Raw genomic sequence first — 55103 nt, 5'->3', positions numbered from 1 at the left:
GCGACCAACCCGCGCGGTCGCCCTCGTCGCCGGCGAAGGCGGCGTCGGCGAACTTGAGTCGGACCTCCTCGGGGAGGCCGCCGCCGTACACCACGTAGGTAGTGCCCGACGCGTAGCCGTTCGTGTTGGTCAGCGGCGCGCCGACGGCGATGTCGGCGCGGCCGTCGTCGTTCATGTCGCCGATCTCGACGGCGAACCCGGCGTAGTCGCCGGGCGATTCGGCCTCGAAGGTGACGTCCGCGTCGGCGAGCGAGAGGTCGCTGCGATTCGTCGGGCCGTAGAACAGGAACGCGCCGCCCGAGTCGGTCCCCCCGGAGTCGTTGGTCGGCGCGCCGACGAGGAGGTCGTCGTAGCCGTCGCCGTTCACGTCGCCGACCGCGGTGTCCCACCCCGCCCGGTCGTTGCTCGCCGCGCCGGCGATGGTGTCGGCGGCCGCGAGCGGCACGTCGCCCACCGGACCGCGCGGGATCCGAGCGCACGGTCCGACACGCCCCGAGGTAGTCGACGTCGTCGAGGCGTTCGCCGAACCGGCGTCGCTCGGCCCGCTCGCGGCCGCCGGGCTCGCACCGCGCGCGTTCGGTTCCGGAGCGGTCGCGTCGGGGCCGGATCCGTCGGAGTCGGCGGCGGCCGACGACCCGGGTGACGCGCTCGGGAGCGAGTCGGCAGTCGCGTCCGGCGGCCCCGGCGTCTCGGGCGCTATCACGTCGCCCTCGACCTCTGGGGGCGACTGGGCGCCGACGACGCCCACGCCGTAGAGCATGCTGCTGGCGACGATACACCAGGCGACGATACCGGTCTTGAGCTGGGTGGCCGTGTCGGTTCGGTCGGTTCCCGCCGACGAAGTCCCTCCGGACATTTAGGCAATCGACGTGGGTGACGAGAGCTCGCGCCTTTGTTATCCGGGCGTTTCCCGACGCCACCGCACGTTATCGCCGCGTTTCTGCGATGGACGGGAGACCGACCGGCCGGTCGAGGCCGCGCGTCGGAGTCGGGGCGGCGTAACGCCCGGATAACAAAGGCCGACTGCCTCCTCTGGTCGGTGGCAGATGAGGCGAACCCAGCGATCGACCGTCTCGCGGCGAGCGCTCCTGAGCGCCCTCGGAACGGGCGTCCTCGGAGCGTTCGCGGGCGGGGGCGCGGCGACTCAGCGGCGACGGGCGTCCGACTACGCGGTCGTCCAGGGCGACCGGTGTGAGCCGGTGGCGCCGGTGCGGGGCCGGCTCCCCGTCGAGGAGTTCTACGACTACCAGCTCCCAAAGAAGTACGTCTCCGAGGAGAACGGCGCCTCGATCGGCTTCGCCACGCGCTACGCCTCGGCCGGGACCGTGGAGCTCCAGCGAGAAAAGACGAGTCTCCTCTTGCTCTACCGGGGCCCGAAGGGGCTGAGCCTCGTCGTCGTCCACGGCCGGATCGAGTCGTCGATCGGCGGGTCGGTCACGTTCGGGCTCGACGGACTCCCGTCGGGCGGCGAGTGGGCCGTCAGAGACGACTTCTATCGGAACCCGAACACCGGCGTGGTCGCGTCCACGAACTTCGACCGCTGGCGGGTCGACGGGTCCGAACACGTCGTCGACTGGACCTGGGGGAAAGCCGGCACCGACGGCGGCGCGTTCCGCGGTCTCGGCGAGAACTTCGACGTCGTCGTCCGCCCGGGATTCAACGAGGACGCCGCGCTCGAGGGCGAACACTACGAGGGCGAGATCACCGACTGGGAGTTTCTCTCCGGGTCGGCAGGCGTCTCCGAGCGCGTCTCGCTCGATCTCGATCGGCCGATACGGATACGCACCGGGACCTGCGAGTGAGACCGGGCTCAGTAGATCGCCATCTCGGTCTCGGTCTCGGCCCGCACGAAGAGGTCGGCCGCCCGCTCGACGCCCGGCGTCGACTCAGAGCAGTTCTCCATCAGCACCGTCTCGCTCGGGAACAGCTGTTCGCCCACGACGAGCCCGTGTTCGCGGGCGGTCGAGCCCGTCACCGTGAGGTAGACGCCGAGGCCGGTCTCCGCGATGGCGGCCTCCTCTTCTTCGTCTTCGGTCGGGTAGGCAAACTCCAGCGTCTCGGTGTTTCGGGTCCCCAACACCGCCTCGACGAGCCGTTCGTATCGCGGCGAGATACACAGTTTCCCCTCGTAGTCGGTGAGAAACTCTCGGGTGGGCTGGTCGCCTTGCGGGAGCGCTTCGGGGGTCGCCATCAGCGTGTGGTAGACGGTGTCGCCCATCCCCTCGACGACCCTGACGTCGGTGTCGTGGGGGTCGACGCGGGCGTTCACGTCGGCGATCCGGGTCAGGGGATCGGGCCGGAGCTCGACGACCTCTTCGAGCACGAGGTCGGCGCTGTCGAACCCCAGCGCGAACTCGTGCTTGCGGAGCGCCCGGAACGGCTCCTCGCGACCGACGAGTCGGAGGTCGACGCCGTCGGCGGGGATCGTGACGCTGTCGAAGACGATCCGGCGGGGCTTGCCCGCCCGGTCGTCGCGCAACAGCGTGTAGTCGGGCCGAGTCGGCTCGTCGGGGTTGCTGTAGTCGGCGAGTCGCTCGTAGGCCCCCGTCTCGGCGGCCTGATCGCCCTTCGTGACGGCCTTCTCGTAGCGGAGCGTCGAGATGATCGTGTCGGCGACCGACTCCGCGCCCGTCTCGTCGGCCACGCGGTCGAGCACCGCTTCGAGCGGGCGCCCCTTTCGCGGGACCGCGACCGGAATCGTCTCAGTCATTGTCCCCGAGATGGCACGGCAAAAGTAAACGCGTTGCGCTTCCGGTCGTCGGCGGTCGAATGCCGGCGGCCGGCTCAGTTGCCGAACACGTCGCTGATCCGGTCGCGCCACTCCTGGATGCCGTCGATCTCCTCGCGGATGTCGGCGACGTCGCGCTCGACGCCCTCGCGGATGTCGGCGACCTCGTCTTCGACGCTCTCGACGCGCGCGGTGAGGTTCTCCTCCAGCGCGTCGAGGTCGTCCGACAGCGACTCGACGTCGGCCGCCACCGACTCGATCTCCTCGGCCGCGTCGGTCGCGGCCTCGATCTCGGTCCGGAGGTCGGCCATCTCGTCGGTCAGCTCCTCGACCTCGGCGCCGACCGCGGTCACGTCCTCGGTGTTCGCGCCGACGAGCTCTTCGAGGTCGTCGATCCGGTCGTCGAGGGCGTCGAACTCCGCCTCGAAGTCCCCGGCGTCCTCGAGTTCGGCCTCCAGCGCCGACACCTGCTCGCGCAGGTCGCCGACCGAATCGAGGTCGGCCTCCAGATCGGTCAGGTCCGCGCGCAACGCCTCGACCGCGTCGAGGTCGGCCGCGTCGTCGAGGTCGTCTTCGACCGCCGCCAGCCCCTCTGCCACCTCGTCGACCTCCGACTCGACGCCCGAGAGGTCCGCGCGCAACGCCTCGACCGCGTCGAGGTCGGCCACGTCGTCGAGGTCCTCTTCGACCGCCGCCAGCCCCTCGGCCACCTCGTCGACCTCCGATTCGACGCCCGAGAGCGAAGAGTCCAGCTCCGCGACCCGGTCGTCGGTGTCGTCGGCATCGGTCCGGATCGCCTGAACCTCGTCCTCGAACGCCTCGACGTCGGCCCGGAGGCTCGCGATGTCGGTCTCGAAGTCCGCGAACACGTCCTCGGCCACGCCGTTCTCGTCGATGAACTCCTCTAGGGCCTCGGTGTACGCCGAGAGGTCCTCGACTCGCGACTGGAGGTGCCGGATGCGGACGTTGGTGCTCTCTGGCGTCTCGACGTCGAGTTCGCGCTGGATGACGTCGAGGTCGTCGTCGGACACCTCGCCCGCGCGGATCTCCTCGGCGAGCGTGGCCGCGACGCTCCCCGGGGTCGGCGGCGAGGCGGTTCCGGCGTCCGCCGACGAATCGGGCTCGTGGTCGGCGGCCGGCGTCGCCTCGTCGGGCTCGTCGCCCATCGGGTCGTCGACTCCTTCGTCGGACACGCTACCCGTCGAATCGTCGGCTCCCTCGTCGGGCGCGCTCGGGTCGTCGGCGTCCGCCGGTCGCTCGTCCGGGGCGCCGAGCGGGTCCGCCTCGTCGAGGTCGTCGGTCGACGGCTCGCCGTCCTCGTCCGGCGGGCCCGCCGACGCCTCGTCGTCGGCCAGCGGGTCCGACTCTTCGCCCGCGCCGGCTTCCCCGTCGGGGTCGGCAAGCGGCTCGTCGCCGTCGGTCGGCGCGTCCGCCTCGTCGTCGAGCGAGAGGTCTTCCTCGCCGGCGACCACGTCCCGGACGATCTGGCTGTCCTCCTCGGAGACGATGTCGGTGATGGTGTTGCCCTCAGGACCGCCCACCTCGCCGCCGAGCGGATCGGGGCCGTCCTCGAGGGGGTCGTCGTCGCCGACGTCTCCGCCGAGGGGGTCCGGGCCGCCGTCCGCCTCGTCGGTCCCGCCGACCGAGGCGGGGGCGACCTGCTCGATGGTGGGCGATCCGAGGAAGATCGAGGGGTCGTCGTCCTCGCCGAGTCGGACGCCGTACACCGTGACCAGCTCCTCGCCGGGGTCGAGTTCGCGCTCGAACTGGACCCGGTGGTCCTTGTAGGCCGTCCAGTTGTCGTTCTCGTAGTCGGGGTGGAAGCCGACGTTGTCCATCGGGAACGACTCGGGAACGTCGTCGGCCAGCGTGATCGTCGTCGAGTCGTCTCGCTCGCTCCGGATCACGAACTTGATCGCGGGGACCGCGAACTCGTCGCCCTCGAATGACTTCTCGACGACGACACCGCCCTCCTCGGCGGTTACGACCTCGGTCATGCTGTCGCTCATGTGATGACCATCCCAGAACGGCCATATAAATCACACGCCGTCGCGGGCGAAACGACCGGCGCGACAGAGCCGGTCGCGCCCGAGTCGGCTCGAACCCAGCTATTTGACGCGGCCCGCCGTATGGGCGACTATGCTACTCGCAGGGACCGACGACGGCGTGTACCGGACGGCCGGGCCGCGATTCGAGTCCGCCCGACGGGTGCTGGACGCGGGGCGAACGATGCGGATTCGGCGGTTCGACGGTTGGGACGGCGTCTTCGCGGCCACGAAGTCCGGGCTGTACCGATCGACCGACGGCGGCGACTCGTGGATCGACCTCGGCGTCCCCCGCGAGGAGGTGTACTCGGTGCTCGGCGATCCGGCGGGCGAGCGCCTCTACGCGGGTACCCATCCCGCCCACCTCTACGTTTCGGCGGACGACGGCGGCTCGTGGACCGAACTGGCGGGATTGCAAGACCTCCCCTCGCGCGAGGAGTGGTACACCCCGCGCCACCGCGACGAGGCCCACGTCCGGAGCCTCGGCGCCCACCCGGACGCGCCCGACCGCCTCGTCGCGGGCGTGGAGGTCGGCGGCGTCCACGTCAGCGACGACCGCGGCGAGACGTGGACCGAGCGCCGGGACGGCCTGCAAGACGACGTCCACCACGTCCTCGTTCGCGGCCCCGACGAGTACGTCGCCTCCTGTGGCGGCGGGCTCTACCGGACCCGCGACGCGGGCGAGTCGTGGACCCGGCTCGACCGGGACCTCGACCACACCTACTTCCGCGAGGCGTTCGAGGCCGACGGCGTGCTCTACGCGGCGGCCGCCCGATCGTCGCCCGGGACGTGGCAGGGTTCGTCGGGGGCCGACGCGGCGCTGTTCGAGTCGAGGACGGAGCCGCCCGAGTTCGAGGCGCTGGCGTACCCGGGCCGCCCCGAGGAGGTCGTGCTCGCGTGGGCCGCTCGCGACCGCGAGGTGCTCGCGGCCACGAACCGCGGCCGCATCATCGTCCGCGAACTCGACGGCTGGGTGCAGGGCGGGACCCTGCCGGCGGGCGTGCGCTCGCTCTGTCCGGTCTGAGCCGGTCGGTCGCCACCGGACTCAGACGTCGACCCGGTCGCCGATCTCGGCGAGTTCGAGGCGTCGCGGGTGCTCGAAGCTCCGCGCGTGGTGGTAGAGCGCCGTCGGGTCGGCGGTCAGTCCCTTCCACATGTCCCAGTGGGTCGGGAGCAGGCGGTCGACGCCGAGGTCGCTGGCGGCCTCGATCGCCTGATTCTCGTCGTTGTACCACCGCGTGCGCTTCGGTTCGCGGGTCTCCTTGTCCGGGATGTTGCCCACGGTCCCGAACGCCAGCACGCCGAGGTCGATGTCGTAGGCGTCGCCGACGCGCTCGAACTCCTCGCTCGGCTTGGTGTCGCCGCCGTGGAAGAACGTGTCCCCGTCGTGCTCGAACACGTAGCTCACCGGGTGGGACGCGTCGGGGTCGTTGGCCGGCTCGACGTGGACCGTGAACGCGCCGACCTCGACGGTGTCGCCCGCCTTGACCTCGCCGAACTGGTCGTCGTCGATCGCCCACTCGTCGGTCCACGCTTCGTCCTCGCGGGCGACCGCGAGGCTGTCGTCGGGCGCATAGAAGGTCGCGCCGGTGGCCTCCAGAATCGGGGCCTGACTCGGGCCGTGAACGTGGTCGGTGTGCTCGTGGGTCGCGAACACCGCGTCGGCCTCGGTCACGTCCGCGGGGTCGAACGGGACCGGGATCATCCGGACCGTCCGGGGCGGATCGCCGATCCCGAGGTACGGGTCGACGAACAGCGTGGTGTCGGCCGCCTTGAGAACGAACCCGTTGCAACCGAGATACCAGACCGCGATCCCGTCGGGGTCGGCGTCCTCGACGTCGCGGACGAGCCAGTCGCCCCAGTCGCTGTGTATCCTCATGCGGCCAACTGGGCCGAGAAAAGAGGTAAGTGTTGTTCTTCGGGTCAGAAGCTCCGGAGTCGCACCTCGTCGTCGGTGATCTCGTCGATGCTGTCGGCCTCGACGGCGTACGCGTCGTCGTCGTGGCTCTCCCACCCGAATCGGGTCTTGATGCGCTCGGCGAGTCCGGGGTTCGGGTCGACGTAGACGGAGCCGGTCTCCTCGTCGACCTCCGTCACAACGCCGATCTGCTCGTCTTGGGCGTCGATGACGTGCTTGCCGACATCGTCGTCGTCGGGGACGACCGACGCGGTCGCGGTGTCGTCGTCCGCGATCGGCTCCTCGGACGGGGTCTCTCCCATCGCGGTCGTCTCGTCGGACGGCGTTTCGCCCATCGCGGTCGCCTCGTCGGACGGCGTTTCGCTCATGGCAGTCGTCTCGTCGGACGTCTCCACACCGGTCGTCGCGGTGGTCTCGTCCGCGCCGACGGCCTCCGCGTCGGCTCCGACGATTTCGGTGGTCTCCTCGGTGCCGAGTAGCTCGCTTTCGATGCTGGTCGTGGCGATGGTCTCGGTGCTGATCGTCTCCTCTTCTACGAGCTCGAAGGTGAGTCGCTTGCGTTCGAGGACCTCGTCTTCGACGGTCCGGCGCTCGTAGAGCTCGGTCAGGATGGTCGCGTCCTCGGTGAACTCGCTTTCGATGTGGTCGCCCTCGACCACGTCCTCGGTGACCAGCTCGCCGCCCAGCATGTCGCTCTCGAGGATGGTGCGGTGGACGCCTTCGAGGTCGACCGACCCCTCCAAGGTGTCGGACTCGACGGTCTCGGTCCCCTCGACCTCTCGGTCGACCACTCGGCTCTCGACGGTCTTGCGCTCGACGATCTCGCGGGTGACCTCCCGGGTCTCGTCGACGTCGAGGGTGACGATCTCGTGTTCGAGCTCGTCTCGCTCGTCCTCCCAGCCCAGCGTCTCGTCGTCCTCGACGACCGCGATGCGGTCGTCCTCCTCGCCGAGGTGGATGCCCGCGATCTCGCGGCGCACGAGCCGGTCGCCGACGACCTCGTCGCTGACGACCTCGCTGTCGATCACCTCGCTCTCGATGGTCTCTGTCTCCTGGACGGTTCGTTCGATCACCTTCGTCTCGGTGATCTCGCTCGTGACGACCTCCCCGTCCAACAGCGAGCGCTCGATCTCCTCGTCGTCGAGGGTCGCTCGCTCCATCGCTTCGGTCCGGCTCAGGAGCTCGAACTGGTCGCCGCCCCGTCGGTCGGGATGGCGGACGAGCACCATCTCGTCGTCTTCGAGCCGGTCGAAGAAGTCGTCCCACGTCGTCTCCTCGAACGACTCGTCGGTGTCGTCGTCCGGGTGACGGACGTGGAGGTGGCGCGCGCCCGACTCGTCGTCGACGTACGCCGGTTCGGCACCGGTCTCGTCGAGCCAGGTGCGAATCGTCTCTCGGTCGGTCGTGATTTCAGTTTCGGCTGTCGTATCGCGTGTCATATTCCCCACCGTAGTGAGAGACACTACCCACGGACTTAGGTGTAGTTGCCACTCCGGCGGAGCGACCGACGAAAAAACGGAGGGTTCAGTCCTCGCAGCAGCCGCCGCCCTGCTGGCCGAAGTCGACCGCCAGCGGCTCGGAGATGGCGTCGTTGACGGCTTCGAGCTTGGCTTCCAGTTCCTCTTGGGCTTCGAGGTACTCTTCCATCACGGGGAGGCTGTGAAGCTCCTGTTGGGCCTGCTGGACCTGCTGGACGTCCTCCTGGGTCGCCTCGCCGGTCTGGCGCGCGAGCATGAACTCCTGGCGGAGCTGCTCGAACTCCGAGACCTTCTGTTGGGCTTCGTCGTCGTCCTCGACGGCCGCCTTCGTCTCCTCGAACGTCCGGTACTCGGGGGTCTCGGCGATGGCCTCGCCGAGCTCCGCGCCGAGCTGTTCGACGTGCGAGAGTTCGGTCGCCTCGGCCTCGGTGTCCGCGTCGGATTCGACGCTCATGTATCGGAAGTTGGGCCCGCGGCGTTTTAGACCTGCCGGATACCGCCTGGCTTGCTGGGAGCGGCCCGGCGCGTCGGGCAGTCTCGCGGCCGAGCGACCCGCAGAACACCGCGCTTAAACGTCCGCGACGACAAACGCATTCCAATGAGCCAAGAGAGCGAGTACAGCGAGGGAGACCTCAGAAAGACCGGCATGTCCCTGAAGCACGACCGCGAGTGGGACTACGAGCTCGACCGCATCGTGGAGGCGGTCGAGGACCGGGACGCCACCAAGGTCGGCCTGCAGTTCCCCGAGGGACTCAAACGCCGCGGCCCGAAGGTCGCCGACGACATCCGCGACCTCGTCCCCGACGACGTGACCGTGATGCTGTCGGGCCAGCCCTGCTACGGCGCCTGCGACCTCGACACCTTCCTGATGAAGCGGACCGACGTGTTCGTCCACTTCGGCCACTCGCCGATGAAGAACACGGACAAGGTCATCTACGTCCCGCTGTTCTCGAACGTCGACGTGTTCCCGATCATCGAAGAGTCCCTCGACGAGCTCGCCGATCCCGCCGAGGACCCCGACATCGGACTCGTCACCACCGCCCAGCACATGAACCAGTTCGAGGACATGAAGTCGTGGCTCGACGACCGGGGCTTCGAGGTCCACACCCGCCGGGGCGACGACCGGCTGACCCACGAGGGCCAAGTGCTGGGCTGTAACTACGCCTCGGCGGACATCGACGCCGACCAAGTGCTGTACGTCGGCGGCGGGAAGTTCCATCCGCTCGGACTCGCGATGGAACACCCCGACAAGAACGTCGTCATCGCCGATCCGGTCAACAACGTGGTGACGGTCGCGGACACCGATCAGTTCCTCAAACAGCGCTACGCCGCCGTCCACAAGGCCATGGACGCCGAGAAGTGGGGCGTCATCTTCTGCACCAAGATCGGACAGGGCCGGTGGGAGCAGGCCCAGGAGATCCTCGACGCCAACGACGACGCCTACCTCATCACGATGGACGAGGTCACCCCCGATCGGCTCCGGAACTTCGACATGGACGCGTTCGTCAACACGGGCTGTCCCCGGATCACGACCGACGACGGCCCGCAGTTCCACAAGCCGATGCTCACGCCCGGCGAGTACGAGATCGCGGTGGGGAACAAGCCCCTCGACGAGCTCTCGTTCGACACGTTCCACGGGACGTGGTAGCGGGCTCGCGGCGCTGAGTCCAGCCAGCGTCTCACACACTTTCGCTCACAGATACCTGTCCTCCGGCCCGCCGTCGGCCGCAGAATATTACTACTGAGCATTTACAAACCTTTTTGTATGAGTAAAGGATATGGATTAGTAGCATGAGCGCCACCCGTTCCGCCGACGTCCGCACCGCCGTCGAAGGCTGTCGAATCGAGGACGCGACCCCCGTCAGCCTCGACGCAGACGCGATCGGTTCGACCGCCCCGGACCACCTGCGCGAGCTCAAACGGGAGTTCGTCGCCGACGACCTCGTGCCCGCTCGCGTGGTCGTCGACGCCTGCTTCGGCGAGGACTGCTCGTTCGCGACCCAACAAGAGGCCGACCGGGTCCGCGAGTACGTCCGGGCGGCGGCCTTCCTCGGCGCGAACACCGTCACCGTCGAGTTCGACAGCGTCGCCGACGAGTCGAAGGTCCGGCCCGCGCTCGCCGCGCTCGCCGAGCGCGCCCACCGCGAAGGCGTCGCGTTCGAGGTCGCCGGCCCCGTCGCGCTGGCCGACTGAGCCCCGGCCGCCCGGACGAGACAGAATCCGAACGTTCTCCTTTCTCGACCGCCTCTCTCGCCGCATGAGCAGGGCCGCTCTCGAGCGTCGGTTGTCGGCGGTCGCGGGCTTCGACGACCCCCGCCTCGACCTCGAACAGTACCCCACGCCGGCCGACCTCGCGGCCCACCTCGTCCACCTCGCGGACGTCCAGGGGGACCTCGCGGGCCGGACGGTGGTCGATCTGGGGACCGGGACCGGGATGCTGGCGCTCGGGGCGGCGACCCGAGCGCCCGCCCGCGTCGTCGGACTCGACCGCGACCGCGGCGCGCTCGCGGTCGCCCGCGAAAACGAGCGCCGGATCGACCCCGCGGTCGGCGTCGCGTGGGTGTGCGGGGACGCGACCCGCCCGCCGCTCGACCTCGGGGGCGCCACCGTCGTGATGAACCCGCCGTTCGGCGCCCAGCGGGGCAACGCCCACGCCGACCGCGCGTTTCTGTCGACCGCGGCCGATCTCGGGGCGGTCTCGTACTCGATCCACAACGCCGGGAGCCGGGAGTTCGTCGAGTCGTTCGCCGCCGACGAAGGCGGGGAGGTGACCCACGCGTTCCGGGCGGCGCTCACCCTCCCCCGGCAGTTCGACCACCAGACGAGCGACCGCGAGGTTCTCGACGCCGAGGCGTTCCGAATCGTCTGGACGCCCTGACCCCCGTCGAGTCGCCGGTCGTTCGACTCGGACGCGACCTCGAACAGTACCCCTCAGTTGCGGTTCTCCCGCGTGGCGATCCGGAGCCGGGTCCCGTCGACGGCGGCGAACAGTCGGCGCTGTTCGCGCTCGAACCGGACCGGCCCGATCGTCACCGACTCGTTTACCGCCGGCATCGGCGCGGTCCGGAACGTCGCGTTGTCGTTCGACACCCGGAGGTAGAACGTCCCGTTGGCCGGCACGACGTCGACGGTCCGGTTCGCGAGCGTTGGCCCCGCCGTCGCGGGGTCCGAGGCGTAGGTGTGGGTCCAGCCGTCGTCGTCGGGCCCGTGGAGCCACACCTGATAGGCGGTCGGACCGTCGGCGACCGACCAGCCCCGGCGCTGGACGCCGACGACCTCCGACCACCCGAGCCCGCCGACCCGGACCCCCAGCCGGCCGGCCGACGCGAGCCGAGCCTTCGGGACCTGCTGGGTCCAGATCTCGCGATCGTCGTTCACCACGATGACGCCGCTGGTGGTGACGTTGGTGGTCTCGCCGAACAGTTCGACGTCGACCACCGAGACCTTCTCGTTCCGGACGCCCTCGGCGTAGGTGACGGTGTACCCGCCGGTCTCGATCCCGGGGCCCTCGCCCGGCACGCTCGCCCCGTCGACGCTCGTGAGGTTGACCGGGATGGCGACCCCCGCCATCACCGCCAGCGGGATCAGGAGTGCGACGACACCTACCTGTTGGCGAGTGACGTCCTCGACCAGCGGGACCGAGAGCGATCGGGCGTCGGCGGTCGCGGCGGCGGCGACCAGCGCCGCGACCGCGACCACGAACAGCACGCCGAGCCCCCGATAGAGGACGTAGGAGCTCTCGCCGCGGTACCACCACACCGCCCAGAGGTTCATCGAGACCCCGAGCACGACCGCGCCGGTCCAGAGCCCGAGCGCGTCCGGACGCTCGCGGCGCCGGTAGAGGACCAGCACGCCCGCCAACACTCCGAGAAACAGCCCGAGCGCGTGGCCCTGAACCGCGATCCCGTACCACCACGGCTGGCTGAAACTGGTGCCCCCCGAGCCGAACGCGACGGGGTCTCGCAGGGCGCGGTACACCGTCCGGACCACGCCCTGTGCCGACACCGCGACGACGGTCGCGAGGGGGTAACGGACCAGCGCGAACCCGACGAACGCGAACGCGACCCCCGAGAAGCCGATGATCGGTCCCCACGCCAGCAGACTGGTCGCGAGCCCGACGACGAACACTCCCGCAGGGAAGACGAGGAAGGCCCGGACGTACGGGTTCGACCGCCACGACGAGAAGGGGTTGTGGCCGCGCTCGCGCCGGAAGTGACCGAAGAAGTACTCCGCGAGGGGCGCGACCGCGAGCGTCGTCGTGAGGTTGCCGACGAGGTGGCCCGGTCCGGCGTGGGAGAACGCCGCGAACAACCACCCAGTGGGGTAGAGGTACGACCACGAGGAGAACGGGAGCGTGAGGGGAGCGCGCCACCGGGCGGCGCCCTGCTGGACGAACAGGTACACCGCGAGGACGCCACAGACCGACGCGAGCGTCCCCCACGGAACGCCGAGGACGAACCGCGACCGGAGCCGCCGACCCCACCGGCCCCGCGGGCGGTCGAGGCGCCACACCAGCGCCAGCGACGCCGCCAGCGCGAGCGGGACCGCCACCTGCACCGGGGAGGGCAGCCACGAGGGGAGTTCGAGCATTGCCGGTGTTTTCGACCACCGCGACATAAAACGGTCGTCGGCCCCGAAACCGAGCTTTCGCAATATTGAAACCGCCGAGGACGGAAGGGAGGGGTATGGAACTCCGGGTCATCGAGAAGGAAGCCGACGAACTCTCTATCGAAATCGCGGGCGAGGACCACACCTTCATGAACGTGCTGAAGGGGACCCTACTCGAACAGGACGGCGTCGCGGCCGCGACCTACGACGTGAACCCCGAGCAGTCTGGCGGCCAGACCGAACCCATCCTGACCGTCAAGACCGAGGGCGAAGACCCCCTCGACGCGCTGGAGGCGGCCGCGGGCAACATCAAGGACAAGACGACGGCGTTCCGAGACGCCTACGAGACCGCGGCCTGATCCTGCGACACCGCCGCGGGGCGCGCGACGATCCCGCCGCCCTACCGCGGTAATCCCGTCCTAACGCCCGTAATCGCCCGCGGAACCGCGAAACGGTGCGGCCGGTTTATTGACGCGTTCGGCGACGGTCCGACCGCATGAGAACACCAGCAGTCGTCGCCACAGTCGTCTTGCTCGCCGGAATCGGCCCCGGCGTCGCGGCCGGCGGGCCGGTCTCGCCCCACGCCGAGGCCGGGACCGCGGTCGAATCGGCGACCGCCCAGGCCGACGCACAGAACGACACCGCCGTGCGAGTCGAGACCCTCACGATCGCGGAGTTGCGCCTGACAGGCGTCGACGTCGGCGACGCGCGACTCGACGACCTGACGCTCGCCGGGGGTGCCGACGAGTCGGCCGAGTCGCTCGGGACCGCCACGGCGAGGAACCTCACCGTCGCGAACGCCACCCTCTCGGACGTGCGCTTCGAGAACGTCACCGTCCGCAACGAGACGGTCGCGACAGCGCTGTTCGGCGCCGACCGCCCCGAGAACGACACCGTCGAGCGCGACACCGTCACGCTCTCGAACCTGAGCGTGGCCTCGCTCCTCGTCGGAGACACCCGGGTGGCGAACGTCTCGGTCGGAACCGCGGAGGCGGCGATCTCGCCGCCCAACGAGACCGAGGAGGCGACCGAGTCGATCGAGCGCCCCACGGTCGGCGCCGAGAATCTGACCGTCGGGACCGCCACGCTCGACTCGATCGCGGCCGACGGCGTGACCTTCGAGAACGGCACCGTCGGCGTCGGCTCGCTCCCCGCCGACCCGGCGGCCGGCGCCGGCGTCGACGCGTAGCGACTCGGCGCGAACGGGCCGGCTCAGAGCCGGACCGGGACGCCGCGCTCGTCGAGGTACTCTTTGGTCTCCCGGATCGAGTAGTCCCCGAAGTGGAAGATAGACGCCGCGAGCCCGGCGTCGGCGCCCGCGTCGGTGAACACCTCGTACATGTCCTCGGGGCCCCCACAGCCCGACGAGGCGATGACCGGCGTGTCGACGGCGTCGCAGACCGCCTTCGTGAGCGGGATGTCGTAGCCCTCTTCGGTGCCGTCCTTGTCGATCGAGTTGACGAACAGCTCGCCGGCGCCCCGTCGCTCGGCCTCCTCGGCCCACTCGACGACGTCGAGGCCGGTCCCCTCGCGGCCGCCCTTGACGGTGCACTCGAACCAACAGGACTCGCCGTCGACCTCGGCGTAGTGTTCGCCGGCCTCGTCGAAGCGTCGCCTCGCGTCGACGCTGATGACGATACACTGGCTCCCGAAGGCGTCGGCGCCCTCGGTGATGAGCTCGGGGTTCGCGATCGCCCCGGAGTTGATCGACACCTTGTCGGCGCCGGCCCGCAGGGTCTCTTTGATGTCCTCGCGGGTGCGGATGCCGCCCCCGACGGTCAGCGGGATGAAGATCTCGTCGGCGATGTCCTCGACGACTCCGAGCATCGTCTCGCGGCCCTCGGCGCTCGCGGTGATGTCGAGGAAGACGAACTCGTCGGCGCCCGACTCGTTGTACCGCTGTGCCATCTCGACGGGGTCGCCGGTGTACTCGAGGTTCTCGAAGTTCACGCCCGTGTACACCGCCGGGTTCCCGTCCTCGTCGACGTCGACGTCGATGCACGGGATGATGCGCTTTGTGAGGGTCACGCCGAACCCTTCGGAGCCAGCCACCAAAAGGCGTCTGGAACCGGGCCCGCTCACGCGAACGCCGTCAGCACGACGGCGCCGCCGACGACGATACACGCCCCGGCCAGCAGTTTCCAGGTGACCCGCTCCAGCCGCGAGAGGAACGCCACCGACAGCACCATCACGATCAGCGGGCTGGTCTGGATGATCGGCACCACGACCGACACGGGCGCGACCGACAGCGCGAGGTAGTAGAGACAGAGGAACCCGGTGTTCGCGAGCCCCGCGACCGCGTACCACTTCGCGTTCGAGTCGGCGAGCGCTCCGAGGCTCGGCAGGTCGTTTCGCGCCCGGAGGTACGCGAGAAACCCCGCGGTGGCCGCAACCGTCTTGATCGCGAGCCCGACCAGAATCGGCGTGCCCTCGGCGAACCCGACTTTCGCCAGCGTCGGCTCGATACCGAAGAGGAACGCGGCCGCCAGGGGCAACGCCAGCGCGAGCGCCGAGGAGTCGCCGTCGGCGCCGTCGCCCCGGGAGGTCTCCCACGAGATCGCCGCCACGCCCGCGACGATGAGCAGGATACCGGCGACGTGGCCGGCGGTCACGCGTTCGCCGAGCACGACGACCGCGATCGCGGTGGCGTGGAGCGGCTGGGACGCCTTCAGCGGCTCCGAGCGGCTCGCGCCGATCCGCTCGATGCTCGTGTAGTAGAAGATCCGACCGAGGAGCGTCCCGACGGCCCCGGCCGCGACGAACGCGGCGATCGCCCGGAGCGTCAGCGAGTAGGTCGGATAGTGGACCACCGCGGCGGCGGGCACGACGAGCAGGATGTTCGTCGCGAGCACGACGACGAGCGCGTCGGTCGCCCGTCCGTCGTCGGTGCCAACCCGAACCGACACCGACTGGACGGCGACCGCGATCGCCGCGCCGACCGCGAGGAGGACGCCGAGGATCGCACCGGTCGGGTTCATTACTCTCACTCGACGGAGCCGGCACGTAACTCTTGCACTGCCGGAACCATCCACCGGCTCTGGGCGCCGAGGCGCCCGCCCGCGCCCGGCGCGCGGACCCGGTTCGGATGCGTTTAAGTGGACGGGGCGGCAACCCCGACGTATGAGCGACCACGCGGACGCCGACGACTTGCACAGCGGCGAAGCGCACGGCCACGACGTCGAGGGGCTCGACCGAGTCACCTCGCCGATGCAGGAGTTCTCGATGCGGCAGGTCGCCATCGGCTTCGCCGTCCTCGCGATCGGGCTGGTCGTGGCCTACGCGGTGCCCCTGCTCGCGGCCTGAGGCCGTCGCGCTGAGTTTCGCCCCGTAAGATAGAGAGTCGACGGTGAGCTACTTCTCGGCGAGCACCAGCGCCTCGCGGTCCTCGGGGTCGGCTCCGGCCGGGAGTTCGAGCGCCTCGATCCGGGCGACCCGCTTGACCGTCCGGACTCCGGAGACGCCGGGCGCGAGGAATCGCGGCGCGCCCCCGCAGGCGGCGCCCGCGCGGCGGTACGCGAGCAGGCCGTCGAGCGCGTCCGCGATAGGGACGCAGGCCCGGTAGCCGTCCTCGCCCTCGACCGCGAGATGCGTCGTCGCGTCGGGCGGGTCGGCGGCCGCGAGTAGCTCGTCCAGCGCGATCCCCGACCACGGGCCCGCGATCTCGTCGCCGGAGGCACATCGGAACGACCACTCGCGGGTCGCGACTCGGGTGTCGTCGCCGACCCGCCGGGGGTCGGACGGGACCGAGACCGCGGCGTCGCCGATCACCGTGACCGACTCCGTCCCGGACGCGTCGTCGCTGGCGCGCATGGATCGGGGGCTACGAGGGGCGTTCGACTTCGAGCACCCACTCGTCGGGGCCGCGGCGGTGGACCTCGCAGGTGTCGAAGGCCTCGTCGGCCGACCCGTCCGCGACCTCCCCGGCCAGGAGCTCCGCGAGCGGCGAGGGGTCGTGGTCGTTCACCACGTAGAAGGCCTCTCCGGGGTCGAGCGCGCGGAACTCCGCGCCCACCTGCTCGTGGCGCACCTGCGGGGGCAGTCCCCGGACGTCGAGCGCGGAGTCCGGGACCGAGACGCCGCCCGCCTCGGTCGATTCGAGGTGGTCGGCGACCCCCTCGGCGAGCGCCGCGATCGGGTCGGGCGCCGCGGCGTCGTCGGGGCGCTGGAGCGACCGGTCGAACGGGAGTTCGGCCAGCACGGGCACGCCGAGCTCCGACTCGGGGTCGTCCCCGCCGTAGAGGTCGTGGCGGTGACCGCACGCCTCGCACTCGAACCCGCGCATGTTGATCGCGGCCCCGACGACCGGGACGCCGTTCTCCTCGACCAGCGCGGCGCTCCGGGCCGTGTCCGACAGGCTGGTCGGGAACGGCGTGCTCACGAGGACGACGCCGGCGACCGCCACCTCCTGAAGCATCGTGAGCGCCACGTCGCCCGTGCCGGGCGGCATGTCGACCACCAGCACGTCGCGGTCGCTCCAGGCGGTGTCTTCGAGGAGCTCGGTGAGCGCGTCGTGGGCCATCGCGCCCCGCCACGCAAGGGGCTCGTCGCCGGCGAGCAGTCCGACGCTCATCGCCTCGATGCCGTCGACCTCCGTCGGCGCGGCGAGCCCGTCGTCGGTCGCCTGCGCGGGCCCCTCGATCCCGAGCATCTCGGGGACGTTCGGGCCGTGGATGTCGGCGTCGAACAGCCCCACGTCGTAGTCGTCGGCCAGCGCGCGGGCGAGGTGGGTCGCCACGGTCGTCTTTCCGACCCCGCCCTTCGCGCTCATCACCGCGAGCACCTGCTCGACGCCGTCGAGCGCGCCGGTCGCGTCCCCCTCGCTCTCTGGCTCGGGGGTGTCGCCCTCGACGCGGACGCGCTCGACGCCCGCGACCTCGAAGGCCGCGCTCCGGACCTCCTCGACGACCTCCTCGGCGTCTCCGGGGTCCGCGCCCGCGAACTCGACGCGGACGGTCGCGGTCGCGTCGGCGACCGACACGTCGGTCACGAGCCCCGTCTCGACCACGCTCGTCCCCAGATCTGGATCGTCGACGGTCGCGATCGCCTCCCTGACGCGCTCGGTGAGTTCTTCAGTCATGTTACCACGCCTCGAAGCCGTCCATCGTCTGGTCGTCCCCCTCGTCGTCGGTCATCAGCGTCCCGCCGTACGGGCGGAACTCGAACTCGTAGGTGTTGGCGACGGTGTCGAGTTCGTCCTCGCGCTCGGCGATGAGTGCGGTATCGAAGCCGAACGCCTCGACAGCGGCCACCAGCTGGTCGTCGGCGAGGTAGCCGTCGGCGTACGCCGCCGCGATGCCGTCCCGGAAGCGGTCGGCGTTGTGCCGACACCGGAGCGCCTCCTCGTAGCGGTCGCGGATCTCCGAGGTCGGCTCGCCGCGGTCGGTCGGCACCTCGGCCAACAGCTCGACCGCCCGCTCGTCGTAGTCGGCCGCGGCGGCGAGCACCTCCACGGCCTGCTCGGTTCGCGAGAGGTCCGCCCACGCGTCGCGGGCCTCCTCGGCCACGAGCGCGCCCACGACCTCCTTCCACGTCGTGTCGCGCTCGACGTCCTCGAACGCCTCGGCGACGAACGCCCCGACGTGCTCGTCAGGGACGCTTACGCCCAGCGATTCTCCGTCGGTGCCGCTCGAATCTGTCGATCTGGTCTGTCCGGTCATGGAATCACCTGTCGAACTCGAACTCCCGACTCGGGCCGGGTCCCTTGGGCTCGGGCGACGGCCCGCCCTTCGGCGTCTCTCGGGGCGACTGGGGGCCGCCGCCCGGCGGCGACGGCTCCTCGACGTCGACGTCGAGGTGGTCGGGATCGACGCCACGGGCCGCCGCGAGCGCGGTCTCGGCCGCCCGGCGCACGTCGTCGCTCCGGTCGGTGAGGCCGTGGGTCTCGATGGCTTGCTCGGCGCGGTCGGTGCCGAGCTCTCCGAGCGCGTCGGCGGCCTTCGCCCGGACGAACGCCTCGGGCTCGCGGGCGAGAATCGCGGCCAGCAGTCGGACCGCCTCCGGGACGTCGTCGGCGGTGCGCCCGAGGAACTGCGCGGCGTACTCCCGGACCGCCGGGTGGGGATCGTTCTTGAGCCGGTCGGCGAACGTCTCGTCGGTCCCGGCGCCGGTCTTGCCGAGCGCGATGACCGCGTTCCGGCGGACGAAGCCGCTGTCGTCGTCGAGCGCCGCCCGCAGGGATGCCCCGTCGTCGGGCGCGACCCGCGAGAGCGCGACGACCGCCTCCGCCCGGACCCACTTGTCGCCGTCGCGGTCGAGCGCGGCTCGGATCGCCCGCTCAGCCCGCTGGGCGGGCCCGCCGGCCCCGAGGGCCTCGACCGCGAACTGCCGGACGTCGGTCGAGTCGTCGGTCCGGACCCGTTCGGCGAGCGCCCCGATCGTCGCCTCGTCTATTCCCGCCTCGTCGGCGCGGTCGACCAGCGCGAGCGCGGCGTCGCGGCGCTCGGGTTCGCGGGGCGACGCGAGCAGGCTCCGGAGGTCGGCCTCGTCGTCGGCCGGGGCGTGAGCCCGGGCGCTCCGATTCGCGTACTCGGTCATTCTCTGGCCCTCCAGTAGACGAACGACCATGTGAGCAGCATCGTCGCCACGAGACCGACCACCCAGTTGCTCACCGACTCGGTGAGCCACGACCCCTCCTCGCCCGAGGTGTCGCTCTCGGCGCTCGCGGAGTCGCCGCCGTCGTCGGCGCCGCTCGACCCGGTCGACGCGTCGCTCAGCTCCCAGTTCTCGGTGTCGAGCTGGGTGAACCGGAGGGTGAGCGACTTCTCGCCGTTGACCTCGTCGGCGCTCCCGTTCCACACCGCGAACGCGAGATAGACGTTGTCGGCGCTCGCGAAGTCGGGGTCGTACTCGCCGTCGGTCGAGTGCTCGCGGACGAACGCGACCGACCAGCCGTCCTCGGTGCGCTCGCCGTTCGCCCGGACGTTCTGGGCGGGCGCGTGGGTCAGCGAGCCGTAGCCGGTCGCGTAGTAGTTCTGGGCGTACCGGTCGTACTCGGCGTTCGAGAGGGGGTTGCCCGCCGCCCGGCCGGGCTTGGTCTCGTTGTCCGGGTGCGGGTAGGCGTACATCGACCCCGAGTCGCCGGTCTCGGCGGCCTGCCAGCTCGCGCGCCAGTACCAGATGTCGACCGGCTTGCCGGCCGCCCCCATCGTGATCGGCGGCTTGTCGCCGCTCCGGAGCATGATCGCGGCGGCGTCGCTGAAGTTGCGCGGCCGGTCGATGTTCGCGTCCCTCGTCGGGTCGGCCCACGACAGCCGGAACGCGGTGTGGGTGTCGTTGCGGACCGTCTGGACGGTCAGCTCCTCGACGCTCCCGCCCCCGAACGGCACCGCCATCTGCTGTTCGGACAGCGAGACGGTGCGCTCGGGTGCGTCGGTCCACGCGTCGGCGGCCGGATCCCCGGGCACCGACTCGACGGCCCGCACCGGCTGGGAGCCGCTCGTGACCGCGGCTCCGACCGCGGCCTGACCGACGACGAGCGCCGCGAGCACGACCGCCGTCACGACGGTCGCGCGCACCGCCGCGGTCCGGTCAGGCATGCGAGCGCACCTCCGTCTCGGGCTCGACCGTCGGCTCGGGGTGGATTCCGGCGTCCCACGTCACGAGCGCCTCGGCGAGGTCCGCGGCCGCCCGGTAGACCAGTTCGGCGGCCTCGCCGGCGTCGACTCGGTCGGACGCGTCCTCGGCGTCGGGATCGGCGGTCGCGTTCCGGACCGCGTGGGCGAACGCCGGCACGAAGTCCGTGAGATGCTCGTCGAGGACGGTCGCTTCCGCGCCTTCGAGGTTGTCGGCCGTCTCGCGGTCGCCCTCCTCGGCGGCGACCGCCCGGCGGGCCGCAAGCACCTGCGCGAGTTCGAGTTCCACGACGACGTGGTCGTGGCGCTCGTCGAACTCCTCGGCGGGCTCGACGCCGAACGCCTCCAGCAGGCCGACCACGGTGGCGATCCGGCGCTGTTGGCGGCCGACCTCGTCGCCGACCGTGTACTCGACCTCGTAGGGGACGACGGGGTAGGTGCCGTCGTCGGTCGGCAGTCCGAACAGCCCGTTGTACGCAGATTCGAGCGCCTCGCGGTCGGTCCGATCGAGCGCGTCGACCACCGCCTCGGCCTCGGCCTCGAAGCCGAGCGTCTCGGCGGCCGACCTGATCCCCTCGGCGGCGTCGGGGTGGGTCAGTTCGCGCACGGTGCTCTCGTCCGGGTAGCAAAACGCCCCCGCCGCGGCGCTGTAGAGGGCGGCCCGGGCGGCGTGTCGTTCCGCGGGTGGTGTGTCGTCCATGACTGGCGCCTCACGGTTGGTTCGTCCACTGTTCGCCCTCGCGCACCTCGAGGTCCTCCTCGATGGGCATGTCGACCACCTTGTTGCCCTTCCGGTCCCAGCCCTTCACCCGGTTTTCCTTGACGTTGTACGTCTCGATGAGCCGGGTGGTCGCGCCGAACAGTTGGAGGATGCCGAGGACGTGGTGGCTGGGGTTCCGGACGCGCTGTTGGACGATCTCGACGCTCTCCTCGTAGGTGTCGCCGGGCCAGTCGTTGCGCTTGGTCTCGGTGTTCGGGGTGAACATCTGGGTCAGGAACTCCGGCGGGACGTGGTAGGGCGGCATGTAGAACACCTGCGGTCGGGTCCCGAACTGCGGGTACAGCGGGAGCGCGATCTTCTCGTCGGAGTGGACCAGATAGTTCACCGGGCTCCGGCCGCTCGCGGCCGACTTCACGCCGTTGGGCCGACCGGCGTCGGGACCGCGGTTGATGTTGCCGTGGAGCCGGGTCTTCCCGATACACGAGGAGACACACCGGGGGACGTTTCCCTCCTCGATTCGCGGGAAACAGCCGACGGGCTTCTCGGAGACGCCGGTCTCGGGGTTGTACATCGGCTTGTGGTACGGACAGGCCTTCACGCACTTGCGATACCCCCGACACCGCTCCTGGTCGAGCAGGACGATGCCGTCCTCCTCGCGCTTGTAGATCGCCTTCCGCGGGCACGCCGCGAGGCAGGCCGGGTTCTTGCAGTGGTTGCACAGGCGGGGCAGGTAGAACTGCCACATGTCGTGGTAAGTCCCCTCCTCGGGGTCGCTCTCGACGACCTCGCCCTCTGGGTACTCGCCGTGGACCTGATCGTCGCCGAGGGCGGGGTACTCCCACGCCTCCTTCTGGGCGACGTAGCCCTCGACCTGCTCGCCGTCGTCGGCCGCCTCGAAGACGGTCTCGTCGGCGCCCAGATCGTCGAGCAGTCGCATGTCCCAGCCCATCGGATAGCCGCCGTAGGGCTCGGTCTCGACGTTCATCCACCACATGTACTCCTCGCCCTCGCCGCTGGTCCACGTCGACTTGCAGGCAAACGAGCAGGTGTTGCAGTTGATACACCGGTTGATGTTGATGACCATCCCCCAGTGCCAGTCGCGGTCCTCCTCGCGGTGCTCGTAGGGGTAGCTGTGCTCGCGGCCGAGTTGTGGGTTGTACACGTCAGCCATCAGTCGTCACCTCGCGTGGTCGTTCCGCCGCTGTCGGTCGTCGCGCTCCCGCCGCCCTTCGACTGGAGCGACCCGCCGATGTAGTCCTCGACGAGGTCGTCCTTCCGAGCGTCGCCGGGCCACCAGTCGGCCTCCTCGTACTTCTCGACGGTCACGAGGTCGTCGCGGTTCACGCCCGTCGGGGCCCAGACGGTCTCCTCGTAGCCGTGTTCGAGTTCCGCGCCGTGCCACGCGATCTCCTCGCCGACCTCCTCGGAGACGTTCGGGTCGCCGAACACCGCCTTGTGGACGAGGTCGTCGGTCTCTTGGCCGGGGTCGAGCCAGATGTTGGTCGTCGTGTTGAACCCCTTGACCTCGTCGTCGCCCTTCTCCTCGTCGTCCGGGAAGTGCTGGGGCCACCAGCCGTGCCAGAGGGTCAACTGTCCCATGTCGCCCGCCTTCCCGGGGCGCTGGCGCTCGCTGAGCATCGCCCGGACCACCGTCCCGCCGCGCTTGCCCGAGATGCGCACGTAGTCGCCGTTCTCCACGCCGATGTCCTCGGCGTCGCTCGGATGAATCTCGACGAACGCCTCGCCGAGCGGCGGCGCGTCGCTGGTCTGGCCGTCGCCTTCGGGGAACGAGAAGTCGTCGACGAGTCGCTCGGTGCCCTCGGGGTCGGCGCTGGTGGACCCGAAGTCCCGCGCCGACCAGATCAGGTTCCAGTCGGTCATCCCCCACGAGGAGTGAGTCCGGTACTTGCTGTGGGGCGTGTTGTAGTAGAACTGGTAGCCCTCGTCGTGGTAGAGGGGATTCTCCTGTTCGCCGGCCTCGGGCCACTTCTCGTTGACGCCGTATGGCGTCCCCTCGACGCTCTCGATGTGGTCGAGGTCGCCGCGTCCGAGGTCCACGAACCGGTCTTCCTCCTTGTGGAACTCCATCCGGCCGGTCTTGGTGTAGAAGGGCCGATCGTCGTGCACCTGCGAGTAGAACGGAACCCGCGGGTAGGTCTTGAGATTCAGACGCTCGGGCCCGTCTTCGAGGTCCTCGACGTCGATGTCCTGAGTGGTGATCCCCGCATCGAGGGTCTGTTGGATGTAATCGCAGACGTCCTCGTCGTCGTCGAGGAACTTCTCGAAGTACGAGCGGTACGAGTCGACGGTGCGCTCCTCGGGCGGAATCTTCTCGTCGAGCTTCTCGGCGACAAGCGCGAGCACCTCCCCGTCCTGTTTGGTGTCGTAGATGGGGTCCATCACGCCGTGGTCCATCGTGATGAAGGGGTTCTCGGGCCCGATGGTGATGTCGGGGTACTCACACTCCAGCCACGACGGCGCCGGGAACACGACGTCGGCGTGGCGGGCCGAGTAGGTCATGTGCATGTCCGAGACGACGAACAGCTCGTTCTCGGTCTCGGGGTGCTTGACGAAGTTGTTGACGACGTGCTCCTGATGTTTGGTCTGGTTCAGGAGGTTGCAGTTCATCGTCCACAACACGGTGGGCTTGGACATCGTGTACGTCTCGGCCCCCTCCGGCATCACCGGCTCCTCGGCGTCGCCCTGCGGAACGAGATCTAGTTCCCGGTCGAAATCGCCCCGGATCTCGTGGGGGTCCAACTGCTCGCCGCCGAAGAACGCGAAGGCGTACCCCGGGTACATCCCGTGGGCCGCGTGACCGTCGGGGTTGACGTACTCGGGGTAGCCGTCGAGGAGTTCGATCTTGTACTGGCCGGAGTAGTTGTAGTAGCCCGACCCCGGCTTGCCGACGTTCCCGAGCATCGACTGGACGAAGAAGATCGAGCGCTGGAGCTCGGAGTTACCGTGGAACCAGTGGTTGATGCCCTCGCCGGTGAACCACTGGCCGTTCTCGGCATCGGCGAACTCCCGCGCCGTCTTCCGGATCGCGTCGGCCGGGACCGTCGTGATCTCCTCGACCTGCTCGGGCGAGTAGCTCTCCAGCACGTTGCGCTTCTGGCGCGAGAAGTCGGTCTCGACCGCGACCGTCGACCCGTCGGCGAGTCGGAGCTCGGTCTCGGCGTCGAGTCGGGGCGTCGCCGGCATCTCGTCGCCGACCTGCTCGCGGGTGACCGCGACGGGGTCGCCGTTCTGGTCGAGGACCACGAAGTCGCCCCAGTCGTCGTTCTCGTGGCGTTCGTGGCTGTCCTCCGGGGGAGCCTCGTGGTCGTCGAACACCTCGTGGGCCCGGAGGTACTTGTCGTCGTCCGCCCGCACCAGCAGGGGCAGGCTGGTGAACTTCCGCACGAAGTCGGGGTCGTACAGCTCCTCGCTGATGATGACGTGGGCGAACCCGAGCGGGATCGCGGGGTCCGACCCCGGCCGGATGGGGAGCCACCGGTCGCACTTCTGGACGGTCGGCGAGTAGTCGGGGTAGATGCCGACCATCTCGCCGCCGCGCTCGCGCATCTCCTGGAACCAGTGGTTGTCCGCGAGCTTGTTGTGGATGAGGTTCTTGCCCTGGATGATGGTGTAGTCGGCCTTGCGCCAGTCGGCGGCGTCGGCGTCGGAGGTCTGGTAGCCCGTCGTGATGACGTGGCCCGGCGGCAGGTCGGCGTACCAGTCGTACTCGGTCCACTCACAGCCCCCGAAGATGGAGGCGAGGCGCCGGCCAGCGCCGTGGCGGGTGATGAGCCCGTCGGCCTTGATCGCGTTGAAGATGTGGAACCGTTTGCGGTCGTCGAGGCTCGCCATCTTCTCGGCGACCAGATCGATCGCCTCGTCCCACGAGACCCGCTCGAACTCGTCCTCGCCGCGGCCCTCCGGGTTGGGGTCGTCGGGGTCCCACCCTTTCCGGACCATCGGGTACTTGATGCGACTGGGTTCGAAGGTCCGGCGGTGGAGCGTCAGCCCCTTCATGCACCCGCGGGGGTTCCAGTTCTGGCTGACATCCGCGTCCTCGTAGCCCGACGGGCCGACGCTCGACTCCTCGTTGTGGTAGACCTGCTCGGCCCTGATCGGGATCCCGTTTTTCATGTAGAAGTTGAGCGCACACGACTGGGTGCAGTTGGGGTGACACACCGTCCAGTCGACGTCGTCGTACGCGTAGATGTCGTGGTACACCTGTTCCCAGTCGCGGTTGGGGTAGCCCCGCAGGGGGTTGTCGACCTCGGTCACGGGGTCGATGCTCTGGGTCGCGCCCCACCCGCTGGTGAGTAGCGAGCCGACCGCGCCCGCTCCCGCGCCCCTGATGAAGTCGCGTCGCGAGAGGCTCACGCGTGCTCACCTCGGTTCGTCCGGCATCGTGTCGGCTGGCGTGCCATACCCGACACTCGGCGTGTCCAACTCTTTAACCGGAAACCACGTTCTCAGCTACTCGGGACGCTCCGGAACGTGTTCGTCACACCGTGACATGTTCGGTGGCGGCGTTATGCGTCGACCGAAAAATCGGGGGCGACCGACCGGACTCGCCGTTGGCGTCCCAGCGGCGATCGGCGGGCTCAGAACGGGTACTCGCGGGGCTCGCGCTGGATCGAGACCCACTTCGTCTCGGTGATCTCGTCGAGGAAGGCGTCGCTGTTGTACGAGCCCATCCCGGAGGCTTTGGTCCCGCTGAACGGGACGTGGGCCTCGTCGTTGATCGGCTGGTCGTTGATGTGGACGTGGCCGGTTTCGAGCCGGTCGGCGACGTCCTTCGCGACCCCGAGGTCGCCCGCGTGGACCGCGCTCGACAGGCCGTACTCGGTGTCGTTCGCGATCTCGACCGCCTCGTCGAGGTCCGAGAACGGGATCACGGGCGCGATCGGACCGAAGTGCTCGTTGCACGCCGCGGCCATGTCGTTTGTCACGCCCGACAGCACCGTGGGCGCGACGACGAGCGAGTCGTCGACGCCGTCGACCGGGACGGTCTCGCCGCCGGTTTCGAGGGTCGCGCCCGCCTCGACGGTCTCCTCGACGTAGCCGAGCATCTCGTCGCGCTGGGACTCGTCGATGATGGGGCCGACGACCGTCTGGTCGTCGTGGACGGAGCCGGCGGGCAACGAGGCCGCGCGCTCGGCGAGTCGGTCGACGTACTCGTCGTAGACGTCCTCGTGGACGATGTGGCGGTTGATGGAGATACAGACCTGCCCCTGATGGACGAACGAGCCGAACGACGCGGCGTCGAGCGCCCGATCGAGGCCGGCGTCGGCGGTCACCACGAAGGGGTTGTTCCCGCCCAGTTCCATCGTCGGGACCGCGAGGTTCTCGGCGGCGGTGGCCGCGACCTGCCGGCCGACCGATGTCGAGCCGGTGAACGCCACCACGTCGCTCTCGGGGTGGCCCGCCACCCGGTCGCCGATGTCCGAACCCCGCCCGGTGACCACGTTGAGGACGCCGTCGGGGAGCCCGACCTCCTCGAACAGCTTGCCGAACAGGAGCCCGCCCGTGATCGGCGTGTTCGTCGCGGGCTTGAGCACGACCGCGTTCCCGGCCGCGATGGCGGGCGCGACCGCCCGCATCGAGAGGTTCAGCGGGAAGTTCCACGGCGAGATGACCGTGACTACGCCCTTCGGACCGCGCTCGACGACGTTCTCCTTGCCCGGGATGTTCGAGTCGGCGTGTTCGCCTTTCATCCGGCGAGTGAGCGTGGCCGCCTCGGCGGCGTGGTCGGCGGCGATCTGGACGGAGGTCTCGCCCATGATCCGGGAGCCGCCGGCTTCGCGGGCGAGCAACTCGACGATCTCGTCGCTGTGGGCCTGAAGCGCGCCGAGGAACTCCTGTACGGCCTCCTCGCGGCGGGCGGGCGGCTGGTCGGCCCACTCCGTCTGGGCCGCCGCGGCGGCCTCGTAGGCGGCGTCGACGTCGGCCTCGACGCCGGCCGGGACCTCGGTGACCGCCTCGCGCGTCGAGGGGTCCTCGACCGCGACGGCGTCGTCGCCGGCGGAGTCGGTCCACTCGCCGTCGACGTAAAGCGCGTTCCAGTCGGCGTCTATCGAGAAGTCGTCTGGCATGTGTACTACCATTGGACGCAGATACACAAAGCAAGTGGCCAACTGGCCGGTCCGGCCCCGAGCGCCAGACTCAAGTCCGGGGCGAACGCGCGGCGAGCGACGGTCCGACGGCGTCGGCGTAGCGTGTCTCTACCGAGGCTTCGACCGAACGGGGCGGCGACTCCGGGCGGTCACTCGGCGTTCGCCCGGCGGCGCTCGTGTTTCTCCGCGCCGACGGTCAGTCCGGCCTTCGCCTGATCGGCGCCGTCGAACGTCAGGTCCTCGACCGGCACTTCGTGGACGTCGTCGTACTCCTCGACGATGTACGTGTAGTAGTACTGGATCGCTCGCCGGGCGTTCTGGGCCGGACTCCCGCTCAAAACGTCGGTGTTCAGACTGAGGTGAAGCACCTCGGGGAACGAGAGCCCCAGCACCTCTTGGGCGGCCGAGATCGCCTCGTAGTCGTCGTCTCGTATCCGGACTGGCTCCGACATACGTCGAACGTGCGGGGCGACCGACATAAGCGTAACGGCTAGTAACTTCTTGTAACAGCCGGTTACAATCCGGGGGCCGCCTCGCTCGGTGGCTCTCAGTCGTCCCCCGATGTTTCGAACCGGCGTGAACGATCCCCGCTCGGACGCGACTCCGCTCACCACCGGTGTTGTGCGACGACGCCCCGGCCGTACTGCCGTACTGCTCTCAACAGCGGGCGCGGGGCAACGCGCCGGAGAAGAGATTCGTCTGGGGGTGTGCTGCCGGCCAGCGACGTCTCCCAGGCGGTGTGGGTCCGGAGGCGTTCGCGCTCCCGCCTCGCGTCGGCCCGAACACTCTCGACGTCCATCGACCTGACCGATCGGTCTTCCACGAGGACCTCGCCGTCGACGACGACCGTCTCGACGTCGCCCGCAGTGACCGTGTTCATCAGTACCGACGGGAGATTGCTGTAGGGGCGGTGGCGGGGCGTGTCGACGTCCACGACGACCAGATCGGCGCGCTTCCCGGGTTCGATACTCCCGACCCGATCGTCGAGTCCGAGCGCGCGCGCGGCGTCGATGGTGAGCATCTTGAGCAGGTCGTACGAGGACCACTGCTGGGCTCCGTATTCGAAGTTCGCCAGCAGGCGGGCGTGTTTGGCTTCCTGGAAGAGGTCCCAGGAGTCGAACCAGAACGGATCGTCGAGGCCCACGACGACGTTCGCGCCGAACTCCCGGAGCGCCGGGAGCGGGAACCAGGTTCGCTCGCCCGCCCGGAAGTAACTGTAGACCGTCGGACAGTGAAGGACGTGCGCGCCGCTGGCGGCGATCCGGCGCGCGGCGTCCCGGTCTGCGTGTAACAGGTGGGTCACCAGCGTCCGCTCGTCGAGGAGACCGTACCGGTCGAGCAGGTCGAGCGGATCGTCACCGCCACTTCCGGCCGCCATCGTGTCCGCCTCCGTGGAGTCGTACAGATGCGTGTGGAGCCGCAAGTCGGAGTAGTCGGCGCGGAGTTCGGCCACGCCCTCCCAGAGCTCGCGCGAACAGCCGACTTCCCCGCCGGGCGCGATGCTCGCGGTGACGCGTCCGTCGTGCGTGTCGTGGTAGGCCTCGATGAACCGACGGGCGGCCCGGAGCTGTTCGGCCGCGGACGCGGGGGCGAGAAAGTCCGCGAGCTCCGGCCCGATCACGCCGCGTAACCCGCTCGCACCGATCGCCGACGCTCCGATTTCCGGCGTGAAGTCCATCGCGTTCACCGTCGTGACTCCGTGCGTGAGTTGACGCAGGCAGGCGAGTCGCCACGCGGCCTCGAAAAAGGAGTCGCCCAAGAGCGGTTCGGCGGTGTGGTACAACGCGAAGGCCTCCTTGAGCAACTCGTCGCCCGAGAGCTCACTGAACAGCCCTTGGACGAGCGTGAAGTCGGTGTGGCGGTGGGCGTCGATGAGACCGGGAATCACGACCTTGCCGCTGGCGTCGATCACGCGTTCGGCGTCCGAATCCCGATCGCCGGGCTCGGTGGGTTCGACCGACGAGACGACCCCGTCGGTCACTCGAACGGAGCCGTTCTTCAGGATCTGGTGCTCTTGATTCACCGTCACGACGATCGCATCGTGAATCAGGAGGTCCGTCATCGTCCAGATCACGTTGTCCAACTTACAAAAGCGATTGGGGACCTCGACGGGATCGAGATTCCCCCCATCGCGCTCTCGCCCGACCGCACCGAAATCGCGGCCCGTCCGCATCGAGATCGCGGTCTCGGCGACCGGGCGCCGGCCGAACGTATCGCGGGTGAGGATTTATCACTGCCGCCGAACGCCGGAGTGGCGCCCGCGCCGATCAGGCCAGTTCGCGCCCGAGCACGTCCCGGAGCGTCGCGATCTCGGCCGCATCGTACGACAGCGTCTCGTCGCCGACCGACAGTTCCAGCGTCCCCGAGCCGTCGGCCTCGCCGAGTTCAGCCACGGGCGCCACGCCGTCGAACGCCTCGCGGACCGCGTCCGGCGCGGTGGTCTCGACGACGGCCCGGCCCGGCGTCTCGGCGAACAGCGCCTCGACGGTCTCGACCTCGGCGCTCGCGCCGGCCGAGTCGGTCACCATCTCGGCGAGCGCGACCGCGAGCCCGCCGTGGCTCACGTCGTGGACCGCGAGCGTCTCGGGGGCGTCGGCCACCGCCGCGAGCGCGGAGACGACCTCGCCGGGATTCGCGGGCAGTTCGGGGAACCGGTCGCTTCCGCCGACCTGCGCGAGGTACTCCGAGCCCCCGAGCCCCGAGCCTCCGTCCGCGCCGACGACGAGGAGCGTGCCCTCACCGGAGAGGGCGGCGGGCGGCGCATCGTACCCGGCTTTGGTGCCGGTCATCGCGAGCGTCGGGGTCGGCGGGATCGGTCCCGACGGCGAGTCGTTGTACAGCGAGACGTTGCCGCCCACGACGGGCACAGAGAGCTCGCGGCACATGTCGGCGAGGCCGTCGACGATGCCCTCGAAGCCGCCGTACACCTCGGGCTTCTCGGGGTTGCCGCCGTTGAGGCAGTCGACTGCCGCGAGCGGCGTCGCACCCTTCGCCGCGAGGTTGGTGGCGTTTTCGAGCGCGATCGCCCGGGCACCGTCGTAGGGCGCGGCCGCCGTCCAGTTGGGGTCGGCGCCCGAAGCGAACGCCAGCCCCTTCTCGGCGTCCCGGAGCGCCAACACCGCCGCGTCGTCGCCGGGCGGCGTCGCGGTCCGGACCTGTACCTCGTGGTCGTACTGGCGGTAGACCCACCGCTTGCTCGCGGTGTTCGGGCTCTCGACCACCGCCTCGAACGCCGATTCGAGGTCGGGGTCGGGCAGATCGCGCTCTGGCCCTGCGGGCTCTGTGGCGGGCAGGTCGTTCATCGGCGCGCCGTCGGCGAGGAACTCCGGTGGCGCGTCGACGACGACCTCGTCCTCGAAGGTACAGACGTAGTTGCCCTCGGTGACGTCGCCGATGACCGAACAGCCCAGATCGTACTTCTCGGCGACGCGCTCGACCGCCTCGACGTTCTCCGGGCGGACCTCGTAGCACATCCGCTCTTGGGACTCGGCGAGTAGGATTTCGAGCGCGTTCATGTTGGGCTCGCGCTGGTGGACCCGTTCGAGCGCGATCTCACAGCCGAGTCCGCCCTTCGCGACCATCTCGGAGGACGCTCCGCCGAGCCCGGCCGCCCCGAGGTCGCGGGCCGCCTCGACGAGCGACTCGTCGAGTAGCGCCTCGTTGGCCTCCACCAGCAGTTTCTCGGTGTAGGGGTCGCCGACCTGCACCGCGGGCCGGTCTTCGGTCTCGGCGTCCTCCGAGAGGTCCTCGCTGGCGAAGCTCGCGCCGCCGAGACCGTCCCGGCCGGTCGCGTTCCCGACGAGCACGAGCTTGTTGCCCGGCGACTTCGCGTCGGCGGTGACCAGCCGCTCGTCGTCGAGCAGTCCCACGCAGGCGACGTTGACCAGCGGATTGCCCTCGTAGTCGGGGTGGAACGCCGTGGAGCCCGCAACCGTCGGAACGCCGATCGAGTTGCCGTAGTCGCTGATACCCTCCACGACGCCCTCCAGCAGGTACCGGGAGTGCTCGCGGTCGAAGTCGCCGAAGTAAAGCGAGTCCGCGAGCGCGATCGGGTACGCACCCATCGAGAGGGTGTCGCGGACGATGCCGCCGACCCCGGTCGCCGCGCCGTCGTAGGGGTCGACGAACGACGGGTGGTTGTGGCTCTCGACGCCCATCGTGATGTACGTGCCGTCGGCGACTTCCACGACCGCGGCGTCGTCGCCGGGACCGACGACGACCCGCTCGCCCTCGGAGTCGAACGCCGAGAGCAGGGGTCGCGAGGACCGGTACGCGCAGTGTTCGCTCCAGAGGTTCTCGAACAGGGCCGCCTCCGCCGGGGTCGGCTCCCGGCCGAGTTCGGCGACGACCAGTTCGCGGTCTGGCTCGGAGAGACTCATTCACTCATCTGTACAGACAGCGCGGATTAATGCCTTTCTATGTGCAAGTGCGTGGGTATATCAGTCCGGGAGCCGCGATCGCGGCCATCGCCTCGTATTCACGCAATTAGTATCGGAGATGTTACCGTTGTGGCGCGGGCGTCCGATCCGAAGCGAACAAGTAAATCGTATTTTGCTATATAGAAAACAGTTCGAGCAGTTCAGATAGTCGGAGGAGAGACTTCGTCAGTTCGCACGCTTACTCCCGCCTAGAATTCGGGTATCTTCTGGCTCAGCGGGCTTCGGCCCTTGCCGAAGACGCCAGCTAAGAAGCAACTCCGAACAGTCGCCGAGCAATCCAGAGCGTGAATCGTTTGGTGTGCAGTGTGAACGTGACACTCCCTGCTGAAAAACACAATAGTTATAATTTAATTTGTTAATGTCGTCTATCATGAGTGAGGGCTCAGTACCGAAACTCGTCGTCGACGAGAAAGTAGAGGTTGCCGTATCCCTGGCGGGAATTTTAGCAGTCTGTGTAGCCACGTACCACGTCGGGGAGACGGGAAACTGGAAACCGCTGTCGGCGACGTCTTTTGGACTGGCACTCGTCGTTCTGTTTGTCACTTCTGAGAGAGACCCACCGCGCAATTGAGCGAACCGGCGAACCAATTGCGGACTCTCAACCGAGGACGCCGTCTATCTGGCCCGTTCGTCCCGGCCGAACGCGAGACGAATCGGACCGGCGGCGTCGACCCGTCCATGCGGAATCGGAGCGCGCTCAGTCGTCTTCGGCGGCCGACCCCGAAACGGAGGGGCCGAGCTGTCCGGTCGCGGCGCCGGTCCAGTCGAACCGCCGCTGGAAGTAGAGCGCGACGTGGACCAGCGCGAGCAACACCGGGACCTCGATCAGCGGGCCGACGACGGTCGTGAACGCGACGCCCGAACCGACCCCGAACACCGCGACCGCGACCGCGATCGCGAGTTCGAAGTTGTTCGAGGCGGCGGTGAAGCCGATCGCGGTCGTCGTCGAGTAGTCCGCGCCGATCCCCTTGCCCATCCCGAAGCTCACCAGAAACATCACGACGAAGTAGATCGTCAGCGGCACCGCGATCAGCAAGACGTCGCCCGGCGCCGCGACGATGTTCTCGCCCTGCGTGGCGAACATCACGATCACCGTGAACAACAACGCGATCAGCGTCAGGGGATCGATCTTCGGGACGAACTCCTCGTCGTACCACGTTTCGCTTCTGAGGCGGGTGCCGAGGTAGCGGCTGAGAAAGCCCGCGGCGAACGGGATCCCGAGAAAGACCACGATGGCCTCGAACACCTGCATCGGCGTGATGTCGAAGGCCGTGATCCCGTCGACGAGCGACTCCATGCCCAGTAGCGGCGGGAGCACGAGCCCGAAGAACCAGACGTACACGCCGTACGTGACGATCTGGAAGAGGCTGTTGAACGCGACCAGCCCGGTCACGTACTCGGTCGAGCCCTCCGCGAGCTCGTTCCACACCAAGACCATCGCGATACACCGGGCCATTCCGATGAACACGAGCCCGAGGAAGTACTCCGGGCGGGCCGGCAGACCGGGCACGACGCCGCCGAAGAAGACGACCGCGAGCCCGAACATCAGCGTCGGGCCGATGAGCCAGTTCTGGATCAGGCTCAGCCCGAGCACGCGCCAGTTGCTGAACACCGCCCGGAGCCGGGAGTAGTCGGCCTTCGCCAGTGGCGGATACATCATCAGGACGAGCCCGATCTCCACGAGGTTGAAGCGCTGGATCGGCTGGGTCACCGACGGCGCGAGGAAGCCGACGCCGACGCCGATCGCCATCGCGCCGAAGATCCAGACGGTGAGATACTTGTCGAGAAAGTCCATCGACCGCGGGTCCCCACAGCTCTCACAGTCGCAGTTCGGCCCGTGGTCGTGGGCGTCGACGTCACTCATCGGGGCTCACGCTCCCGTCCAGAACCGTGACGAGCGCCACCGCGCGGTTGGTCGCGCGGTACTTCTTCCACCGGCCGTCTTTTCGGCCCTCGACGAGCCCGGCGTCGACCAGCGCCGAGAGGGCGTGGCTCAGCCCGCTCTCGGTCACGTCGACGACCGCGTGCAGTTCACAGACGCAGAGCTCCTCTCGGGCCCCGACGAGGACCCGGACGAGCGTGTAGCGCGTCTCGTTCGAGAGCGCCGACAGCACGTCGAGTTCGGCTCCCACCTGCGCTGTTCCGAGTGCCGCTTCGAGAGTGCCGAGTTCGTCGAGCCGACGCTCGACGTCCTCGCTACGACACTCTCCGAGTTCGTCTTCGAGGTACCGCCGAAGGCGCTCGGTCGATTGTGCCATCGCGCTTAGGTTGAATGTTTCTTCAATTAATAGTTCCGATGACAGAGTTCGGGCCGCTACAAACATCAGAAGTTGCAACAGGAGTGCTTTGAGAGATGTCGCGCAAAGTCGCACTTGAATATTTCCTAAACTAAACTGGCACCGCGACGCCGGTGTCGGGGGTCCTATATGTCCCGGCGCTGGAACAGGAGTTGGCTCACGACGAGTAGCCCCAGGAACGCGGCGAGCAGAATGGCGGCGTCGATCAGTTCGTACGACCCGTCGACGAGAATCGGCGTGGGGGCGTAGTAGTGAGTCGGGCTGAGGTTCTGTATCCACGCGAAGTCTTCGGCCGCGCCGACGGCCGACTCGACGAGCCAGAGCACGAACACCAGTCCGATGGCGGCCCGTTCTGCGATCGCCGCCCGATCGACCACCACGGACAGAACAAGCCCGATCGCCGCACACACGAGCAGATACGGGATCGAGAGGAGGTGGGCCGCCGCGAGATGCATCGGATCGATCGTCTCGCCGATCGCCACCACGAGACCGTAGGTCACGGCCCCCACGACCACGTTCAGCGAGACGAGCGGGAGAAGCACCGACGCGAACTTCTCGGTGAGCAACCGCCGCCGGGAGACCGGAAACGAGAGCAACAGGTCCATCCGATCGCTCTCGATATCGTTCGCGATCACGCCCGCCGACGCGTACGCGAAGTATACGCCGAGCCCCAACAGCCACAGGAACGTGTAGATCTGTCCGCCGAGCCATCCCTCGATCGAGCCGATCGACTGCATGCCGAACGCGTCCAGCATCGCCGGCGGCAGCGACTCGGCGATCTGTGCGTACGCCGAGGGGTCCAACAGCGAGAAGTACCAGACGATGAAGGCCACGTAGGCGCTGACGCCGACGGTCAGGACCGCGGTTCCGCGAATCCGACGACCCATCTCGTACTTGGTGGTCTCAAACATCGGTTCGCACCTCCCGGTCGGACTCGACCGCATCGGTCGCGCCGTAGTAGTGCATGAAGATGTCTTCGAGCGGCGGTTCGCTGATCTCGATTTCGCGAACGTCGTGAGTCGCCAGTTCGCGGAGCAACGCGTTGTACTCCCCGGTGTAGATGAACTGGACCCCCTCGGCGAACGTCTGGACGTCGAGGGCCCCCTCGATCGCTTCGAGATCCGTTCTGGCGTCGTCGGTCGTCTGGAGTCGGACCCGCTTGCCGCCCTGTCGAAGTAGCGTCTCGACGTCTTCGAGACCGACGAGTTCGCCCTCCCGGAGGATCCCGACGCGGTCGCACACGCGTCGGACCTCGCTCAGGACGTGGGAAGAAAAGAACAGCGTCTTGCCTCGCTCGCACTCGTTTCTGGCGAACTCGTTGAACTCCTCCTGTTTGAGCGGGTCGAGACCGGAGGTCGGCTCGTCCATGATCACGAGGTCCGGATCGTGCATGAACGCCTGAACGATCCCGAGCATGCGCTTGTTCCCGGTCGAGTACTCCCGAATCGGTCGCTCGACCGGCGGGGTGAAAATCTCGAGGAGTTCGTCCCGGCGCGAGCCGCCTTTGACCGACTCGTGGTAGTCGAGCACCTCGGCGCCCGTCGCTTCCTCGTCGAACCCGAGGTGTGCGGGCAGGTAGCCGATGCGTCGTTTCGCCTCGATGAGGGCGTCCTCGTCGTGGACGTCTGCGCCGAGGACGGTCGCGGTCCCGGCGGTCGGTTCGAGCAAGCCCAGTAGCGACCGGATCGTCGTCGTCTTGCCGGCCCCGTTCGGACCGAGGAATCCGAACACTTCCCCGGATTCGACGGTAAACGAGATGGAGTCGACTGCACGCACGCTCCCGAACTCTTTTGTAAAATCTTTTACCTCTATCGTCGCCATACCCCAATGTGCCCGCTATGACTAAATATTTATTTTGGTTACGGGGTAATAACCGAAAACCAATTTAGTTATGAGTTTTCGATCCGTGGACAGAGACATGCGATCGTTCAGCGACGACGAACGGGAGCGGATCCGGGAGGAACTGCTCGAAACCGCACGCGAGCTGTTGGTGAAGTTCGGGCCCGCGAAAACGACCGTCAAAGACATCACCGACCCCGTCGGGATCGCCAAACCCACCTTCTACCAGTTTTTCGACGCCAAGTCCGATCTGTACGTCGATATCTTCGAACAGGAGCTAGACGAGTTCGCGACGACCCTGGAGTCGGAACTGGCGGCCATCGACGATCCTCAGGACCGCCTCGAACGGTTCTTCCGCTGTTACGTGGAGTTCGGCGAGGGAAACGAGTTCATTCAGGAAGTCTTCATCAAACAGGACTACCGGGAGGTCCTCGGGGACATCTCGTCGGATCAGCTCGCCGAGATAGAAAAAAAGGAGATGAACGTGCTGATCCCCCCTGTCGCGGAGATTCAGGCCCGTAGCGACGGTCCGATCGCGGAGATGGAGCCGATCACCGTCCTCGGTCTCATGGGGTCGGCGCTCGGGTTGTTGATCCTTCACAAAGACGAGTACGACGAGATCAGCGCGAACGTCGCCGAGATTCAGAACGGGATCTACGATCACCTCCAAGAGGAGATGATCGCCACCCTCGCGAGAGGCCTGACCGTAGAACGCTGACGCTCGGAGTTTCAGACGAGAGAGCCGAAAGCGCCGTCGGTCTTGGCAGTCTGTGCCGATCAGTTCCCCTTCGATCCGAACGCCCGATCGCGGACCGCCTCGCCGACGTCGCCGACTCGCCGCAGGATGCGCTCGCGCTGGTAGACCGCCTCGCCGACGCCCCACCCGAGCAGGACCGCGAGCGCCGCCCCCAACAGCGTGGCGCTCCAGGTCGGGAGCCATCGCGGCGTGAACCACGGCGCGACGTGGTGCCACCGCTCGGCCGCCCGGACCACCGGCGCCGCCGCGGGCGTCCCGCGGGTCAGGTCGGCCGCGACCGCCGGAACCGACCGCACGCCCGGGACCCCCGATCCGGTCGCGCCGTGGAGTTCGCGGTCACCGCCCGCCCCGAGGTCGGCCATCGTCGGCCCGCCGGGTTCGTCGCCGTGGACCGCCCGTTCGGCGTCGTAGGTCGCCCACGGGACGAACGTCTCCCAGACGACCTCCCCGTCCGGGGTCACCTCCACGACGCGGTGGTTCATCGAGTCGACGATCAGCGTGTTGCCGTTCGGGAGCCGATCGGCGTCCCGGGGCCAGTTCAGGCCGCCCGAGACCGACCAGACGCGCTCCCACTCGCCGTCGGCCGAGGCTCCCGAACCGTTCGTTCGCTCGCCCCCGTCGCCGGTGCGCTCGTACTCCACGACGCGGTCGTTCTCGCTGTCGGCGACCAGAATCGTGGGCGTCCCGTCCTCGCTTTCGAGGTACGTCGGGTTGTGTTGCTCGTACATCGTCTCGTGGTCGCCGTCGCTCCCGAGTGCCATCTCGATCTCGTCTGTCGAGCGGTTCACCACGATCACCTGATCGAGGTTGCGCGGGGAGACCAGATACTCGCCGTCGCCGATCTTGTCGACGTCGTTGACGTGGGTCCAGTCTTTGGCCCGGACGCCCGGCCCGGCGTCCTCGGGGTAGTGGTCCTCGAAGTGCCACTCCCAGGTGACCGCCTCGCGGGTGCGGTTGTAGACGAAGACGCTGTCGCGGCTGACCCGGTCCTCGTCGTAGTTGATCCCCGCGACGAGGAGTTCGTCGCCGTTGATCAGGTCGACGTCGTGAACGTCCGGGAGGTCGAACCGCTCGGTCCAGAGACGCTCGCCCGTCTCGGGGTCGTACTCGTAGACGACGGTCGTCTCGGGCACCGGATTGACGACGAGGAGGGTCCCGTTCGGCAGGGGGTCGACGTCGTAGAACCACTGCTCGGTGTCCGCCGGACCGTCGTGGGTCCACTCGGTGGTCGCGTTGGGACCGACGCCAGCGAGTCGGGCGGGCCGGCCGGGCAGCGAGTAGCCGTTCGCGTGCCACCCCTGACTGGTGACGACCGTCGTCCCGTCGGCCGGCGACTCGACCGCGCCGGCTCCGAGCCGGGGTGTGTCGTACGAGAGCGTCATCGCCCCGCTCGCCAGCACCAGCACGGCGACGAGCGCGCCGAGCAGACCGCGGGCGAGCCAGCGCGGGGCGGGTAGGGCGGTCATACCTAACGGGTCTTTCAATAGCTGGATAGTAGTTACGAAGCCGCCCGACCAGACCGTCGGGCTCGCGCGGTCCCGAGACCGAGTCGCTTTTGCCACCGCCCTCCGAAGCTCAAGCCGTGCTATCGGTCGAGCTTCACGCCCACTCGTCGCTGTCGTACGACGGCCGTGACGACGTCGACCTCCTGCTCGAGCAGGCGTCCGCTGTCGGTCTCGACGCGCTGGCGATCACCGATCACGACGAGATCGACGCGAGCCTCGCGGCCGTCGACCGGGCCCCCGAGTACGGACTGGTGGGCATCCCCGGCATGGAGGTGAGCTCCGCCGCGGGCCACGTCCTCGGGCTCGGCGTGACCGAGGCGATCCCGGCGGGGCTGTCGTTCGGCGAGACGCTCGCCCGGATCCGCGAGCAGGGCGGGGTCGCGGTCGTCCCCCACCCGTTTCAGAAGTCCCGGAGCGGCGTGATGGCCAACATCTCCCGGTCCGAGCTGGCGGCCGCCGACGCCATCGAGGTGTACAACTCCCGACTGCTCACCGGCCGGGGCAACCGGAAGGCCGAGAAGTTCGCCGACCGCCGCGGGCTCCCCAAGACCGCGGGTAGCGACGCCCACATCAGCGAGATGGTCGGACAGGCGGTCACCCGCATCGACACCGGAGCGGACGCTCCGAACGGTCCCGGGTCCGACGGCCCCGCCTCCGTCGACGCGATCCTCGACGCGATCCGGGCGGGCCGGACGACCGTCGAGGGCAAGCGAACCCCGTGGCGGATCAGCTTCCGGCAGGCCGCCGGCGGGGCCAAGCGCCGGGTGAAGAGCCGGGTCGCCGACCTCCTCGAATGATCCGCGGGGCGCCGGCGGCGGCGGTCGAGCGAGCTCTCGACCGGGCGGAGCCGCTCGTCGGCGCCCGCGACCGGACCGGGTCGGCGATCCGGGGGTACGCGGGCGAACTCCCCGACGGGCGACTCGTCCGGGACGTGCTGGGTCGACGGCCGATCTTCGTCGGGAGCGACGGCGAGTGGGGGTTCGGCCCGGACGGGCTCGCCGACCCGGACCCCGTGCCGGCCGGCGCAGTGCGCTCGGCCGACGGGAGCCTCGAACGCGCCTTTTCGCTCCCCGATCCCGATCCGGTCGCCGACCGACGGGCGGCCGCGAGCGCCGTCGGGGACGCGCTCGACGCGAGCCTCGGCGCCGTCGAGGACGACGGGCTGGCGGTCGCGTTCTCGGGCGGCGTCGACTCGGCGGTCGTCGCGAGCGCGGTCGACGCACCGCTGTACGTCGTCGGCTTCCCCGACAGCCACGACGTGGCGGCGGCCCGGACCGCGGCGGGGCTGATGGGCCGTGTGCCCGACCTCCGGGTCGTCGAGCTCTCACCGGCCGACGTCGAACGGGCGGTTCCGGCGGTCGCGCGGGCGACCGGCCGGACGAACGCGATGGACGTCCAGATCGCGCTCCCGCTGTTTCTGGCGGCCGAGCGGGCCGCCCGGGACGGCTTCGACCGGCTCGCGGTCGGACAGGGCGCCGACGAACTGTTCGGCGGCTACGCCAAGGTCGCCCGCGCGCCCGAGGACCCCCGCGTCGAGGCCGACACCGTCCGCGGGGCCGCCCGGGAGGTGACCCGGACGCTCTCCGAGCAGTTAGAACGGGACGTGCTCGCGCTCCGGGCCGCGGGGGTCGAGCCGGTCGCGCCGCTACTCGACGACCGGGTGGTCCGGGCGGCGCTGGCGCTCCCCGGGGACCTGCTGGTCGACTCGCGGGGCGAACGCAAGAAGGCGCTCCGGCTCGCGGCCCGCGAGTTCGTCCCCGACGCGGTGGCGTTCCGCGAGAAGAAGGCCGTCCAGTACGGGAGCCTCGTGGCCCGCGAACTCGACCGGCTCGCCCGGCAGGCGGGGTTCAAACGCCGGATCGACGACCACGTCTCGACGTACGTCGAGTCCCGCATCGGCGAGTAGCGACGCTCAGTCGACCAGCCCCGACAGCTTCGGGCCGACGTCCTCGTCGGCCGCAAACGACAGGCGCTGGCGCTCGTTGCCGATGACGATGGTGACGGTCGCGGCCCGATCGGTGTCGTCGATCGCGGCCCCGACCGCGAGGAGCGCGATCGAGAGGACGACGAGGCCCGCGCCGTTGGTGAAGTCCTGTAGCGCGACCACTACCCCGACCACCAGACAGAGCCCGCCGCTCGCGAGAAACGCCGTCGAGACGTCGAACCCGGCGGCGGCGGGGCTCGTCTTGACCGCCCGCATCCGGTCGTACCCGATCGAGGCGACCGACTCGTCGGTCTCGAAGAGGATTCGACGGTCGGTCGCCGCGAACGTCGTCGGCGTCGAGACGTCGTGGATCGACTCGTTCGCCCACCGGACGCCGGTCGCGGTCCACGAGAACCGGACCGACTCCTCGGACTGGAGCTCGTCGTCGAAGCGCTCGCTCGGCTTCTCGGCCGCGTCGTCGCGTCGCCCGCCGCCGACCTCCCCGACGCTCATGTAAGCGAGCTTTTCAGAAAGCGGGGTAATTAAGCTTGCTAATTGATAAGATCAGAGAGATAATTGAAAGAGCCGAACGACGGGGCGTCGCTCAGGCCTCGGCCTCGACGCGTTCGATGGCTTGCGTCCCGATCTGGACGACCTCGCTGGTGAGCGCGTCGTCGTCCCGGAGGTCCGCGGCGGTGAACCACTCCCACTCGTCGGCGCCGGCCTCGCCGTCGGCGGGCGCGATCTCGCGGTCGGCGGCCACACCGAAGTAGACGAAGTCGACGTGCTGGTGGCCGACCTCGCCGTCGGGGTGGACGTTGATGTCGAACAGCATGACGTGCTCGGCGGGCGGAAGTTCCCGTCCGGCCTCCACGTCGAGGGCGGTCTCGGGTTCGAGCAGGTCGACGTCGAGGCCGACCTCCTCGCGGACTTCGCGGCGGGCGGTCTCGCGGGGGCGCTCGTCGCGCTCGACGTGGCCGCCGGGCGCCAGCCACATGTCGAGCCGATCGTGGTGGTGTAAGGCGAGCGCGCCGTCGTGGACGACGTAGGCCGTAGCGGTGAAGTGGCGAGTGGTCTCCATGCCGGCCTCCAGACGGTCGGCCGTCTTGCGCGTTACGAAATCCGCGGAGAATCAGGGCGCGAGCGCGTCGTCTTTCGCTTCGAGCAGTTCGTGGTAGCGGTTGCGGATCGTGACTTCGCTGATGTCCGAGACCTCGCTGACCTCGCTCTGGGTCACCTTCTCGTTGCTGAGCAGGGCGGCGGCGTAGACGGCGGCCGCGGCGAGCCCGACCGGCGACTTGCCGCTGTGGATGCCCTTCTCGGTCGCGGTGTCGAGCAGGCCGCGCGCGCTGCGCTCGACCTCCTCGCTCACGCCCAGATCCGAGACGAACCGCGGGACGTAGCTTTTGGGGTCGGCGGGCTGAATTTCGAGCCCGAGCTCCCGGACCACGTACCGATAGGTCCGGGCGATCTCGTCTTTCTCGACCCGCGAGACGTTGCTGATCTCGTCGAGGCTCCGGGGGGTCCCGGCCTTCCGGGCGGCGGCGTAGAGCGCGCTTGTGGCGACGCCCTCGATCGAGCGGCCGGGCAGGAGATCCTCGTCGAGCGCGCGCCGATAGATGACCGAAGCGGTCTCCCGGACGTTGTTCGGGAGCCCGAGCGCCGAAGCCATCCGGTCGATCTCGCCGAGCGCCTGCTTGAGGTTGCGCTCTTTGGAGTCGCGAGTTCGGAACCGCTCGTTCCACTTGCGGAGCCGTTGCATCTTCTCGCGCTGGCGCGAACCGAGCGAGTTGCCGTAGGCGTCTTTGTCCTGCCAGCCGATGTTGGTCGACAGCCCCTTGTCGTGCATCGTGTTGGTGGTCGGGGCGCCGACCCGACTCTTCTCGTCTTTCTCGGCCGCGTCGAACGCCCGCCACTCGGGACCGGGGTCGATCTGGTCCTCGTCGACGACGAGGCCGCAGTCCGCACAGACGGTTTCGCCGCGCTCGCCGTCGGTGACGAGGTCGCCGCCGCACTCGGGACACTGGTGTTGCTCGCGCTGTTCTTCGGCCTCGTCGGCCGTTCGTTCGTCGGTCGGGTTTCGGATTCGTGTGTCAGTCATGATCGGGTTGGGACGGGATAGCCAACGGTAGACGGGGCGGTCGACCGCAGTACAGAAGACACCGTTAATAGCGACCGAAGCTACTTAAATAGTTCGGCTCGGTGGGGGTGGAGATTCGGCCCGGGATAGCGACTTCGAGGGTCGATACGGCCGCGGAAGGCATCTACGCTGTTTTGCGCGAGAGCTCCAATTCCCGTATCTTTAATACAGTTTCCGAGAGGTCCCGTATCGAAACCCTTACCGCCGGTCCGCGGGACCCTTTGGGTATGAGCGAAACGTCTCCCGGACCCGAGGAGGTCCGCCACGTCGCCGACCTCGCGCGCGTCGGGCTCGACGACGAGGAGGTCGAGCGGTTCACCGACCAGTTCGCGGACATCCTCGGCTACTTCGAGACGCTAGAGGAGGTCCCCGAGGTCGAGCGCGAGGCCGACCTCGCCAACGTGATGCGCGCCGACGAGGTGCGCGAGTCGCTGAGTCAGGACGAGGCGCTCTCGAACGCACCCGAGACCGAGGACGGCTACTTCAAGGGGCCGAACGTCTCCTGATCATGACCGACGACCACAACATCTTCGTCACCGAGGAGATCGTCGAGGGCGCCGACGACGGCCCGCTCGCGGACGCGACGGTGGCGGTCAAGGACAACATCAGCACCGAGGGGGTCCGCACGACCTGCGGGTCGGCGATGCTCGACGACTACGTCCCGCCCTACGACGCGACCGTCGTCGAGTCGCTGAAGGCGGCCGGCGCGACGATCGTCGGCAAGGCCAACATGGACGAGTTCGGGATGGGGTCGACCACCGAGACCTCGGCGTTCGGGCCGGTCGAGAACCCCGCCGCACCGGGCCGCGTGCCCGGCGGTTCGTCGGGCGGGAGCGCGGCCGCGGTCGCCGCGGGCGAGGCCGACCTCGCGCTCGGAAGCGACACCGGCGGGTCGGTCCGCAATCCCGCGGCGTTCTGTGGCGTGGTCGGCATCAAGCCCACCTACGGGCTCGTCTCGCGGTACGGCCTCGTGGCGTACGCCAACAGCCTCGAACAGATCGGGCCGCTCGGGCCGACCGTCGAGGCGACCGCCGAACTCTTAGACGTCATCAGCGGGCCAGACGACCGAGACGCCACCTCCCGCGAGGAGGGCGCCGACACCGACTACGCGAGCGCCGCCGACGGCGACGTCGCGGGGACCACGATCGGCGTCCCGACCGAACTCGTCGAGGGCGCCGACGCGGGCGTCCGCGAGCGCTTCGAGGAGACCCTCGAGGACCTCCGCGATGGGGGCGCGATCGTCGAGGAAGTCTCGTTGCCCTCGGTCGAACACGCGGTCGAGGCCTACTACGTCATCGCGATGTCGGAGGCGTCCTCGAACCTCGCGCGGTTCGACGGCGTCCGGTACGGCAACTCGGGCGGTTTCGAGGGCAACTGGAACGAGGCGTTCAGCGACTCTCGGGAGGCGTTCGGCGAGGAAGTCAAGCGGCGCATCCTCCTCGGGACCTACGCGCTCTCGGCGGGCTACCACGACAAGTACTACAAGCAGGCTCAAGACGCCCGCGCGTGGGTCAAGCAGGACTTCGACGAGGCGTTCGAGTCGGTCGACGTGCTCGCGAGCCCGACGATGCCCACCCCGCCGTTCGAGCAGGGCGAGAGCCTCGAGGACCCGCTCCAGATGTACCTCGCCGACGCCAACACCGTGCCGGTGAATCTGGCGGACCTGCCCGCGATCTCGGTCCCCGCCGGCGAGACCGACGCCGGCCCGGTCGGGGTGCAGTTCGTCGGCCCCGCGTTCGGCGAGGAGGCGATCATCCGGGTCGGCAGTGCGGTCGAGAACTGAGCCGAGCGGGTTTTTACCGCCTTCGATCCCCGAGAGCGTCGATTTTCCGACTGGTGAGCGCCGCCGCCGCGTGTTCCGGGACGCGCCCGTGCCGTGTCCCGGTTTGCTTTCACCGTTCAGTTATAATACATTTGTCAACATTCATGGTGTGGTGGTGAGAACTCTCAGAAGTAATGTCAACTGACACGTCGGAGAGCGCGCTCGTGAGCACGTATCGCAAGCGGTTCGGCGAACCGCTGACGAACGACGAAGTGTACGGCTACTGGCTGTTCGTGGTCAGCGTCCTGGCCGCGGTCGCGGGCATGGTGCTCGCGTTGAGTACCGAGAGCATCGGCACCACCCGGGAGATGGCGTTCTCGCTGACGGGGCTCGGCCTCGCCGGCGCGCTGACCGGGCTCGTGGTCGGCCAGTCGTTCCACCGGGTGGCGAAGCTACTGGTGTATCTCGGCGCCGCGGTGTGTGTCGCCGCCGTCGGGTGGTTCACAGCCGTCTACCCGTTCGAGTGGCAGTTCGGTCGAGCCGCGACCACGAACGTGATCGCGCTGTACACGCTCGGACTCGGCGTCATCACCTTCTCGGGAGTCCTCGCGCCCGTGACCGTGGGCCAGAGCCGCGCCCGGAGCGCCGCAGAGGCGGCGCTGGCCGCCGCCCGCGAGACGTCCGCGGACCGCGAGCGAGAGGCGTCGGCGCTCCGATCGGAGCTCGAGGAGAAGGCCGACCGAATCGAGCGACTGGAGGCCGAACTCGACGAACTCAGCGACTCCCGGGACGCCGCGGCCGCGGCGGCCGACGCGGCCAGCGAGGAGACCGCCGCCGAGCGCGAGCGCGCCGCCGACGCCCAAGCCCGCCTCGAGCGCCTCCACGAGAGCACCGCCACGTTCCAGCTCTACCGCGACAAGGCCAGCGAGTGGCGCTGGCGGCTCGTCCACCGGAACGGCCGGATACTCGCCGACTCGGGCGAGGGGTACGTCTCCCGGTCGAACGCCCGTCGGGCGGTCGAGACCGTCGCGGAGACGGCCGGCGAGGCGGCGGTCGACGCCGACGACGGCGCCCGGTTCGAGGTGTACGAGGACGCCGGCGGCGAGCACCGCTGGCGGCTCCTGAGCGCAAACAACGAGCTCATCGCCGACGGCGGGCAGGGGTATGCAGACCGGTCGGCCGCGACTGACGCGGTCGAACGAGTCTGCGAGTACGCGCCGGACGCGGACGCGCTCACGGTCGGCGAGGCCGCCGTCGAGATCTACGAGGACGCCGGCGGCGAGTACCGCTGGCGGCTCCGCCACCGCAACGGCACCATCCTCGCCACCGGCGGCGAGGGGTACAGCGATCGCTCCGGGGCGGTCGAGGGGGTCAACGGCGTGAAGCAAAACGCGCCGAACACGGCGATCGAAGAAGTAGAGTCCCAGTAGGCGTCCGACTCACTCGCTGTACGCGAGGTTCATGATCCACTGGGAGAAGGCGTCGCTCTCGGCGTCGATCTCTTCTTCGCCGATGAACGGCGAGAGCATGTCGCCGGCCATCAACAGCGAGAAGTCGAGGTCGCGGGCCGCGGGCGTGATCAGGTAGGTGTTGTGACCCTCGTAGACGGTCTCCTCGCGCTGGACGAGGCCCTTCTCGTAGAGCGACTCCACGATCCGGCTCCCCTTCCGGGAGTCGACGTCGAGTTCCTTCCAGAAGTCGCTCTGGTGGATACCGCCGGACTGCCGGACGAGTTCGAGACCGGCACGCTCCGCCTCGGTGAGGTCGTCCTCGGATGCTGCCATACGGGGAACACGGTCCCCGAGCGGTTTAAAGCTGACCGTCGCCGATTTCGACGTCCTCGTAGTCGGTCTCGCACGGCGGCCCGTCGGCGAACCGATACCGCCCCGCCCCGGTCGCGTCGATCGAGATCAGCGAGGACGATCTGGTGGCGTACCCCTCGCCGTGGACGCACGCGCCGAGGTCGTGGTCTTCGAGCGCGGCCGCCGCGGTCTCGAACCACGCCGACACCTCCTCGCCGCGATCGGCGTCGCCGGTCGGATCGCCCCTCGGGACGGGCCGGACGGCCTCGCGGACCCGATCGGCCGTCTCTGTGGCCCCCTCGTAGCCGTCGTTGACGACGACGTGGACGCCGGGGTCGAAGTGAGTCGCACGGAGGACGCCGTCCCACTCGAGCAGAGTCGCGTCCCCGGCGTCGGCGACCACGAGGTTGAAGCCGTCGTACGCGCGGGCCGCCAGTTCGTCGCGGACGGTCGAGACCGCCTCGTGGTGGGACTCGGCGGCGAGCGCGTCCCGCACGAGGAGTCCCCGAGACCGGTCGGGCTCGAAGCCAGCGCCCGTCTCGGGGTCGCGCCGGCGGTTCGTGATCGCGACGAACACGCCGGCGTCGTTGTAGCCGATCCACGTCCCGCCGGCCTCCTCGTCGGTCGGCGCGACGACTCGCGGATCGTCGTCGATGGTCGCGGGCGGTCGCGACGGGCGGTCGACCCGCTCGTCGCGGTTCGCCGCGGCGGCTATCGGGGCGTCGTCGAACACCTGCCACGCGAGGACGAGGGTACACACGGTCGCCACTACGGCCGTGGCGGGCTAAAACCTCGCGGCTTCGGAAGCTCCTTCTGCTACTCCCGGAGGAACTCGCGGACCGCCTCGCGCTCGACGGTGCCCGAGGCGGTTCGCGGGAGCTCGTCGGCGACCCCGACGGTTCGGGGCCGCTTGTAGCCCGCGAGTCGGCCCTCGCAGTGGCGCTCGACATCGCCGACCGAGAGCGTGGCCCCGGCCTCGGGGACCACGAGCGCGCCGACCCGCTCGCCCCACTCCTCGTCGTCGAGTCCGACGACGGCGGCGTCCCGAACGTCGGGGTGGTCGCGCAGTACGTCGGCGACCTCGCCGGGGTGGACGTTCTCGCCGCCGGTGACGATGCGGTCCTCGCGCCGGTTCAGCACCCAGATTCGACCACCGTCGTCGCGGTAGCCCACGTCGCCGGTGTGGAGACCGCGGGGGCCGAACGCCGCCTCGGTCGCCCCGGGATCGCCGTAGTAGCCGGGCGTGACCGTCGGGCCGGCCACGACGAGTTCGCCGGTCTCGCCCGCCGAAACCGGCTCGCCGGCGTCGTCGACGACCGTCACGTCGGTCCACAGCAGGGGCCGGCCCACGGTCCCCCGGTGGGCGAACGCCTCGCGGGGCCGGGCGGTCGCGATCTGGGAGGTCGTCTCGGTCATGCCGTAGGTCGGGTGGACCGGCACGCGCCGCTCCTCGCAGCGTTCGAGCAGTTCCTCGCGGGCGGGCGCGCCCCCGAGCAGGACGAACCGCAGCGAGTCGGCGAGGTCGTCGGTGGCGTCGAGCATCCGGCGGAGCATCGTCGGGACCAGCGAGACGCCGGTGACATCGTACGCCGCGATCGCGTCGGCGGCCCTCGCGGCGTCGAACCCCTCCTGAAGCACGACGGTCGAGCCGTACAGCGCCGACCGGAGGACGACCGACAGCCCGCCCATGTGGTACATCGACAGGCAGAGCAACCACCGGTCGTCGGGGGTCGCGCCGAGCCGGAACGCCGACGACACCGCACTCGACAGGACGTTCCCGGCGGTGAGCGCGACCGCCTTCGGATCGCCGGTCGTGCCGGAGGTGAAAAGAAGCGCCTGCCGGTCGCCGCGGGACCGCTCGGCGGGCGCGACCGCCGCGGGCTCGGTCTCGCGGAGCGAGGCGACCGGCTCGCGGTCCGGCGGGTCGACCGACGCGACCGGGACGGCCCCGACCGGCTCGCCGTCGGCCCGCGAATCGTCGGCCCGTCGGGGCTCGGAGGCGGCTACCGCCGCGGACTCGGTCTCGGCCTCGCAGACGAGTAGCGTGAGGTCGGCGACCGCGGCCTGCCGGGCGAGTTCGGGGTCGGCGAGTCGGGCGTTGAGCGGGACTAACACCGCGCCGAGCCGGGCCGCGGCGTGGACGAGCCGGACGAACGCCACCCGCGTCTCCATCAGGACGCCGAGGTGGTCGCCTTCCCGGACACCGAGGGCCGCGAGCCGGCCCGCGGTCGCCGCGACCGCCTCGTCGAGGTCGGCGTAGGTCCACTCGGTGGCGTCGGCCGCCTCGATCAGCGCGGTGGCGTCGGGCGAGATCCGCGCCCGGCGGGCCAGCCAGTCGACGGTCCCGTCGGGCCAACGCTCAGACACGGTCGCCCCCGTGGGCCCCCGCGGCGTTGCCCCACGCGTCGACGGGGCCGTTGCCCGACCCCTGCGGGACCACCGCCCGGCCGTCGGCGACCGGCGCGATGTCGGGGCCGAGGTCCGATTCGAGCAGTTTCGCGGTCGCGAGCCCGCACGCCGGCGGGTCGGGGATCGCGGCCGCGACGTGGACCGCGGCGGTCCGCGCGACCGCGGCGTCGACGGTGGTGGTCACGACCGGCTCGACGCCCGCCTCCCGGGCCCGCTCGGCGACCGCGACCGCACGCCGGGGGCCGCCGAGCGCCATCGGTTTGAGCACGAGCGCCGCCGGGTCCGCGTCGAGGGCGTCCGCGACGTCGACCGCCGCGAGCGTCTCGTCTAACGCGATCGGCCCCGACAGCGCCGCGAGTCCGGGCACGTCGGTCGCGGGCAGGGGCTGTTCGACGTACTCGAGTCGGTCGGCCGTGGCGTCGAGGAACTGCTGGGCCTGCGACCGGGACCACGCCCCGTTGGCGTCGGCCCGGAGGGCGGCGTCGACCGCGTCGGCGGCGGCCTCGACGCGCTCGATGTCGGCCGCGAGCGGGCGCGCGCCCACCTTGAGCTTGACGCAGTCGAAGCCGGCGTCGACGGCGCGTTCGACCGCCGCGACGGTCTGATCGGCGGGGGCGTCCCCGACCGTCGCGTTCGCCGGGACGCTCTCGACCCGATCGGACGCGCCGAGGTGGCGGTAGAGGGGCTCGTCCGCCCGAGAGGCCGCCAGATCAGCGAGCGCGAGATCGAGCGCGTGGCGCGCCGCGGGGGTCGGTTCGAGCGCGTCGAGAGAGTCGTCGGGGGCCGCGCCCCGATCGACGGCGTCGACGACGGTGCCGAGCGCGCGCTCGCACTCGTCGTAGTGTTCGGTCCAGCCCGCGAGCGGGGTCGCCTCCCCGACGCCGACCGCGCCGTCGTCGGCGTCGAGCCGGAGCACCAGCCCCTCGCGGCGCTCGATCGACCCCCGGGCGGTGTCGAGGGACTCCGCGAGCGGGACCGCGAACGGCCGGACGCCCGCCTTCATGCTATCAGACCCAGCGCGAAGAGGACCGAGTGGGCCGCCAGCAGTTTGCCAGTCTGTTCGAGCGCGGGGTTGAGCGCCTCGCCGGAGGCGTCGGTGAGGACGGTCCGGGCGATCAGGCCGGCGTACGGCAGGGTCGCCAGCGGAGCGAGCACGGCCGGCGAGTAGTCGGCGGCGAGCCAGAACCAGAACGGGACGGCGTACGCGACCGCGAGCAAGCCGACGAACTCCGCCCTGCTGGCCCGGTAGCCGAGGATGACCGCGAGGGTCTTCTTGCCGGCCTCGCGGTCGGTTTCGAGGTCCCGGACGTTGTTGACCACCAGGATGTCGGTGGAGATGGCGGCGACCGGGAGGCTGGCGACGACCGACGCGAGCGTGACCGTCCCCGACGGAATCGCGGTCGGGAACAGCGGGGCGACCACCGCGGCCGCCTGCACGTAGAAGGTGCCGGTCACCGCGATGACGCCGAAGAAGACGAAGACGAACAGGTCCCCGAGACCGTGCGAGCCGAGCGGGAACGGGCCCCCGGCGTACGCGACGCCCGAGACCACGCTGGCGAGTCCGATCACGAGGATCGGGACCCCGCCGACCGCGACCAGGTAGGTCCCGACGAGGATCGCGAGCCCGAAGGTGGCGTACATCGCGCGCTTGACCTGTGCCGGCGGGATGAGTCCCGACTGGGTGACGCGGGTGAACCCCTCGCGGTCGTCGGTGTCGACGCCCTTGACGGCGTCGTAGTAGTCGTTGGCGAAGTTGGTCCCGATCTGGATGAGCGCCGCGCCGAGGAACGCGGCGAGCGCCGGGAGCGGCGCGAACAGCCCCTCGTGGACCGCGAGCCCGGTCCCGACGACGACGGGGGCCGCGGCCGCCGGGAGCGTGTGGGGCCGGGCCGCGATCAGCCACGCCTCGCGGCGGCTGTGGTCGGTGGTCGTTTCGCTCATTGTGTGACCCTTACGGGAACCGAACAATAGCCCCTGCGGTTTCGGGAAACGCGGCCGGAACCCCTCGGCCTCGGGGCGGCGCCGCGGCTGTCGAATCGCGGCGGCCCGTAGAAGGCGTCTTCGCTCGTATCTACTCCTTGTCGCCAGAATCACTTAAACGATCGCGGCGGACGCCGACTTCCCGACGCCGGACTCTGCGGGGCGGCCTCCGGACTCGCGGGCGCTCAGTCCCACGGGTTCGTGCCGACGAGGTTCAATACGACGAGCGCGGCGATCGAAACCCCGACGAGGACGAGCGCGACGGGGAACGCCTCGGAGAGCCCGGTCGTGGTGAACGACACCCAGATCTGGACCGGCATGGTCCGGGGGTAGTAGGCAAGCATCATGGTCGCGCCGAACTCGCCCATCGACCGGGCGAACGCCAGCGTCACGCCCGCGAGCACCCCCGGCCACGCGAGCGGCAGGGTCACTCGCCGGAAGGTCGCGGCCCGGGACTCCCCGAGCGTGAACGCCGCCTCTTCGAGTCGATCGTCGACGCCCTCGAAGGCGGCTTTCGCGGTCACGACGACGAACGGCGAGGCCACGAACGTCTGGGCGAGGACCACGCCCGCGAGCGACCGGGTGAGCGGGACACCCGCGGCGGCGGCCGCGGTCCCGACCGCGGAGTTCGGCCCGACCAGCGTCAGCAGGACGAGACCGCTCACGATCGGCGGGAGCACGAGCGGTAACACCACGACCGCGACGACGAGGCTCCGCCACCGGGTCTCGGTCCGGGCGAGCCAGTAGGCGAGCGGCAGGCCGAGCGCGGTCGCGACGACGGTGCTCGCGGTCGCCGAGACCAGCGAGTTCGTGACCGCCCCGATCACGCTCGGGTCCCCGAGCCGCGCGGCCACGTCGCCTGGCGGGCGAGCCACGACCAGCGCCGCCAGCGGGAGGAGGTAGTAACACAGCAACAGGCCCCCGAGCAGGAGAGCGACGGTGAGCCACCCCGTCGAGCGGACCTCACTCCGCGATCGCGTCGGGAACATCGCCTCCGAACTCGGGGTAGTCGTCGGGCACTTCGAAGCCGTACTCGGTCAGATAGTCGCCGGTCGCGTGCGCCTCGAACACCGCCCGGACCGTCCGGGTCGGCTCCGAGCGAATCGTGGTCGCGTAGCGCACGGGCGCGCCCCGGACGGTCTTGCCGCTCGGCAGGGTGTACGAGACTGTCCGGTAGGTCTCCTCGCGGTCGGGGTCGCTGAGGTCGATCTCGGGCGGCAGGTCGACGTACTCGTAGCCTCGCGCGAGCGCGTCGCTCCGGTAGGTGAACGCGGCGTCGACGTTGCCGGTCTCGAACTGGCTCACGAGCTGGGTCTCGGGGTAGAGCTGGTCGCGGCTGGGGATCGCCTCCCGGAGGTCGGCGTCTGTGTCGTAGCGCTCGGTGGCGAGCTCCAGCGCGAAGAGGGTGCGATAGCCGAGCGGATCGAGGTCGGGGTCGGTGCGCCCGAGCGTCACCTCCCCGTCGAGTAGCGGTCGGAACCACGCCTCGGACCCGGCATCGGCGAGCGCCCGGCCGCCCGGCGTGTCGGGGTCGTAGGCGATCACGACCGAGTTGGTCGCGAACGCCGCGTGCCACGGCGGATCGAGCGGCCCGTCGAACAGCACGGGGTCGGCCACCGACACGATGTCGGGGTCTTTCTGGCCCTCGTCGACCAGTCGGGCGAGCGCCGCCGAGCCGCGGGCCTCGACACGGAGGGTCGTCCCTCGGTCCCGAAGCGTCGGCCGGAGGCCGTTCTCGAGGGCGTGGTTGAGACTCCCGGCGGCGAGGAGTTCGACGGGCCCCGAGTCGGTGGTCTCGGCCGACGGCCCGCCGGCCGACAGGTGGGTCACACAGCCCGCGAGCCCGCTCGCGAGGATCGCCGCCCCGCCGGCGAGGACGCCGCGGCGCGATCGTCGAGGCTCAGAGTCGGCCATAGTGGGATTCCCAGTGGTTACTCAAAAGTTGTATCGAAACCAAAATACGTTACTCCCGAACACGTTCGGCTCTGTGGCGTGAGTCTCAGTAGTGCCAGTCGAACTCCTCGAAGTCGGGGTCGCGCCCCTCGACGAACGCGTCGCGGCCCTCCCGGGCCTCGTCGGTCATGTACGCGAGTCGGGTGGCCTCGCCCGCGAACACCTGCTGGCCGACCATCCCGTCGGAGTCGAGGTTGAACGCGTACTTGAGCATCCGGATCGCGGTCGGGCTCTTGCGGTTGATCTCGGCCGCCCACTCCAGCGCGACCGCTTCGAGGTCCTCGTGGGGGACCACCTCGTTGACCATCCCCATCTCCTCGGCCTCCGCGGCGCTGTAATCCTTTCCGAGGAAGAAGATCTCGCGGGCCTTCTTCTGGCCGACCTGCCGGGCGAGGTACGCCGAGCCGAACCCGCCGTCGAACGACGCCACGTCCGGGTCGGTCTGCTTGAACACGGCGTGGTCCTCGCTCGCGATGGTCAGATCGCAGACGACGTGGAGGCTGTGGCCGCCGCCGACCGCCCAGCCGGGGACGACACAGACCACCGGCTTGGGGATGTGGCGGATGAGGCGCTGGACTTCGAGAATGTGGAGCCGACCGCCCTCGGCGGCGCGGCCGGTCTCGCCGTCCTCGCCTCGATACTCGTAGCCGTCCTCGCCCCGGACGGTCTGGTCGCCGCCCGCGCAGAACGCCCACCCGCCGTCTTTCGGCGAGGGACCGTTGCCGGTCAGCAGGACACAGCCGACGTCGGTCTGGCGCTTGGCGTGGTCGAGTGCGTCGTAGAGTTCGTCGACGGTTTTGGGTCGGAAGGCGTTCCGGACCGCCGGCCGGTCGAACGCGATCCGGACCGTCCCCGAATCGACCGCGCGGTGGTACGTGATGTCGTCGAAGTCCGGCCCCGCGGCCTCCCACGCCTCGGGGTCGAAGGTCTCTGAGACCATACCCCCGAGTGGGTGGGGAACCCCCAAATAGGTTCCACGTTCGTCACTCGTCGAGGTCCTTCCACTCGTCGGGGTCGCCCTCGCGGAACTCCCCCTTGGCGTGGCGCTCGCGGGGCCAGAACGCGATCGCGACCATCGCCAGATAGAACGCGCCGACGGTCCCGATCACGGCGACGCCCGGGATGGTGCCGATCGCGGCGGCCGTCAGCCAGTCCTCGCGGGGCGCGAACGCCGTGATCCGGAACGCCCACGCGACGAGCAGGACGCCGAGCAGGGCGAGATAGACCCGCTTGAGCCGGTTCGCGAGCGCCTCGGGCACCGAGACCTTCCGCGTCGGCCGCCGGTAGTCGCGGCTGAGTTGGGCGCGCCAGTCGCGGCTCTCGACGCCGTCTGAGGGGTCGAGCGCGTTCGCGAACAGGTTCTCCTGCAGGAGTCGGACCCGCGACCGGAACACGTCGTAGTCGCGGTAGCGCCGCGCCTCGATGCCGAGGAAGATAGCGACGACGACGACCCCGATCAGCAGAATGTAGTGGGGGTTGTCGCCGCTCGAAAACGCCCACGTCAGGATCGCCGCCAACACGGTCACCGACCACGTCGTGGCCTGATCGAGCCGCTGGCGCCACGTCCCGACCCGATCGACCTCCCCGCGGTAGGCGTGGGCCATCACCGATCCGAGACCCGTACTCTCGTCGACCATCTCGCGGCCGATCTCCCGCTGGTCGGGAGCCTGCGGATCGAACTCGTCGTCGCTCGAATCGGTCATAGGTGAACAACGCGCTCGGCTCGCATATGCGGTGTGGCGGGGCGACTCGACGCGACGACCCGGCCCGTTTTCCGGGGGACGAACTTACTTCACGCCAGATTCCGTGCGTACGCCCATGACCGACGCAAGCCAGCAGGCCTCGACGCCACCGACCGCGGCCCGAGTCGACCACCTCGAACGCTCGAAGATCCGCGTGATGTTCGATCTCGCCGCCGAACACGACGGCGATCCCGTCCGACTCCACGTCGGCGAGCCCGACTTCGACACCCCCGAGCACGTTCTCGACGCGGCCGACCGGGCGGCCCGCGACGGCGAGACTCACTACACGGTCAATCAGGGGATCGCGCCGCTCCGTGAGGCCGTCGCCGACGAACTTGCCCGCGAGAGCGACGTGACGGTCTCGCCCGAGCAGGTAACCGTCAAGTCGGGCGCGATGGAGGCCCTCGCGCTGGGGACCCTCGCGGTGGCCGACCCCGGCGACGAGGTGGTGATCCCGACGCCGGCGTGGCCGAACTACTACAACCACGCCGCGATGGCGGGCGCGACCCCGGTAGAGGTCCCGCTGTCGGCCGACGAGGGGTTCGACCTCGACGCCGACCGCGTGGCCGACGCCATCGGCGACGACACCGCCGCCGTGATCCTGACGACCCCGTCGAACCCGACCGGACGGGTCTACGACGAGGACGCGATCAGCGAGGTGGTCGACGCCGCCGCGGCCCACGACGCCTACGTCTTCGCCGACGAGGTGTACGGTCGGCTCACGTACGACGAGTCGTTCCGGGGGATGGCGTCGTACGTCGACCACCCCGAGCGGGTGCTGACAGTCGGCTCGTGCTCGAAGACCTACGCGATGACCGGCTGGCGGCTCGGCTGGCTCGCGGGCCCCCAGCAGATCGTCGACGCGGTCACACAGCTGGGCGAGAGCACCACCGCCTGCTCGTCGAGCGTGAGCCAGCACGCCGCGCTGGCCGCGCTGACCGGACCCCAAGAGCCCGTCGCGGAGATGAAGGCGGCGTTCGAGGAGCGCCGGGACTACGTGGTCGAGCGCGTCGCCGACATCGACGGCGTCTCGTGTCCGCGCCCCGAGGGGGCGTTCTACGCGTTCCTCGACGTGAGCGAGTTCGAGGGCGGGAGCTTCGACGTCGCCAAGCGCCTGCTCGAGGAGTACGGAGTCGTGACCGCGCCCGGCGACGGCTTCGGCGACGCCGGCGAGGGCTACCTCCGGATCAGCTTCGCGAACAGCTTAGACCGCATCGAGACGGGCCTCGACCGAATCGAGGAGATGGCTCGGGCCGAGCGCTAATCGGCCACCAACTCCCTGCAACGGCCGATGAACGTGTTGTGGACCGCGAACACCTCGGCGTCGAGCGCGACCGCGGTGCCGGTGTTGGCGTCGTGGGCAAAGTGCATCTCG

54 protein-coding genes and 1 pseudogene (2 of these 55 only partly in view) are annotated in these 55103 nt (G+C 69.5%); 16 read left to right on the top strand and 39 right to left on the bottom strand.

Going from position 1 to position 55103, the window contains the following annotated elements; genetic code table 11:
• Positions 1-760: pseudogene (locus tag EPY72_RS20140) on the bottom strand (hypothetical protein); its annotated part reaches 668 nt to the left of the window's first position; the annotation flags it as partial.
• A 286-nt stretch (positions 761-1046) separates the two neighbouring features.
• Between EPY72_RS20140 and EPY72_RS02540 the strand changes: the two are divergent.
• Positions 1047-1802 (top strand): hypothetical protein, encoded by a 756-nt coding sequence (locus tag EPY72_RS02540; protein ID WP_134670669.1) that lies wholly within the window; start codon positions 1047-1049, stop codon positions 1800-1802.
• Between the two features lie 8 nt (positions 1803-1810).
• Here EPY72_RS02540 and EPY72_RS02535 read toward each other — a convergent pair whose 3' ends face one another.
• Positions 1811-2710 (bottom strand): phosphoribosyltransferase HisG-related protein, encoded by a 900-nt coding sequence (locus tag EPY72_RS02535; RefSeq protein WP_209019589.1) that lies wholly within the window; start codon positions 2708-2710, stop codon positions 1811-1813.
• Positions 2711-2784: 74 nt separating this feature from the next.
• Complete coding sequence (locus EPY72_RS02530) at positions 2785-4737, bottom strand: hypothetical protein (protein ID WP_135805466.1); 1953 nt, start codon at positions 4735-4737, stop codon at positions 2785-2787.
• Positions 4738-4867: 130 nt separating this feature from the next.
• Here EPY72_RS02530 and EPY72_RS02525 point away from each other — a divergent pair, with 130 nt between their 5' ends.
• Positions 4868-5797 carry a WD40/YVTN/BNR-like repeat-containing protein gene (locus tag EPY72_RS02525; protein WP_135805465.1) on the top strand — a complete coding sequence of 310 codons (930 nt, stop codon included), beginning with the start codon at positions 4868-4870 and terminating at the stop codon, positions 5795-5797.
• Between the two features lie 21 nt (positions 5798-5818).
• On the opposite strand, the gene EPY72_RS02520 is transcribed toward EPY72_RS02525, so the two are convergent.
• The 3 genes from EPY72_RS02520 to EPY72_RS02510 all read right to left on the bottom strand — a co-directional run bounded on the left by EPY72_RS02520 (position 5819) and on the right by EPY72_RS02510 (position 8623).
• Entirely contained in the window at positions 5819-6652 is an 834-nt protein-coding gene (locus EPY72_RS02520) for an MBL fold metallo-hydrolase (RefSeq protein WP_134670672.1), read from the bottom strand.
• A gap of 44 nt (positions 6653-6696) precedes the next feature.
• Positions 6697-8130, bottom strand: a complete 1434-nt coding sequence (locus EPY72_RS02515; RefSeq protein WP_135805464.1) for a hypothetical protein — start codon at positions 8128-8130, stop codon at positions 6697-6699.
• An 85-nt stretch (positions 8131-8215) separates the two neighbouring features.
• Positions 8216-8623, bottom strand: a complete 408-nt coding sequence (locus tag EPY72_RS02510) for a YlbF/YmcA family competence regulator (protein WP_134670953.1) — start codon at positions 8621-8623, stop codon at positions 8216-8218.
• A 144-nt stretch (positions 8624-8767) separates the two neighbouring features.
• Here EPY72_RS02510 and dph2 point away from each other — a divergent pair, with 144 nt between their 5' ends.
• From dph2 to EPY72_RS02495, 3 genes are all read left to right on the top strand, one after another.
• Complete coding sequence (gene dph2, locus EPY72_RS02505; RefSeq protein ID WP_135805463.1) at positions 8768-9817, top strand: diphthamide biosynthesis enzyme Dph2; 1050 nt, start codon at positions 8768-8770, stop codon at positions 9815-9817.
• A gap of 143 nt (positions 9818-9960) precedes the next feature.
• On the top strand, positions 9961-10362 hold the full coding sequence (locus EPY72_RS02500) for a DUF7961 family protein (RefSeq protein WP_135805462.1): 402 nt from the start codon (positions 9961-9963) through the stop codon (positions 10360-10362).
• Positions 10363-10426: 64 nt separating this feature from the next.
• Positions 10427-11047 carry an METTL5 family protein gene (locus EPY72_RS02495; protein ID WP_135805461.1) on the top strand — a complete coding sequence of 207 codons (621 nt, stop codon included), beginning with the start codon at positions 10427-10429 and terminating at the stop codon, positions 11045-11047.
• A 53-nt stretch (positions 11048-11100) separates the two neighbouring features.
• Here EPY72_RS02495 and EPY72_RS02490 read toward each other — a convergent pair whose 3' ends face one another.
• Complete coding sequence (locus tag EPY72_RS02490; RefSeq protein ID WP_135805460.1) at positions 11101-12759, bottom strand: rhomboid family intramembrane serine protease; 1659 nt, start codon at positions 12757-12759, stop codon at positions 11101-11103.
• 95 nt (positions 12760-12854) lie between these two features.
• Here EPY72_RS02490 and EPY72_RS02485 point away from each other — a divergent pair, with 95 nt between their 5' ends.
• Together EPY72_RS02485 and EPY72_RS02480 are read left to right on the top strand one after the other, a co-directional pair.
• The gene (locus tag EPY72_RS02485; RefSeq protein ID WP_134670948.1) at positions 12855-13136 is read left to right on the top strand and encodes a DNA-directed RNA polymerase subunit L; all 282 of its coding nucleotides are present in this window, start codon (positions 12855-12857) and stop codon (positions 13134-13136) included.
• A gap of 137 nt (positions 13137-13273) precedes the next feature.
• Positions 13274-13966: a hypothetical protein gene (locus EPY72_RS02480; RefSeq protein ID WP_135805459.1), complete on the top strand. Its 693-nt coding sequence runs from the start codon at positions 13274-13276 to the stop codon at positions 13964-13966.
• A 23-nt stretch (positions 13967-13989) separates the two neighbouring features.
• On the opposite strand, the gene hisF is transcribed toward EPY72_RS02480, so the two are convergent.
• Positions 13990-14805, bottom strand: coding sequence for an imidazole glycerol phosphate synthase subunit HisF (gene hisF / locus EPY72_RS02475; protein ID WP_134670946.1), 816 nt, complete (start codon positions 14803-14805; stop codon positions 13990-13992).
• 50 nt (positions 14806-14855) lie between these two features.
• On the bottom strand, positions 14856-15755 hold the full coding sequence (locus EPY72_RS02470) for an EamA family transporter (RefSeq protein ID WP_168215990.1): 900 nt from the start codon (positions 15753-15755) through the stop codon (positions 14856-14858).
• Between the two features lie 142 nt (positions 15756-15897).
• Here EPY72_RS02470 and EPY72_RS19180 point away from each other — a divergent pair, with 142 nt between their 5' ends.
• Positions 15898-16080, top strand: a complete 183-nt coding sequence (locus EPY72_RS19180) for a DUF7550 family protein (protein WP_167599435.1) — start codon at positions 15898-15900, stop codon at positions 16078-16080.
• Between the two features lie 48 nt (positions 16081-16128).
• On the opposite strand, the gene EPY72_RS02465 is transcribed toward EPY72_RS19180, so the two are convergent.
• The 12 genes from EPY72_RS02465 to purL form a co-directional block, all read right to left on the bottom strand.
• A complete protein-coding gene (locus EPY72_RS02465) occupies positions 16129-16587 on the bottom strand; it encodes a molybdopterin-dependent oxidoreductase (protein ID WP_134670944.1) in 459 nt (152 codons plus the stop codon).
• Positions 16588-16597: 10 nt separating this feature from the next.
• Positions 16598-17854, bottom strand: a complete 1257-nt coding sequence (locus EPY72_RS02460) for a P-loop NTPase (RefSeq protein WP_135805457.1) — start codon at positions 17852-17854, stop codon at positions 16598-16600.
• A gap of 1 nt (position 17855) precedes the next feature.
• Positions 17856-18434, bottom strand: coding sequence for a hypothetical protein (locus EPY72_RS02455; protein ID WP_135805456.1), 579 nt, complete (start codon positions 18432-18434; stop codon positions 17856-17858).
• Positions 18435-18438: 4 nt separating this feature from the next.
• The gene (locus EPY72_RS02450; RefSeq protein ID WP_135805455.1) at positions 18439-19311 is read right to left on the bottom strand and encodes a HEAT repeat domain-containing protein; all 873 of its coding nucleotides are present in this window, start codon (positions 19309-19311) and stop codon (positions 18439-18441) included.
• Positions 19308-20312, bottom strand: a complete 1005-nt coding sequence (locus tag EPY72_RS02445) for an ethylbenzene dehydrogenase-related protein (RefSeq protein ID WP_135805454.1) — start codon at positions 20310-20312, stop codon at positions 19308-19310. The genes EPY72_RS02450 and EPY72_RS02445 overlap by 4 nt, the downstream gene beginning before the upstream one ends.
• Complete coding sequence (locus tag EPY72_RS02440) at positions 20305-21048, bottom strand: TorD/DmsD family molecular chaperone (RefSeq protein WP_135805453.1); 744 nt, start codon at positions 21046-21048, stop codon at positions 20305-20307. The genes EPY72_RS02445 and EPY72_RS02440 overlap by 8 nt, the downstream gene beginning before the upstream one ends.
• Before the next feature lie 10 nt (positions 21049-21058).
• On the bottom strand, positions 21059-22240 hold the full coding sequence (locus EPY72_RS02435; RefSeq protein ID WP_134670938.1) for a 4Fe-4S dicluster domain-containing protein: 1182 nt from the start codon (positions 22238-22240) through the stop codon (positions 21059-21061).
• Positions 22240-25443 (bottom strand): molybdopterin-containing oxidoreductase family protein, encoded by a 3204-nt coding sequence (locus tag EPY72_RS02430; RefSeq protein WP_135805452.1) that lies wholly within the window; start codon positions 25441-25443, stop codon positions 22240-22242. The genes EPY72_RS02435 and EPY72_RS02430 overlap by 1 nt, the downstream gene beginning before the upstream one ends.
• 224 nt (positions 25444-25667) lie before the next feature.
• On the bottom strand, positions 25668-27158 hold the full coding sequence (locus tag EPY72_RS02425; protein ID WP_135805451.1) for an aldehyde dehydrogenase family protein: 1491 nt from the start codon (positions 27156-27158) through the stop codon (positions 25668-25670).
• Positions 27159-27328: 170 nt separating this feature from the next.
• Positions 27329-27631 carry a hypothetical protein gene (locus tag EPY72_RS02420; RefSeq protein ID WP_134670935.1) on the bottom strand — a complete coding sequence of 101 codons (303 nt, stop codon included), beginning with the start codon at positions 27629-27631 and terminating at the stop codon, positions 27329-27331.
• A gap of 155 nt (positions 27632-27786) precedes the next feature.
• Complete coding sequence (locus tag EPY72_RS02415; protein ID WP_135805450.1) at positions 27787-29241, bottom strand: amidohydrolase family protein; 1455 nt, start codon at positions 29239-29241, stop codon at positions 27787-27789.
• 205 nt (positions 29242-29446) lie between these two features.
• The gene (gene purL / locus EPY72_RS02410) at positions 29447-31558 is read right to left on the bottom strand and encodes a phosphoribosylformylglycinamidine synthase subunit PurL (protein WP_135805449.1); all 2112 of its coding nucleotides are present in this window, start codon (positions 31556-31558) and stop codon (positions 29447-29449) included.
• Between the two features lie 430 nt (positions 31559-31988).
• Between purL and EPY72_RS02405 the strand changes: the two genes are divergently transcribed.
• Positions 31989-32189, top strand: a complete 201-nt coding sequence (locus EPY72_RS02405; RefSeq protein WP_135805448.1) for a hypothetical protein — start codon at positions 31989-31991, stop codon at positions 32187-32189.
• A gap of 126 nt (positions 32190-32315) precedes the next feature.
• On the opposite strand, the gene arsB is transcribed toward EPY72_RS02405, so the two are convergent.
• The 4 genes from arsB to EPY72_RS02385 all read right to left on the bottom strand — a co-directional run bounded on the left by arsB (position 32316) and on the right by EPY72_RS02385 (position 35736).
• On the bottom strand, positions 32316-33482 hold the full coding sequence (arsB, locus tag EPY72_RS02400) for an ACR3 family arsenite efflux transporter (RefSeq protein ID WP_135805447.1): 1167 nt from the start codon (positions 33480-33482) through the stop codon (positions 32316-32318).
• Positions 33475-33876 carry an ArsR/SmtB family transcription factor gene (locus tag EPY72_RS02395; protein WP_134670930.1) on the bottom strand — a complete coding sequence of 134 codons (402 nt, stop codon included), beginning with the start codon at positions 33874-33876 and terminating at the stop codon, positions 33475-33477. The genes arsB and EPY72_RS02395 overlap by 8 nt, the downstream gene beginning before the upstream one ends.
• A 164-nt stretch (positions 33877-34040) precedes the next feature.
• The gene (locus EPY72_RS02390) at positions 34041-34826 is read right to left on the bottom strand and encodes an ABC transporter permease subunit (protein ID WP_134670929.1); all 786 of its coding nucleotides are present in this window, start codon (positions 34824-34826) and stop codon (positions 34041-34043) included.
• On the bottom strand, positions 34819-35736 hold the full coding sequence (locus EPY72_RS02385) for an ABC transporter ATP-binding protein (RefSeq protein WP_134670928.1): 918 nt from the start codon (positions 35734-35736) through the stop codon (positions 34819-34821). Before EPY72_RS02385 ends, EPY72_RS02390 begins: the two co-directional genes overlap by 8 nt.
• A gap of 97 nt (positions 35737-35833) precedes the next feature.
• Between EPY72_RS02385 and EPY72_RS02380 the strand changes: the two genes are divergently transcribed.
• A complete protein-coding gene (locus tag EPY72_RS02380; RefSeq protein ID WP_135805446.1) occupies positions 35834-36472 on the top strand; it encodes a TetR/AcrR family transcriptional regulator in 639 nt (212 codons plus the stop codon).
• A 59-nt stretch (positions 36473-36531) separates the two neighbouring features.
• On the opposite strand, the gene EPY72_RS02375 is transcribed toward EPY72_RS02380, so the two are convergent.
• On the bottom strand, positions 36532-37977 hold the full coding sequence (locus EPY72_RS02375; protein ID WP_135805445.1) for an aryl-sulfate sulfotransferase: 1446 nt from the start codon (positions 37975-37977) through the stop codon (positions 36532-36534).
• A gap of 116 nt (positions 37978-38093) precedes the next feature.
• Here EPY72_RS02375 and EPY72_RS02370 point away from each other — a divergent pair, with 116 nt between their 5' ends.
• A complete protein-coding gene (locus tag EPY72_RS02370; RefSeq protein WP_135805444.1) occupies positions 38094-38813 on the top strand; it encodes a CehA/McbA family metallohydrolase in 720 nt (239 codons plus the stop codon).
• Positions 38810-39922, top strand: a complete 1113-nt coding sequence (locus EPY72_RS02365; RefSeq protein ID WP_135805443.1) for an asparagine synthase C-terminal domain-containing protein — start codon at positions 38810-38812, stop codon at positions 39920-39922. The genes EPY72_RS02370 and EPY72_RS02365 overlap by 4 nt, the downstream gene beginning before the upstream one ends.
• A 6-nt stretch (positions 39923-39928) precedes the next feature.
• On the opposite strand, the gene EPY72_RS02360 is transcribed toward EPY72_RS02365, so the two are convergent.
• The 3 genes from EPY72_RS02360 to EPY72_RS02350 all read right to left on the bottom strand — a co-directional run bounded on the left by EPY72_RS02360 (position 39929) and on the right by EPY72_RS02350 (position 42041).
• Positions 39929-40453, bottom strand: coding sequence for a hypothetical protein (locus EPY72_RS02360; protein WP_134670923.1), 525 nt, complete (start codon positions 40451-40453; stop codon positions 39929-39931).
• Positions 40454-40544: 91 nt separating this feature from the next.
• The gene (locus EPY72_RS02355; RefSeq protein WP_134670922.1) at positions 40545-41021 is read right to left on the bottom strand and encodes an NUDIX hydrolase; all 477 of its coding nucleotides are present in this window, start codon (positions 41019-41021) and stop codon (positions 40545-40547) included.
• Positions 41022-41072: 51 nt separating this feature from the next.
• Positions 41073-42041, bottom strand: coding sequence for a transcription initiation factor IIB (locus EPY72_RS02350; RefSeq protein ID WP_134670921.1), 969 nt, complete (start codon positions 42039-42041; stop codon positions 41073-41075).
• 266 nt (positions 42042-42307) lie between these two features.
• Here EPY72_RS02350 and gatC point away from each other — a divergent pair, with 266 nt between their 5' ends.
• The 3 genes from gatC (at position 42308) to EPY72_RS02335 (ending at position 45272) form a co-directional block, all read left to right on the top strand.
• The gene (gene gatC / locus EPY72_RS02345; RefSeq protein WP_135805442.1) at positions 42308-42586 is read left to right on the top strand and encodes an Asp-tRNA(Asn)/Glu-tRNA(Gln) amidotransferase subunit GatC; all 279 of its coding nucleotides are present in this window, start codon (positions 42308-42310) and stop codon (positions 42584-42586) included.
• A gap of 2 nt (positions 42587-42588) precedes the next feature.
• Positions 42589-43863, top strand: a complete 1275-nt coding sequence (gene gatA, locus EPY72_RS02340) for an Asp-tRNA(Asn)/Glu-tRNA(Gln) amidotransferase subunit GatA (RefSeq protein ID WP_135805441.1) — start codon at positions 42589-42591, stop codon at positions 43861-43863.
• Between the two features lie 173 nt (positions 43864-44036).
• The gene (locus tag EPY72_RS02335) at positions 44037-45272 is read left to right on the top strand and encodes a YegP family protein (protein ID WP_135805440.1); all 1236 of its coding nucleotides are present in this window, start codon (positions 44037-44039) and stop codon (positions 45270-45272) included.
• A gap of 9 nt (positions 45273-45281) precedes the next feature.
• Here the strand turns inward: EPY72_RS02335 and EPY72_RS02330 are convergent, their stop codons facing one another.
• From EPY72_RS02330 to EPY72_RS02290, 9 genes are all read right to left on the bottom strand, one after another.
• Positions 45282-45626 (bottom strand): helix-turn-helix transcriptional regulator, encoded by a 345-nt coding sequence (locus tag EPY72_RS02330; RefSeq protein ID WP_134670917.1) that lies wholly within the window; start codon positions 45624-45626, stop codon positions 45282-45284.
• A gap of 25 nt (positions 45627-45651) precedes the next feature.
• A complete protein-coding gene (locus EPY72_RS02325) occupies positions 45652-46404 on the bottom strand; it encodes an NRDE family protein (RefSeq protein ID WP_135805439.1) in 753 nt (250 codons plus the stop codon).
• Between the two features lie 56 nt (positions 46405-46460).
• Complete coding sequence (menE, locus tag EPY72_RS02320) at positions 46461-48011, bottom strand: o-succinylbenzoate--CoA ligase (protein WP_135805438.1); 1551 nt, start codon at positions 48009-48011, stop codon at positions 46461-46463.
• Complete coding sequence (locus EPY72_RS02315) at positions 48004-49056, bottom strand: mandelate racemase/muconate lactonizing enzyme family protein (RefSeq protein ID WP_135805437.1); 1053 nt, start codon at positions 49054-49056, stop codon at positions 48004-48006. The genes menE and EPY72_RS02315 overlap by 8 nt, the downstream gene beginning before the upstream one ends.
• On the bottom strand, positions 49053-49994 hold the full coding sequence (locus tag EPY72_RS02310; RefSeq protein WP_134670913.1) for a 1,4-dihydroxy-2-naphthoate polyprenyltransferase: 942 nt from the start codon (positions 49992-49994) through the stop codon (positions 49053-49055). Before EPY72_RS02310 ends, EPY72_RS02315 begins: the two co-directional genes overlap by 4 nt.
• Positions 49995-50218: 224 nt before the next feature.
• Positions 50219-51022, bottom strand: coding sequence for a molybdate ABC transporter permease subunit (locus EPY72_RS02305; RefSeq protein WP_135805436.1), 804 nt, complete (start codon positions 51020-51022; stop codon positions 50219-50221).
• Positions 50997-51947 (bottom strand): extracellular solute-binding protein, encoded by a 951-nt coding sequence (locus tag EPY72_RS02300; protein WP_134670911.1) that lies wholly within the window; start codon positions 51945-51947, stop codon positions 50997-50999. Before EPY72_RS02300 ends, EPY72_RS02305 begins: the two co-directional genes overlap by 26 nt.
• Positions 51948-52032: 85 nt before the next feature.
• A complete protein-coding gene (locus EPY72_RS02295) occupies positions 52033-52926 on the bottom strand; it encodes a 1,4-dihydroxy-2-naphthoyl-CoA synthase (RefSeq protein ID WP_134670910.1) in 894 nt (297 codons plus the stop codon).
• Between the two features lie 43 nt (positions 52927-52969).
• Entirely contained in the window at positions 52970-53689 is a 720-nt protein-coding gene (locus tag EPY72_RS02290) for a DUF2270 domain-containing protein (protein WP_134670909.1), read from the bottom strand.
• 115 nt (positions 53690-53804) lie between these two features.
• Here EPY72_RS02290 and EPY72_RS02285 point away from each other — a divergent pair, with 115 nt between their 5' ends.
• Entirely contained in the window at positions 53805-54992 is a 1188-nt protein-coding gene (locus EPY72_RS02285) for a pyridoxal phosphate-dependent aminotransferase (protein ID WP_210423476.1), read from the top strand.
• Here EPY72_RS02285 and EPY72_RS02280 read toward each other — a convergent pair.
• Positions 54989-55103, bottom strand: partial view of a DUF7522 family protein gene (locus EPY72_RS02280; RefSeq protein ID WP_135805435.1) — the end only. It continues 260 nt past the right edge of the window; only the last 115 of its 375 coding nucleotides appear in the window; its start codon lies off the right edge, out of view — the gene reads right to left on this strand; it ends in the stop codon at positions 54989-54991. The genes EPY72_RS02285 and EPY72_RS02280 overlap by 4 nt on opposite strands.

It is taken from the genome of Halorussus marinus (assembly GCF_004765795.1).
Classification (GTDB): Archaea; Halobacteriota; Halobacteria; order Halobacteriales; family Haladaptataceae; genus Halorussus; species Halorussus marinus.
This window is presented reverse-complemented; position numbering and strand designations above follow the sequence as displayed.

What these genes read in the sequence shown, in the direction of transcription:
- EPY72_RS02540 (WP_134670669.1), top strand. Translation starts at nt 1,047, where the DNA reads ATGAGGCGAACCCAGCGATCGACCGTCTCGCGGCGAGCGCTCCTGAGC.
- EPY72_RS02535 (WP_209019589.1), bottom strand. Translation starts at nt 2,710, where the DNA reads ATGACTGAGACGATTCCGGTCGCGGTCCCGCGAAAGGGGCGCCCGCTC.
- EPY72_RS02530 (WP_135805466.1), bottom strand. Translation starts at nt 4,737, where the DNA reads ATGAGCGACAGCATGACCGAGGTCGTAACCGCCGAGGAGGGCGGTGTC.
- EPY72_RS02525 (WP_135805465.1), top strand. Translation starts at nt 4,868, where the DNA reads ATGCTACTCGCAGGGACCGACGACGGCGTGTACCGGACGGCCGGGCCG.
- EPY72_RS02520 (WP_134670672.1), bottom strand. Translation starts at nt 6,652, where the DNA reads ATGAGGATACACAGCGACTGGGGCGACTGGCTCGTCCGCGACGTCGAG.
- EPY72_RS02515 (WP_135805464.1), bottom strand. Translation starts at nt 8,130, where the DNA reads ATGACACGCGATACGACAGCCGAAACTGAAATCACGACCGACCGAGAG.
- EPY72_RS02510 (WP_134670953.1), bottom strand. Translation starts at nt 8,623, where the DNA reads ATGAGCGTCGAATCCGACGCGGACACCGAGGCCGAGGCGACCGAACTC.
- dph2 (WP_135805463.1), top strand. Translation starts at nt 8,768, where the DNA reads ATGAGCCAAGAGAGCGAGTACAGCGAGGGAGACCTCAGAAAGACCGGC.
- EPY72_RS02500 (WP_135805462.1), top strand. Translation starts at nt 9,961, where the DNA reads ATGAGCGCCACCCGTTCCGCCGACGTCCGCACCGCCGTCGAAGGCTGT.
- EPY72_RS02495 (WP_135805461.1), top strand. Translation starts at nt 10,427, where the DNA reads ATGAGCAGGGCCGCTCTCGAGCGTCGGTTGTCGGCGGTCGCGGGCTTC.
- EPY72_RS02490 (WP_135805460.1), bottom strand. Translation starts at nt 12,759, where the DNA reads ATGCTCGAACTCCCCTCGTGGCTGCCCTCCCCGGTGCAGGTGGCGGTC.
- EPY72_RS02485 (WP_134670948.1), top strand. Translation starts at nt 12,855, where the DNA reads ATGGAACTCCGGGTCATCGAGAAGGAAGCCGACGAACTCTCTATCGAA.
- EPY72_RS02480 (WP_135805459.1), top strand. Translation starts at nt 13,274, where the DNA reads ATGAGAACACCAGCAGTCGTCGCCACAGTCGTCTTGCTCGCCGGAATC.
- EPY72_RS02470 (WP_168215990.1), bottom strand. Translation starts at nt 15,755, where the DNA reads ATGAACCCGACCGGTGCGATCCTCGGCGTCCTCCTCGCGGTCGGCGCG.
- EPY72_RS19180 (WP_167599435.1), top strand. Translation starts at nt 15,898, where the DNA reads ATGAGCGACCACGCGGACGCCGACGACTTGCACAGCGGCGAAGCGCAC.
- EPY72_RS02465 (WP_134670944.1), bottom strand. Translation starts at nt 16,587, where the DNA reads ATGCGCGCCAGCGACGACGCGTCCGGGACGGAGTCGGTCACGGTGATC.
- EPY72_RS02460 (WP_135805457.1), bottom strand. Translation starts at nt 17,854, where the DNA reads ATGACTGAAGAACTCACCGAGCGCGTCAGGGAGGCGATCGCGACCGTC.
- EPY72_RS02455 (WP_135805456.1), bottom strand. Translation starts at nt 18,434, where the DNA reads ATGACCGGACAGACCAGATCGACAGATTCGAGCGGCACCGACGGAGAA.
- EPY72_RS02450 (WP_135805455.1), bottom strand. Translation starts at nt 19,311, where the DNA reads ATGACCGAGTACGCGAATCGGAGCGCCCGGGCTCACGCCCCGGCCGAC.
- EPY72_RS02445 (WP_135805454.1), bottom strand. Translation starts at nt 20,312, where the DNA reads ATGCCTGACCGGACCGCGGCGGTGCGCGCGACCGTCGTGACGGCGGTC.
- EPY72_RS02440 (WP_135805453.1), bottom strand. Translation starts at nt 21,048, where the DNA reads ATGGACGACACACCACCCGCGGAACGACACGCCGCCCGGGCCGCCCTC.
- EPY72_RS02435 (WP_134670938.1), bottom strand. Translation starts at nt 22,240, where the DNA reads ATGGCTGACGTGTACAACCCACAACTCGGCCGCGAGCACAGCTACCCC.
- EPY72_RS02425 (WP_135805451.1), bottom strand. Translation starts at nt 27,158, where the DNA reads ATGCCAGACGACTTCTCGATAGACGCCGACTGGAACGCGCTTTACGTC.
- EPY72_RS02420 (WP_134670935.1), bottom strand. Translation starts at nt 27,631, where the DNA reads ATGTCGGAGCCAGTCCGGATACGAGACGACGACTACGAGGCGATCTCG.
- EPY72_RS02415 (WP_135805450.1), bottom strand. Translation starts at nt 29,241, where the DNA reads ATGACGGACCTCCTGATTCACGATGCGATCGTCGTGACGGTGAATCAA.
- purL (WP_135805449.1), bottom strand. Translation starts at nt 31,558, where the DNA reads ATGAGTCTCTCCGAGCCAGACCGCGAACTGGTCGTCGCCGAACTCGGC.
- EPY72_RS02405 (WP_135805448.1), top strand. Translation starts at nt 31,989, where the DNA reads ATGAGTGAGGGCTCAGTACCGAAACTCGTCGTCGACGAGAAAGTAGAG.
- arsB (WP_135805447.1), bottom strand. Translation starts at nt 33,482, where the DNA reads ATGAGTGACGTCGACGCCCACGACCACGGGCCGAACTGCGACTGTGAG.
- EPY72_RS02395 (WP_134670930.1), bottom strand. Translation starts at nt 33,876, where the DNA reads ATGGCACAATCGACCGAGCGCCTTCGGCGGTACCTCGAAGACGAACTC.
- EPY72_RS02390 (WP_134670929.1), bottom strand. Translation starts at nt 34,826, where the DNA reads ATGTTTGAGACCACCAAGTACGAGATGGGTCGTCGGATTCGCGGAACC.
- EPY72_RS02385 (WP_134670928.1), bottom strand. Translation starts at nt 35,736, where the DNA reads ATGGCGACGATAGAGGTAAAAGATTTTACAAAAGAGTTCGGGAGCGTG.
- EPY72_RS02380 (WP_135805446.1), top strand. Translation starts at nt 35,834, where the DNA reads ATGCGATCGTTCAGCGACGACGAACGGGAGCGGATCCGGGAGGAACTG.
- EPY72_RS02375 (WP_135805445.1), bottom strand. Translation starts at nt 37,977, where the DNA reads ATGACCGCCCTACCCGCCCCGCGCTGGCTCGCCCGCGGTCTGCTCGGC.
- EPY72_RS02365 (WP_135805443.1), top strand. Translation starts at nt 38,810, where the DNA reads ATGATCCGCGGGGCGCCGGCGGCGGCGGTCGAGCGAGCTCTCGACCGG.
- EPY72_RS02360 (WP_134670923.1), bottom strand. Translation starts at nt 40,453, where the DNA reads ATGAGCGTCGGGGAGGTCGGCGGCGGGCGACGCGACGACGCGGCCGAG.
- EPY72_RS02355 (WP_134670922.1), bottom strand. Translation starts at nt 41,021, where the DNA reads ATGGAGACCACTCGCCACTTCACCGCTACGGCCTACGTCGTCCACGAC.
- EPY72_RS02350 (WP_134670921.1), bottom strand. Translation starts at nt 42,041, where the DNA reads ATGACTGACACACGAATCCGAAACCCGACCGACGAACGAACGGCCGAC.
- gatC (WP_135805442.1), top strand. Translation starts at nt 42,308, where the DNA reads ATGAGCGAAACGTCTCCCGGACCCGAGGAGGTCCGCCACGTCGCCGAC.
- gatA (WP_135805441.1), top strand. Translation starts at nt 42,589, where the DNA reads ATGACCGACGACCACAACATCTTCGTCACCGAGGAGATCGTCGAGGGC.
- EPY72_RS02335 (WP_135805440.1), top strand. Translation starts at nt 44,037, where the DNA reads ATGTCAACTGACACGTCGGAGAGCGCGCTCGTGAGCACGTATCGCAAG.
- EPY72_RS02330 (WP_134670917.1), bottom strand. Translation starts at nt 45,626, where the DNA reads ATGGCAGCATCCGAGGACGACCTCACCGAGGCGGAGCGTGCCGGTCTC.
- EPY72_RS02315 (WP_135805437.1), bottom strand. Translation starts at nt 49,056, where the DNA reads ATGAAGGCGGGCGTCCGGCCGTTCGCGGTCCCGCTCGCGGAGTCCCTC.
- EPY72_RS02310 (WP_134670913.1), bottom strand. Translation starts at nt 49,994, where the DNA reads ATGAGCGAAACGACCACCGACCACAGCCGCCGCGAGGCGTGGCTGATC.
- EPY72_RS02305 (WP_135805436.1), bottom strand. Translation starts at nt 51,022, where the DNA reads ATGTTCCCGACGCGATCGCGGAGTGAGGTCCGCTCGACGGGGTGGCTC.
- EPY72_RS02300 (WP_134670911.1), bottom strand. Translation starts at nt 51,947, where the DNA reads ATGGCCGACTCTGAGCCTCGACGATCGCGCCGCGGCGTCCTCGCCGGC.
- EPY72_RS02295 (WP_134670910.1), bottom strand. Translation starts at nt 52,926, where the DNA reads ATGGTCTCAGAGACCTTCGACCCCGAGGCGTGGGAGGCCGCGGGGCCG.
- EPY72_RS02290 (WP_134670909.1), bottom strand. Translation starts at nt 53,689, where the DNA reads ATGACCGATTCGAGCGACGACGAGTTCGATCCGCAGGCTCCCGACCAG.
- EPY72_RS02285 (WP_210423476.1), top strand. Translation starts at nt 53,805, where the DNA reads ATGACCGACGCAAGCCAGCAGGCCTCGACGCCACCGACCGCGGCCCGA.